Annotated in this window: 46 protein-coding genes (1 of these 46 running past the window's edge); 22 read left to right on the top strand and 24 right to left on the bottom strand. The window is 43.2% G+C overall.

Translation table 11 applies throughout. From position 1 onward, the window contains the following. A protein-coding gene (locus tag EO98_RS06230) for a CHASE4 domain-containing protein (RefSeq protein WP_048139359.1) crosses the window boundary here: on the top strand, positions 1-433 show its end. 1,781 nt of this gene lie to the left of the window's left edge; the window shows 433 of its 2,214 coding nt (coding positions 1,782-2,214); its start codon lies beyond the left edge, outside the window; the stop codon is at positions 431-433. Between the two features lie 211 nt (positions 434-644). On the opposite strand, the gene EO98_RS06225 is transcribed toward EO98_RS06230, so the two are convergent. After that, positions 645-1,322 carry a YkgJ family cysteine cluster protein gene (locus EO98_RS06225; RefSeq protein ID WP_235283541.1) on the bottom strand — a complete coding sequence of 226 codons (678 nt, stop codon included), beginning with the start codon at positions 1,320-1,322 and terminating at the stop codon, positions 645-647. 841 nt (positions 1,323-2,163) lie between these two features. Between EO98_RS06225 and EO98_RS06215 the strand changes: the two genes are divergently transcribed. Beyond that, the gene (locus EO98_RS06215; RefSeq protein WP_235283542.1) at positions 2,164-4,272 is read left to right on the top strand and encodes a CHASE4 domain-containing protein; all 2,109 of its coding nucleotides are present in this window, start codon (positions 2,164-2,166) and stop codon (positions 4,270-4,272) included. 253 nt (positions 4,273-4,525) lie between these two features. Here EO98_RS06215 and EO98_RS06210 read toward each other — a convergent pair whose 3' ends face one another. After that, a complete protein-coding gene (locus EO98_RS06210; RefSeq protein WP_048139366.1) occupies positions 4,526-5,899 on the bottom strand; it encodes a HEAT repeat domain-containing protein in 1,374 nt (457 codons plus the stop codon). Between the two features lie 418 nt (positions 5,900-6,317). Further along, on the bottom strand, positions 6,318-7,016 hold the full coding sequence (locus EO98_RS06205) for a hypothetical protein (RefSeq protein WP_048139368.1): 699 nt from the start codon (positions 7,014-7,016) through the stop codon (positions 6,318-6,320). 207 nt (positions 7,017-7,223) lie between these two features. Here EO98_RS06205 and EO98_RS06200 point away from each other — a divergent pair, with 207 nt between their 5' ends. Then, positions 7,224-7,967 carry a carbonic anhydrase gene (locus tag EO98_RS06200; RefSeq protein WP_048139370.1) on the top strand — a complete coding sequence of 248 codons (744 nt, stop codon included), beginning with the start codon at positions 7,224-7,226 and terminating at the stop codon, positions 7,965-7,967. A 971-nt stretch (positions 7,968-8,938) separates the two neighbouring features. On the opposite strand, the gene EO98_RS06195 is transcribed toward EO98_RS06200, so the two are convergent. Next, positions 8,939-10,111: a type III PLP-dependent enzyme gene (locus EO98_RS06195; RefSeq protein WP_048133467.1), complete on the bottom strand. Its 1,173-nt coding sequence runs from the start codon at positions 10,109-10,111 to the stop codon at positions 8,939-8,941. Between the two features lie 651 nt (positions 10,112-10,762). Further along, positions 10,763-12,058, bottom strand: a complete 1,296-nt coding sequence (locus tag EO98_RS06190) for an APC family permease (RefSeq protein ID WP_048139372.1) — start codon at positions 12,056-12,058, stop codon at positions 10,763-10,765. Between the two features lie 383 nt (positions 12,059-12,441). Here EO98_RS06190 and EO98_RS06185 point away from each other — a divergent pair, with 383 nt between their 5' ends. Then, on the top strand, positions 12,442-13,317 hold the full coding sequence (locus EO98_RS06185) for a hypothetical protein (RefSeq protein WP_048139374.1): 876 nt from the start codon (positions 12,442-12,444) through the stop codon (positions 13,315-13,317). Positions 13,318-13,435: 118 nt separating this feature from the next. Here EO98_RS06185 and EO98_RS06180 read toward each other — a convergent pair whose 3' ends face one another. Further along, a complete protein-coding gene (locus tag EO98_RS06180) occupies positions 13,436-14,617 on the bottom strand; it encodes an FprA family A-type flavoprotein (RefSeq protein ID WP_048139376.1) in 1,182 nt (393 codons plus the stop codon). 456 nt (positions 14,618-15,073) lie between these two features. Between EO98_RS06180 and EO98_RS06175 the strand changes: the two genes are divergently transcribed. Next, positions 15,074-16,594, top strand: coding sequence for a glutamine synthetase family protein (locus EO98_RS06175; protein WP_048139378.1), 1,521 nt, complete (start codon positions 15,074-15,076; stop codon positions 16,592-16,594). 329 nt (positions 16,595-16,923) lie between these two features. Here EO98_RS06175 and EO98_RS06170 read toward each other — a convergent pair whose 3' ends face one another. Further along, a complete protein-coding gene (locus tag EO98_RS06170; protein ID WP_048139380.1) occupies positions 16,924-17,247 on the bottom strand; it encodes a YbjQ family protein in 324 nt (107 codons plus the stop codon). Between the two features lie 8 nt (positions 17,248-17,255). Beyond that, positions 17,256-17,477 carry a hypothetical protein gene (locus tag EO98_RS06165; RefSeq protein ID WP_048139382.1) on the bottom strand — a complete coding sequence of 74 codons (222 nt, stop codon included), beginning with the start codon at positions 17,475-17,477 and terminating at the stop codon, positions 17,256-17,258. Positions 17,478-17,954: 477 nt separating this feature from the next. Between EO98_RS06165 and EO98_RS06160 the strand changes: the two genes are divergently transcribed. Beyond that, positions 17,955-18,794, top strand: coding sequence for an ion transporter (locus EO98_RS06160; RefSeq protein WP_048139384.1), 840 nt, complete (start codon positions 17,955-17,957; stop codon positions 18,792-18,794). A 107-nt stretch (positions 18,795-18,901) separates the two neighbouring features. Here the strand turns inward: EO98_RS06160 and EO98_RS06155 are convergent, their stop codons facing one another. The 8 genes from EO98_RS06155 to EO98_RS06120 all read right to left on the bottom strand — a co-directional run bounded on the left by EO98_RS06155 (position 18,902) and on the right by EO98_RS06120 (position 26,312). After that, positions 18,902-19,123, bottom strand: coding sequence for a hypothetical protein (locus EO98_RS06155; protein WP_156161039.1), 222 nt, complete (start codon positions 19,121-19,123; stop codon positions 18,902-18,904). 140 nt (positions 19,124-19,263) lie between these two features. Continuing rightward, complete coding sequence (locus tag EO98_RS06150; protein WP_048139388.1) at positions 19,264-19,650, bottom strand: hypothetical protein; 387 nt, start codon at positions 19,648-19,650, stop codon at positions 19,264-19,266. Between the two features lie 14 nt (positions 19,651-19,664). Beyond that, positions 19,665-20,537 carry an RHS repeat-associated core domain-containing protein gene (locus tag EO98_RS17420; RefSeq protein ID WP_255350263.1) on the bottom strand — a complete coding sequence of 291 codons (873 nt, stop codon included), beginning with the start codon at positions 20,535-20,537 and terminating at the stop codon, positions 19,665-19,667. Between the two features lie 111 nt (positions 20,538-20,648). Continuing rightward, complete coding sequence (locus tag EO98_RS06140) at positions 20,649-21,023, bottom strand: barstar family protein (protein WP_052734478.1); 375 nt, start codon at positions 21,021-21,023, stop codon at positions 20,649-20,651. Positions 21,024-21,112: 89 nt separating this feature from the next. Then, the gene (locus tag EO98_RS17415; RefSeq protein ID WP_052735081.1) at positions 21,113-22,009 is read right to left on the bottom strand and encodes an RHS repeat-associated core domain-containing protein; all 897 of its coding nucleotides are present in this window, start codon (positions 22,007-22,009) and stop codon (positions 21,113-21,115) included. A 221-nt stretch (positions 22,010-22,230) separates the two neighbouring features. After that, complete coding sequence (locus tag EO98_RS06130) at positions 22,231-22,656, bottom strand: hypothetical protein (RefSeq protein ID WP_048139390.1); 426 nt, start codon at positions 22,654-22,656, stop codon at positions 22,231-22,233. Positions 22,657-22,666: 10 nt separating this feature from the next. Further along, entirely contained in the window at positions 22,667-23,350 is a 684-nt protein-coding gene (locus tag EO98_RS06125) for a hypothetical protein (protein WP_048143767.1), read from the bottom strand. 319 nt (positions 23,351-23,669) lie between these two features. Next, positions 23,670-26,312 (bottom strand): NosD domain-containing protein, encoded by a 2,643-nt coding sequence (locus EO98_RS06120; RefSeq protein WP_082098494.1) that lies wholly within the window; start codon positions 26,310-26,312, stop codon positions 23,670-23,672. Positions 26,313-26,810: 498 nt separating this feature from the next. On the opposite strand from EO98_RS06120, the gene EO98_RS06115 reads away from it, so the two are divergent. The 4 genes from EO98_RS06115 to EO98_RS06100 all read left to right on the top strand — a co-directional run bounded on the left by EO98_RS06115 (position 26,811) and on the right by EO98_RS06100 (position 28,738). Beyond that, entirely contained in the window at positions 26,811-27,707 is an 897-nt protein-coding gene (locus tag EO98_RS06115) for a D-aminoacyl-tRNA deacylase (protein WP_048139397.1), read from the top strand. Between the two features lie 80 nt (positions 27,708-27,787). Further along, positions 27,788-28,150 carry a DUF3147 family protein gene (locus EO98_RS06110; RefSeq protein WP_048139399.1) on the top strand — a complete coding sequence of 121 codons (363 nt, stop codon included), beginning with the start codon at positions 27,788-27,790 and terminating at the stop codon, positions 28,148-28,150. Beyond that, positions 28,140-28,313, top strand: a complete 174-nt coding sequence (locus EO98_RS06105; RefSeq protein WP_156161038.1) for a hypothetical protein — start codon at positions 28,140-28,142, stop codon at positions 28,311-28,313. The genes EO98_RS06110 and EO98_RS06105 overlap by 11 nt, the downstream gene beginning before the upstream one ends. Continuing rightward, positions 28,310-28,738: a DUF3147 family protein gene (locus tag EO98_RS06100; RefSeq protein WP_048139402.1), complete on the top strand. Its 429-nt coding sequence runs from the start codon at positions 28,310-28,312 to the stop codon at positions 28,736-28,738. The genes EO98_RS06105 and EO98_RS06100 overlap by 4 nt, the downstream gene beginning before the upstream one ends. An 85-nt stretch (positions 28,739-28,823) precedes the next feature. On the opposite strand, the gene EO98_RS18850 is transcribed toward EO98_RS06100, so the two are convergent. Next, positions 28,824-28,985 carry a hypothetical protein gene (locus tag EO98_RS18850; RefSeq protein WP_200895242.1) on the bottom strand — a complete coding sequence of 54 codons (162 nt, stop codon included), beginning with the start codon at positions 28,983-28,985 and terminating at the stop codon, positions 28,824-28,826. Positions 28,986-29,183: 198 nt separating this feature from the next. Here EO98_RS18850 and EO98_RS06095 point away from each other — a divergent pair, with 198 nt between their 5' ends. From EO98_RS06095 to EO98_RS19115, 4 genes are all read left to right on the top strand, one after another. Beyond that, positions 29,184-30,335: a DUF2157 domain-containing protein gene (locus EO98_RS06095; protein ID WP_048139404.1), complete on the top strand. Its 1,152-nt coding sequence runs from the start codon at positions 29,184-29,186 to the stop codon at positions 30,333-30,335. A gap of 79 nt (positions 30,336-30,414) precedes the next feature. Next, positions 30,415-30,990, top strand: coding sequence for a GDYXXLXY domain-containing protein (locus tag EO98_RS06090; RefSeq protein WP_048139405.1), 576 nt, complete (start codon positions 30,415-30,417; stop codon positions 30,988-30,990). 403 nt (positions 30,991-31,393) lie between these two features. Then, positions 31,394-31,882 (top strand): MarR family winged helix-turn-helix transcriptional regulator, encoded by a 489-nt coding sequence (locus tag EO98_RS06085; protein WP_048139407.1) that lies wholly within the window; start codon positions 31,394-31,396, stop codon positions 31,880-31,882. A 435-nt stretch (positions 31,883-32,317) separates the two neighbouring features. Beyond that, positions 32,318-34,993, top strand: a complete 2,676-nt coding sequence (locus EO98_RS19115) for a hydrophobe/amphiphile efflux-3 (HAE3) family transporter (protein WP_048139409.1) — start codon at positions 32,318-32,320, stop codon at positions 34,991-34,993. A gap of 390 nt (positions 34,994-35,383) precedes the next feature. On the opposite strand, the gene EO98_RS06070 is transcribed toward EO98_RS19115, so the two are convergent. Next, positions 35,384-36,520, bottom strand: a complete 1,137-nt coding sequence (locus EO98_RS06070; RefSeq protein WP_048139413.1) for an aldo/keto reductase — start codon at positions 36,518-36,520, stop codon at positions 35,384-35,386. A gap of 262 nt (positions 36,521-36,782) precedes the next feature. Between EO98_RS06070 and EO98_RS06065 the strand changes: the two genes are divergently transcribed. The 3 genes from EO98_RS06065 (at position 36,783) to EO98_RS06055 (ending at position 38,964) form a co-directional block, all read left to right on the top strand. After that, entirely contained in the window at positions 36,783-37,142 is a 360-nt protein-coding gene (locus EO98_RS06065) for a carboxymuconolactone decarboxylase family protein (protein WP_048139415.1), read from the top strand. A 220-nt stretch (positions 37,143-37,362) separates the two neighbouring features. Next, entirely contained in the window at positions 37,363-37,911 is a 549-nt protein-coding gene (locus EO98_RS06060; protein ID WP_082098492.1) for a DUF6141 family protein, read from the top strand. Positions 37,912-38,430: 519 nt separating this feature from the next. Continuing rightward, entirely contained in the window at positions 38,431-38,964 is a 534-nt protein-coding gene (locus EO98_RS06055) for a DUF6141 family protein (protein WP_235283543.1), read from the top strand. A gap of 183 nt (positions 38,965-39,147) precedes the next feature. Here the strand turns inward: EO98_RS06055 and EO98_RS06050 are convergent, their stop codons facing one another. After that, positions 39,148-40,068, bottom strand: a complete 921-nt coding sequence (locus EO98_RS06050) for a hypothetical protein (protein ID WP_048139417.1) — start codon at positions 40,066-40,068, stop codon at positions 39,148-39,150. A gap of 305 nt (positions 40,069-40,373) precedes the next feature. On the opposite strand from EO98_RS06050, the gene corA reads away from it, so the two are divergent. The 3 genes from corA to EO98_RS06030 all read left to right on the top strand — a co-directional run bounded on the left by corA (position 40,374) and on the right by EO98_RS06030 (position 43,991). Next, positions 40,374-41,444, top strand: a complete 1,071-nt coding sequence (corA, locus tag EO98_RS06045) for a magnesium/cobalt transporter CorA (protein WP_048139420.1) — start codon at positions 40,374-40,376, stop codon at positions 41,442-41,444. 889 nt (positions 41,445-42,333) lie between these two features. Further along, a complete protein-coding gene (locus tag EO98_RS06035) occupies positions 42,334-43,077 on the top strand; it encodes a DUF432 domain-containing protein (protein ID WP_048139424.1) in 744 nt (247 codons plus the stop codon). Further along, positions 43,065-43,991, top strand: coding sequence for a mechanosensitive ion channel family protein (locus EO98_RS06030; protein WP_048139426.1), 927 nt, complete (start codon positions 43,065-43,067; stop codon positions 43,989-43,991). The genes EO98_RS06035 and EO98_RS06030 overlap by 13 nt, the downstream gene beginning before the upstream one ends. A 299-nt stretch (positions 43,992-44,290) precedes the next feature. Here the strand turns inward: EO98_RS06030 and EO98_RS06025 are convergent, their stop codons facing one another. After that, complete coding sequence (locus EO98_RS06025; protein ID WP_048139428.1) at positions 44,291-44,872, bottom strand: cysteine hydrolase family protein; 582 nt, start codon at positions 44,870-44,872, stop codon at positions 44,291-44,293. A gap of 464 nt (positions 44,873-45,336) precedes the next feature. Here EO98_RS06025 and EO98_RS17410 point away from each other — a divergent pair, with 464 nt between their 5' ends. Next, positions 45,337-50,754, top strand: coding sequence for a NosD domain-containing protein (locus tag EO98_RS17410; RefSeq protein WP_235283969.1), 5,418 nt, complete (start codon positions 45,337-45,339; stop codon positions 50,752-50,754). Positions 50,755-51,704: 950 nt separating this feature from the next. On the opposite strand, the gene EO98_RS06015 is transcribed toward EO98_RS17410, so the two are convergent. The 4 genes from EO98_RS06015 to EO98_RS06000 all read right to left on the bottom strand — a co-directional run bounded on the left by EO98_RS06015 (position 51,705) and on the right by EO98_RS06000 (position 56,326). Continuing rightward, positions 51,705-51,989, bottom strand: a complete 285-nt coding sequence (locus EO98_RS06015) for a ubiquitin-like small modifier protein 1 (protein WP_048139432.1) — start codon at positions 51,987-51,989, stop codon at positions 51,705-51,707. A gap of 90 nt (positions 51,990-52,079) precedes the next feature. Next, complete coding sequence (locus EO98_RS06010; RefSeq protein WP_235284779.1) at positions 52,080-53,933, bottom strand: aldehyde ferredoxin oxidoreductase family protein; 1,854 nt, start codon at positions 53,931-53,933, stop codon at positions 52,080-52,082. Between the two features lie 241 nt (positions 53,934-54,174). Next, positions 54,175-54,948: a UPF0280 family protein gene (locus EO98_RS06005; RefSeq protein WP_048139436.1), complete on the bottom strand. Its 774-nt coding sequence runs from the start codon at positions 54,946-54,948 to the stop codon at positions 54,175-54,177. Between the two features lie 220 nt (positions 54,949-55,168). After that, positions 55,169-56,326, bottom strand: a complete 1,158-nt coding sequence (locus tag EO98_RS06000; RefSeq protein WP_048139438.1) for an LL-diaminopimelate aminotransferase — start codon at positions 56,324-56,326, stop codon at positions 55,169-55,171. A 1,083-nt stretch (positions 56,327-57,409) separates the two neighbouring features. Here EO98_RS06000 and EO98_RS05990 point away from each other — a divergent pair. Further along, the coding region (locus EO98_RS05990; protein WP_048139441.1) for a transposase at positions 57,410-57,671 on the top strand (262 nt) is incomplete at its 3' end.

The following is a 57,671-nucleotide window of genomic DNA, read 5'->3' as shown; positions in this document are numbered from 1 at the left end:
AAACCTTGCCACAATCCGTGCTGACGAAGCTCGCTTTGTTCAGATCCTGTACAACCTGCTGGATAATGCTATAAAGTTCTCGCACGAAAATGGACTTGTGAAGATAGAGGCAAAAAAGAAAGGGGACCTGGTAGAAGTAACGGTTAAGGACAATGGAATAGGGATCAAAGTTGAGGATCAGAACAAGCTTTTCAAACCTTTCAGTCAGGTAGATACTTTTTCCTCAAAAAAGTTCCAGGGAACAGGGCTCGGACTTGCACTGGTTAAACAGCTTGTTAACCTGCATGGGGGATATGTCTGGTTCAGCAGCAAGACCGAGGAAGGAAGTACCTTTGCCTTCACACTTCCGATAAACAGAGACAAAATAAATGGGGACAACGGCGAAATAAAACCCCTTACCCGCGCAGAAACGGCTGAAAACCAGGACTTTTAAGAGGAGCCCGAAAAATAATAAAATTGAATAAAATTGAATAAAATTGAATAAAATTGAGTAAAATTGAGTAAAATTGAATAAAATTGAATAAAATTGAATAAAATTGAGTAAAACTGAGTAAAATTGAATAAAATATAATAGAAGCCAAATTGACTGAAAATCGTTTCAATATACCATTTCGCCCTTAACCATAAGTATTTCAGTCTCTTATTTAAAAGGTAGGCTCATCAATTTCCTGACCGAAATCAATACCTGAAACTGCTGTTTTTATCTTATACATTTCTACCTTACGTGCTTCTACCTTATATGCTTCTACACTATCTCTCTGAAGGCTTAAAAGTTCTTCCAGAGTAAAAACTGCGTACTGATCTTTTCCTTTTCTGCATTTTCTTAACTGGTCATAATCAAAATAAAGGTCATCGTAGCTTACCACATGGTTGAACCATTCAACCGGGATAGGAAAACGGGACAAAAGGGGGATTGCAGATTTGAAATAGTTCCTGCAAACTTTTTTTCTTGATAACTGGCACCAGTTATCTATTGTGAAATTTACCTTTCCATCGTCAACCGTAAAAACAACAGGATATATTTTACAGATTACAGGTTTGAAATCACGACATTCGCATGCTTCTGTCTCTTTGTTCAAAAAAGGACATAATTCCCCAAGCTTTAATACATGAACAAGAGTCCCATCATTCATTTTCAAAATATCCAGATACCTTAGTTTGAATTCGGAAACACTGATACCCATTTTTTTTGCCATATATTCTTTTTCTCCAGGCAGCAGAGTTCCTATTTTGTTGTGCTCGCAAGCTCCTCCGCATTCCCTGCAGATATTAAAAGTATTCTGGTTACCCCCACTAAATATCTTATGAAAGTTCTCATACATATGCATGGGTATCTTTTTAAATCTCAATCTAAAAACCTCGACCATGTAAAACTGAGTATATTGGGCATATTTTTATTAAGTCATATTTACACCTATGCCTCAGGAAGCTTTTTTCGTCAGGCTTAAAAAATGAAATAACGAGTTTAACTTGCATCTAAAAATATTAACAGATTTATAATTTATGAATGTGAAATTGGGTATAAAAAATTTACCCGGCTAACCTAAATTTTTTATGGTTTAAGCTGCAAGTCGCAAAAATGGTATATACAGGATACCTGTGGCTGTGGGCAGGAGGGCACTCAATAAATTATTGTGGATAGCTTCAAAGCAGTTTATTACTTTTGTTTTATCTGACTTTATACGCATAGGTATGCAGTTTACAGTTTCGATAAATGCTCGGGAAAAATATGAGTTTAAGGATTCTGCCCTGCATCCTAATTTTTACTCAAAATATAATGGTTTAATATTGACTTTTGTCGATTTTCAGATAATCATGCTTTCAGGGCGGTGAGTTTTACTTAATTCATAATTTAGTTTAAATGTGTGTATTTATCCATAAGCTCCAGGGTCTAAACACACTTCTTCTTCTTCTTGAAACATAAAAATGATACCAATAACTGTACTGGTCTTGAGTATCTACCTGAATTATACCGAAATTTCGGCCTACTTAGCAACATTTATATATAATTTTAGTTGATATTTATATCAGATATCTGCACTTTAACTTTTGTCATGGACAAAGCTTTATGCTACCCAGTTGCAGGTATGTGGTTTCACTTCCTGCAGCCTGTTGGTGATGTGTATGAATGTTAGTAAAAAATTGTTTATAGTTACATTCACAATGTTTGCTTTGTTAACTGTACTTTTAATAGCTGCATCTCATACCATCCTTTTATCGAGTTTCTCTAATCTTGAAGCCCGGGATACCATCAAGAATACGGAGAAAATCGAACAGACAATTGCCTGGGAAGCTTTGTATATCGACAGAATCGCAAGGGATTGGGCTTACTGGGACGATACATATGAATTCATTAATACCTCAAACCCCGAATACATACAGTCGAACCTGCCCGAAGTCACTCTTTTTGACCTGGACCTCAATATTATATTGTTTGTAAACAAATCTGGAGATCTGGTCTATCCAATGTCTGTAGACCTGGTAAACAGGACAAGTGTTTCGGTTCCAAAAGAGCTTCTGGAGGGGATTGACAGTGGGCTTCTCACGACCCAGGGAAATACGGATTATATACAGGGAGTCATACTGCTTGAAGAGGGACCGATGCTTATTGTTGGCCGCCCCATTCTGGCAAGCCTTGAAGAAGGGCCTTCTGCGGGAACTCTAATTTTTGGAAAATATATTGACAACTCTTACATCGCCTCTCTTGAAGAGCGTACCCAGTCTTCCTTATCTCTCTATACTTTAAATGAGGAAATGCCCCCGGACTTTCAGGATGCATTTGATGAGGCTGTCAGAGGAAATGGAAATGCTGTTAATATTCTTGGAGATGAGAGGGTAGCCGGGTATTTCATACTGAGAGATATTACCGGGGAGCCTGCAGCCATTATGAGAGCTGATTATCCCCGTGAACTCTACGCACAGGGTAAAAAGACCCTGAATTATATTTATGGTTTACTGCTGCTCAGCGGGATAGTTATGGGAACTGCGACCAGGTTCAGCCTGGATCGTCTCCTTGTATCAAGGCTAATTGCTATTGACAGTTTTCTTGACAAAGTAAAAAGAGAAAAAGACACATCAAAGCGGCTGGAAATGGAAGGAGAAGATGAGATTCACAGGCTTTCAAAAGGTATCAACGAAATGCTTTCCAGCATCAGACTTGCTGAGCAGGAGCTTAAGTCCAGGGAGTATGAAAAAAAGTTTATTCTCGATTCCCTTGAAGAAATAGTGGTGCTCAGGGACCCCAACTTTAATATTCGCTGGGCAAACGAGGCTGCTCTCAAAAATAAGGATCTGCTAATGGTTGAGACTAAAGAATTGACCTCTGATAGCCCGCAGGCTGCGGATAAGGACATTATCCAGAAATCCCGGTATCCCCAGGCTCCCGGCTGGACGGATCAGGAGTTTACCTCTTCTGAGGGAAAGACCTGGCTTCTCAGGTCAAAACTCGTGTGTAACGAAACCGGAGATACCATTGCAATTCTTGAAACCGGGGTGGAAATTACGGAACGGAAGAAATATGAACTTGAACTCTTCCGTGCAAAACAGGATGCAGAAGTCGCAAACCATACCAAGAGCGAGTTCCTTGCAAACATGAGCCACGAACTGAGGACCCCGCTTAATTCAATAATAGGCTTCTCCGACCTTTTATATGAAAAGGTTTACGGGAACCTTAATGCAAGACAGATTAAGGCTGTCGGAAATGTCTCCAGTAGCGGAAAAAACCTTCTGAGCCTGATTAATGAGATCCTTGACCTTTCAAAAGTAGAAGCAGGGAGCTTTGAACTGCATTACAGCACTTTCTGGCTGGCTGAAGCACTTGCTGAAGTTCGGGATATGCTATTTCCATTTGCCACCAGCAAAGGAATAAATATAGAATTTGAGCTTGAAAATAACCTGCCCAGAATTTCTGCAGATAGGGAGAGAATCATGCAGGTTCTCAGCAACCTGATGACGAATGCAGTCAAATTTTCAAATGAAAACGGGTGTATAAGAGTTAAAGCAACACAAAGCAACGACTTTATACAGATAGCCGTATCTGATGAAGGAATAGGTATTGCGGCAGCTGACCACGACAAACTTTTCAAGCCTTTTAGCCAGATAGACTCTTCCTCATCTAAAAAATATCAGGGAACCGGACTTGGTCTTGCCCTTATAAAAGAAATTGTGCAGCTCCACGGCGGCAGTGTCTGGTTTGAAAGTGAAGCCGGAAAAGGGAGTACCTTCGGTTTTTCGATTCCCCTGAACGGGGAAAAGCTGATTTGTAAGCTCTAAATCCCTCTGACACTTATATATATTATTTCATAGTTTTGACTTATTTTCCGGCTAAATTGCTTATAGGTTTGCGGCTATCTCAAATTATGTAATTAATTAAAAGAGGGATAGGCGAGATCTATGAGAATTTTCAAATTTTTATGTTTATTTTCCGTCGAATACCCCGTTGCTTGCTGCGGGGTGCGCCAGCGCAACTTTGATTAAAAATCTTTAACCTGAAAAATATTTCCATATTGTAATCTGTTCAGGTGCCTTATTCCGAAACCTCGAAGCTTGAATTTCCGATGCTTTTTACTTTTTCCAGTGCAATGCCTGATTTCTCAACTTTTTCGAGAGCCTTTGATGCAGCTTTTCTTACGGCAGTGTCAGGATTCTCAAGTGCTCTTGCAAGACCTGAAATTGCTTCAGGCGTGCCTATTTTTTCGAGTGCAGAGATTACCGCTTTATGTATCAAAGCCTCAGGGTCTTCAAGGACTTTAATCAGTTCAGGAACAGCTTCTTTTGCCTTCAGGTCTCCAAGTGATGCTGCCGCCGCCTCCTGCACAGTACTTTTTGTATCATGGAGAGCTTTCAAAAGCCCTGGAATAGCTTCTGTTTTTCCTGTTTTTCCAAGTCCCAGAGCTGCAGCCTCCCGGACCGAGTTGTCAGTGTCATCAAGGGCCTTAACCAGACCTTTAACGGTTTCAATCGTCCCGATTTTCCCAAGGGCACTTACTATTATTTTCCTTACAGGACCATCATAGATATCAAGGGCTTTAACAAGGCCCAGAGCGGCTTCAGGGGAAGCGATATCCACAAGGGCATCCGCAGCCCGGCTTCTCAGATACCAATCTGAATCATCAATCTCCCTCAAAAGGGCGGAAACGGCTTCAGGTGTGCCTACTTTCCAGAGAGCTTCTATTGAAGCCTTTCTTACGTTTCTGTCAGAAGAATCCAGTGCCTTTACAAGAACGGGTACTGATTCTGATGCACCTATTATTTTGCGGAGGGCTTCTGATGCCGCCTCCTGTACTGGCTGTCTTGAATCCTTCAGTGTTTCCATTAGATTTGTAAGGACATCCGGATTGCCTCTTTTTCCAAGGGTTTCTACAGCTTGCTGCCTTACCCTGTTATCCGGGTCTTCAAGCGCTTTTATAAGCCCGCAGGCTGCTTCATAAGTATTTATTTTCCCAAGGGCCATTATTGAGATTTTTTTCAGGGGGCTATCTGAACAACCAAAAGTTTTCGTAAGCCCTGAAACAGCTTCTGGAGACCCAATTCTCATCAGAGCTTTTACCGATTCTTTCTGTACGAACTTGTCCGAATCACTGAACCCTTTAACAATTCCGGAAACTGCCTCTGGCGTGCCTATTTTTCCGAGAGCAATTATTGCAGTCTTTTTTACAGAACTTTCAGGATCGTCAAGCATTTTTGTCAGCTCCGGTACCGCATCAGGGTCATTAATTGTTCCCAGAGCTTCTGCAGCAGCAGTTTTTACCTTCGGGCTGGAGTCTTCAAGTGCTTTAAGTAGAATGGGAACTGCATCAGGGTCTCCGGTTTCCCCCAGCTCTTTCGCAGCGGCTGCCCTGTTCCCCGCGAAAACAGAGCGTTCTACCTTCTTTTTCAAATTCTTAGTATTCTCATCCATTTCTTTCCATCCCCAATAAATGTAAAGACCCATCTATAAATCTTGAAAAATTTCAGGCTATTTTTAATATATATATTGTAAGCCGTTAAAAAAATAATTATTTATGCAATGTTATTATTATAAAGTTAGTGCTTTAGTAAGTTGAAGTTCTATTATGTGAACATTTAATTTAAGCATGAAAATCTGCAAATTCCCCTATTAATATTTTATATGGCTTATTCCCTTACACACTCTATTTTTTAATATATTACACTCAAAGATATAAGAACTTTTAGATTGTTGATTCTGAATAATTTAAAAACATACAGGCTTTCAAATCAGGCTTTCAAGAAAGGAAAGATAATAAGGAAAGATAATATTGAAAGATAATAAGGAACGATTATTTAGGAGATTCTTTCAGTAAAGAATACTGAAAACATCAATAGAGAGAAATGGTGAATGAAGGAAAATAATAGTAAGCTCCGAGTAGAATAAATAAGCTAACTGCAGGTACTGTGATATTGTCGTCCATATTTTCTATTCTTTCCACGAATGAGCATACTATTCCTGCAAGAACTCCTGCCGCCCCCATTTTTGCGCCGATAATTACGCACAGCACGATCATACCTGCAGTCCCTTCCCAGGCTTTTGTTCTTTTATTATATTTCAGGTTCCTTATTATTCCAGTAATCCCGTCTCCGTATGCCATGAAAAGCACCGGAATCACTCCAAGCCAGAAAGTCCTGTCAATATACCAGATAAAAAACACTATCAATCCCCAGCTCAATGTGAAATCCACATCATAAATGTTTTCCGGGTCCTGGAACCAGTACATCCGCCTGTTAAGTTTATGCGGCACATATGTCGCAAGAGCAAGCCCTAAAGCCATCACTGCCGGCAGGATAGGTTCGTGAGCAACAAAGGGGAGCAGCATTGCCGTCGACCCGCCTGCTAGAAAATGGATTGCTTTTCTGGAAAAGTATATTGAAGAATTGATTGACCTTCCCTTTTTTAGAGAATATTCGTACACTTTTTTTGAGAGAACAAGGAGAACAAACAAATTCCAGACTGCAAGCACCGAAAATACAGGCAGGTCGGAAACTATTAATTTCCAGGGAACTTGAAGCACAGCCTCCATAACATCCTCTATATCTTTTAAATATAAGGTTTTTTGGATTTGATAAAGACCCTGATAAATTGAGCTTACTGATAACTCATTTTGAAAATATTTGCACATCCGGTTTCCATAGTAAAATATTTTTACTTTTATTTTTTAACTTTTTTTAAATAAAAATAGAAATGCCTAAATAATTTACAATCTTCACGCTGTTATTGGAGGACTTCTATGAAACTTAACAGGATCTTTATGGCTCTTCTTCTATCCCTGGCACTCACCCTCGCTGTAAGCGGGTGTGTCTCGCAGGGCGGAGAAATAGAAGAAGGCGAAAGTGTGGAAGCAGAGGTTGAGAGCGAGGTTTCGAACATCCAGGCAAATCCTGTGACTCCCTGGAATCCCGAACCAACCGAACCAATTATTGATCCGACTGCCTACATCTACCCCCAGGCAGCAGTAATAGGTGATGTAACAATAGGTGCCAGTGTAATGGTTTCCCCGATGGCTTCAGTCCGGAGCGATGAAGGCATGCCGATTTTTGTTGGAGACGAGACCAATATCCAGGACGGAGTTGTGCTCCATGCCCTTGAGACGATTGATGAGGAAGGCGAGCCTGTGGAAAAGAATCTGGTTGAGGTTGACGGTAAAAAATACGCAGTTTACGTTGGGGAAAGGGTTTCTCTTGCCCACCAGTCCCAGATCCACGGCCCTGCCTATGTTGGAAACGACACATTCATTGGCATGCAGGCCTTCGTTTTCAAGGCTAAGGTAGGAAACAACTGTGTGCTTGAACCGACATCAGTAGCAATTGGTGTAACTATCCCTGATGGCAGATACATCTCTGCAGGTACTGTAGTAACCTCTCAGGCTGAAGCAGACCGGCTGCCCGAAATTACGGATGACTATGCCTACAGGCACACTAATGAAGCCGTAGTATATGTAAATGTCAACCTGGCTGAGGGATACAACGCATAACAACACTACTGTTAAAGTAGAAACCGTTAAAGTAGAATAATAAACAGAGCATATGGAAAAGGAAATATGCAGGAGATTAAAGTTCAAAAAATTCAATGGTCTTTTAACTAAAAAAACCTTTACCGAATCTTTATTTTCTTTGCCCGGAACTACCTGCCTTTTCCTTCTTTCGGGCAAACTCACTATTTTGCGGTCTTTTTCTCGCAAGAGTTCTGGACTTATTGTTTCAACAAGAAAAGGCAATTTTAAAACCTGGCAAAAGACCACGCATATGTGTTATCGCGCATACCTGATGAGCACAATATATAATAAATTTAGAAATTTAGACATTTAGGAACGGTCATAAGGTTTATTTAAAATAAATACATTATAAAAAAGAGCAAGTCTTACTGAAAATTAATTCGGAAGTAAAGGTCTTTTGAGAATTTTGTTTAAAATTAATTATTTGTTTAGAAGTAGACGGTAGGGTTCGAGTCCCTATTCTCGAGATCCCTACCTGCGATCCAACCCTAGATTGAGAAGAAACCCTATTACTCTCAATCTATTATCTTTTATAACGATGCGGTAATATATATCATCACCGACCCGAAAAACCTTTTTTAGTTCAAATTTTCAAATTGACCATATATTTTCTTTGCGATTAAACTTTCAACGGTGTTGAATATTTTAACCTAAATATAATAAAAAAGTATTTATATAGATATCATTTACAGCACTTACGTCATCTGATAACCAGATTGTAGTTTGTTTGATAAAACATCAATCCAACAATCTGTTATTCCACATAATATCAGTTTCCCACTTCCTTTATGCTATTAAAAGAAACTTAATGCCGGAAACGTCCCCAGGTGGCCTGAGTACCTATTTTTAGACTCCTGAACCACATCTTAACCCACAGGTAAATATAAGCGCCTCCGCTAACTTACCTGGCGGTCAGTCGAAAAACAAAAAATAGTAAGGGCATCTGCCCTTTAAATAATGTAGGCTTTGAGAGGTGGAAAGCCGTTGAAATTCACGGAACAGTAACTCTGGGTGTAAGCTCCGGTAGTGAAGATATATACACGGTTACCTTCTCTCATAGTGTGAGGGAATGAATACTTATGGTGCTCATAGAGGATATCCATGCTGTCGCAGGTGGGGCCTGCAAGGATGACCTCTTCTGCACATCCTTTTTTATCACAGAAAATGGGGTATTTGATGCATTCGTCAAGGGTCTCAATAAGGCCGCCGAACTTTCCGATATCAAGATAAACCCACTTGTACTGGTTGAACCTGGCTTTCAGGGAGATCATAACGACTTCACTTACGATTATGCCAGCATCGGCAACCAGAGAACGCCCTGGCTCGATAATTATTTCAGGAAGCTCTTCTCCGAAGTCGTCATGCAAAAAGCGGCGGATTTCACTGGCATAAGTCTCAAGGTCGTGGGCCTGAGCCTGATATTTTGCGGGGAAGCCTCCACCGAGGTTAATCATTTTCAGCTGAATTCCTTTTTCGGCCACTGCTTCAAAAAGGTATTTGCACTTGGAGATTGCATTGTCCCACTGCCCGATATCCCTTTGCTGGGAACCAACATGGAAAGAAAGCCCATAAGGTTCAAGCCCGAGCTTTTCGGCTTTCAGAATCAGTTTGTATATCAGGTCCGGATGGGAGCCGAATTTTCTAGAAAGTGGCCAGTCTGCACCATCACTTTCTGTAAGGATCCTGAAAAAAACCCTTGAGCCGGGAGCTTTTCGGGCTAACTTTTTCAAATCACTTTCTGAATCAGTAACAAAGAGCCTTACTCCTTTCTCATAGGCATAACCTATGTCCTTTTCTTTTTTGATCGTGTTTCCATAACTTATCCTCTCGGGCTCTACCCCGAGCCTTAGCAACTGATCAAGTTCGTAAACAGTTGCAACATCAAAGTTGGAACCTTTGTTCTTCAGAGCGAGCACTACCTTATCCATAGGATTGGCCTTTACAGCATAGTGAATTTTTGCAAAAGGCATGTGCTCTACAAGATCGTCATAACTTCGCTCTATTCTCTGAAGATCGATGATCAGAAATGGTGTTTCTTTATCCCGGGAGAACTTTTTAATTTTGTTAAAGTCTTCTCTTGGAATGAAATCCTCCAGCGGGAACTCATAAGGCTCTTTTCTCATATCTACTCCCTTTTTTAACCTGAAATTATTTGTAAGCAGAACTGAAACTTTATTATGGTCTGAGTGACAAATCCGTTTAAAAACTATTTAGTTATATTTAGGCAGTTCTGTTTATAAATTTTTAGTATACTTCGGATTTATTTCAGTTTTGAAACTTATAATTTATAATATAGATAATCCCTGAAATAAAACGAATCAAATTGGATTTTATGTATATAAAACTAATTCTTGTTGAATATAAAGACCCAATAATAACTAAAATCAAAAAATATTCAATATAAATCGTCAGATCTTGGAAAAAAGCCTAATTAATCTTTTTTAATCAATTAAATCTATATATATGTTTTTTTTGCTTATTAAAAGCATTAAAAGCCCATTTCTATTTATAGAACATTCCAGAAACACCTGTATGTTCCGGAAATATAAAGGTGCCGTTTAAACCTGAAGAACGGATTTTAATCTATAATATAGCAAAAAAACATTTTTTTGGGGACTAAATTGAAATTAAGGCTTTTTTAATCCATTATTAAGATAAATATCTTTTACTTTGGTTTTTTATAATTAGCTCAAATGCCTTTGTTTGAATCAACTGTATAAATAATATTTATGTTTTTGTGAGATTTACTATAAGATAACTGGAATTAAAGAAAATCAGCCAGCCGGAATCTCAGCCAATTCTTTTCTGGTTTTAAGCAGCACTATAAGTACGCTTATTCCTGCAAGGAAAAACCCGTAAACCATGACTTCTTTACTGATCTGGGAAAAAAGAAAAACAGCAGATAGAGCACCAAGAGCCGGAAACAGGGGCAAACGGCCGATGCTGAACGGCACTCTAAAAGGGCGTTTTCTTTCCGGATCGGTGTATCGAAGCCTTATGAGGGAAATATTGACTATAAAAAAGACAATAAAAATCATGAAATTCGCAATATTTGCTACCGTTGTTATGTCTCCGAGGAGGATGAACAGACTCGAAAAGCATGCAATTCCGAAAATTGCAGTCCAGGGAGTCTTGAAGAAGTGGTGTACACGTGCGAAGATTTTAGGAAGTGAACCTGCGTCTGCCATGCCGTAGACAATCCTTGATCCTCCAAGCATAACCACAAGTACGGTGTTCGTTGTGGAAAAAAGCGCGATCCAGGAAAGAAGGATAAAAGCCTTATTCCCAAGAGAGACCGCCGCAACATCAGCAAGCGGAATATCTGAAATTCCGAGAACCCGAAAATCAAGCACACTTACAGTAGCTACTGCCACACAAATATAGAGGAAAACAGTGACGAAGATGGCAATAAGCAAAGCTTTGGGAGTTGTTTTCTCTGCATCTATTGTTTCCTGGGATAATCTCACAATATCCTCAAAACCCAGAAATGCAAAAATAATCAGGGCAGAAGCCTCAAAGACTCCTGAGAGGTTCGGAGTCTCAAAATAATTTACCGTACCAAGATAAGGAATTCCCACGTAAATAATAATTAGAAGTCCCGAAAGTTCTATAAAAGTCATGAGAATAGCCAGCCGTGCGGACTCCTTGATGCCGTAAACCATGATAAAGCTCAGGACAATAAACAGGCTTACTGCCGCTATTATAATTCCACCCCCGAAAAGGTTACTGAAGTACCTTCCGAAGCCAAGAGCAACCGCAGAGCCTGTAATTGCTACATAATAGATAACGAGCAGCCCTACAAATAGGCCCGTACGTTCCCCAAAAGCTCTCCGTGCAAATTCATACTCCGCCCCTGCTCGGGGATACATTGAAGAAAGCTCCATATAACTAAGGGCGGAAAGTGCAGCAGTAAATCCTGCAAACAGAAAGGAAAACCACACCATATTGCCTGCAAGTCCTGCAGCTTTTCCCATCAGCACATAGATCCCGGCTCCAAGAATATTGCCAATTCCTACCAGAGTAATTTCCGGTAAACTCAGGTCCCTTTTTAGTTCAGATTCCCTTTCCATAAGAAAACCCCTTTTTCGTAAGAAAACTCCTTATCTGAAACTTTAAATCAGGACCTGAAGGTAATCTTAATAATTGAACCTCGGGCCTGCTGAAAAGACCAGGTCCGGAAAAGCCTATAACCAGACCTACTAAACAGATCTATTATGCACTATGTTCTATGCGCTATGTTCTCGAAAATTATTTTTGATATAAAGCCTTATTTTCCATAAATCATAATTTTCCCAATTATATTTAACTTCATAAATTATATCACAGATGACATTCGATTTCAGAATTTCGGGTAATAAACACAAAAGTTAAACATTTTCTCAAAAGTTATATATTTTCTCAAAAGTTAAATCTTTTCTCAAAAGTTATAAATGTTCAGCTCGCAGAGGTAAGAATGAAGGTTGAAAGGCTAAGTTCACTTACTCGCTCAATAGACCTTGATTATCCCACAAACAGGGCGATTGTGATAATTACCCTGCTTTTCCTCTTTGGAATCTCAGGTTTTCAATTTTTCCTGGGGAGAGATATTTCTGCAGCTTTGTACTCAGGCTTAAGGGCAGGAGCTGCGGTATTTCTTGCCTGGGCGTTTGCAAGGGAACTGGACCCGGACAACGAACTCTCTGCTTTATTTGCAGCTTTTTTAGGCTGCACAGGCTTTCTATTTTTCCCTTCTCCTTTTTTGCTTGGTCTCTTCCTGGAACTCCTGCTTATTCGTATGGTTAACAGAAGTACCGGGATGCCTTCAAAAACTTCCGATTCTCTTGCGGTACTTTTGCTTTCAGGCTGGATTTTGCTGCAAGGAAACTGGATTTTTGGTTTATTTACTTCACTTGCATTTTTACTGGACTCTTTCCTTCCTGCACCCAATCGTCACAACCGTATCTTTGGAGGAGCGGCCTTTATAGTTTCAGTAATTGCTTTCTTAAAGGCTGCAGGACAAGAAAACACTTCTCTGAATATAGAAAGCACTTTTCCGGCTATTCAATCAGGCTTATTCATGCTAACAGTTTCTCTCCTTTTTATTCCCATTGTCCTTAGCTCCAGAAAAATAAAATCCGGAGGGGACATGACAGGAATTCCTTTAGATCCTCTTCGGATGCAGGCAGCTCAGCTGACAGCTCTGCTGAGTGCAGGTTTGTTGACAGCTCTAAGAGGATGGGCAGGAGCCGAAAGCCTCATGCCTTTATGGGGAGCAATTTTAGGCGTTTCCCTTTATGGATATTTGCACATGCTACTGAAAAAATTACATAAGGATTCTCAACCGGATTAACCTATCAGCCAGATTAACCTATCAGCCAGATTAACCGTATATGTTTGACGTGGAGCAGCCTGATAATAGGCCTGAGAGGATTCTTCAGGCAGAACTCTTCCTCCTGAAATTCACGGAGTCATGCTTTCATTTTGTGAGCCAGTTCTCTGCCTATTTCCTCTACTTTTTTTAAGTCTTCTTCGCTAGCTTTGCCTTTCACCTGAAGGGTTCCTACAATCTCCATTTTCAAAGGAGCCAGAATTTCTCCTGCCTGCTTCAGCGCCCCTCCACCCCAGCCAAAGGACCCGAGTACAACCCCATACTTTGCCGGTGGGTTGAGAGCTTTTACCAGAGACGTGCCGTAAAGGGCAATCGGGTGCATACCTCCAAGAACTGTCGGCGCTCCAAGGATAAGAGCACGGGAATCAACCAGTTCTCTTGCAACATCTCCTATATCCGAGACTGCAAGATCATACATCCTGACATCCACTCCTTCTTTTAGCAGGGTTTCTGCAATTGTCCGGATCATCTCTCTAGTTGAGCCCCACATGCTCACATAAACAATAAGGGCTTTATTCTCGGTTTTTCCTGCAGTCCATTTCGCATATGGATCCATAATTCTCTTCGGGTTTTTGTAAATAGGTCCGTGGCTGGGGGCAATAATCTCGATATCCAGATCCTTTATTTTTTCAAGAGCCTTTGCCCCCATTTTCCCGAAAGGCATCATAATTTCGCCGTAGTAGCGTTTTGCAAAAGGAATGAGGTCCTCTATATCTTCATCATAAACTCCTTGGGCTGTATGGGCTCCAAAAAAGTCGCATGGGAAAAGGATTTTGTCTTCAGGCAGGTATGTGAACATAGTTTCAGGCCAGTGGAGCCAGGGTGCTTCTATGAAACGAAGGGTCTTTCCTCCCAGATCAAGACTGTCTCCTTCAGCAACGATTTTGATCCGGGCTTCAGGCAGCTCATGGTAGAGCCTGGCCATCTTTACTCCTTTCTCAGTTGTTACAAAAAGGGCATCAGGAGCTTTTTCAAGGATAAATCGAATTGCATTGGCATGATCCGGTTCGGCATGGTTCATTATCAGGTAATCAAGTTTTTCCAGGTCCGAGACCATATTGATTTTTACCTCTAATTCCTCTTCAAAACCCGGATTCACGGTATCTATGAGGGCTGTTTTCTTCTCGCCTTTTACGAGATAAGAATTGTAGCTGGTACCCTCTGGAAGAGGAATTAATGAATCGAACATCCTGCGGTTCCAGTCTTTTGACCCGACACCGAAAACATTCCTCGCAATCTCTGGAATATTATAAGTTTCCATACTTTTCCTCCATTCTTCCTTATGGAATAATCAAAAATCTGCCATAGAAAAATCTGCCATAGAAAAATTGCCATAGAAAACATATTGAAATCTCTGGCTGTCCCCACCAATCTTATAATTTGTTATGGTTATATTTATTAAATATCTATGTCGCATTTGTCCAATATATTTATTGGGCAAAAACCCTATTTTCTCCTGTCCGTCTGTCCGAAAAACAGAATTATGCAGAACAAGCCCATGATGATCATTCGCTGTTTATATTTCATCCGAAAAAATAAAAAATAGAAAACTTTATATAGACCGCAGTAAGTTATCTCTTTCCTAGTCAGGCAGAAATTTACTAAATTACGATTAATACGGTAATCATTAAGCCTGAACAATATTATTATTGAAATGAGGCTTTGAATACTCGAATATTCCAATCAAACATATTTCAATCAATAAGAAGGGATAACAATGAAAACATCATCTGTAGAACTGAATCCGAACAGCCTGGTACAGTATCTTAAGAAGCCAGCAAACGAATTCACCAAAGACGACATCATAAAGTTCATCAAAGAAAACGGCATTAAGATGCTGACCTTCCGCTATGTTGGTGGAGATGGCAGGCTCAAAGCCCTCAGCTTCGTTATCAGAAATGAAGAACACCTTGATACCGTGCTTTCTACCGGAGAAAGAGTGGATGGATCCAGTCTTTTCAAATACATAGAAGCCGATTCAAGCGACCTTTACGTCGTCCCGAAATACCGAACTGCTTTTGTAAATCCGTTTGAGGAAATCCCGACTCTTGATTTACTCTGTTCTTACTTCGACAAGGATGGAAATCCCCTTGCAAGCTCTGCTGAAAACATCATGAAGAAGGCTCATGCTGTTCTGAAGGATGAAACCGGGTACGAGTTAAATGCAATGGCTGAACTCGAGTATTACATCATCAGCGACAAAGAACAGATTGATACTGACTTCCCGGCTGTTGACCAGAGAGGCTACCACGAAGCAGGCCCCTTCACCAAGTTCGACCAGCTCAGGAAAGATGCCATGCTCGCAATCGCCGAAGCTGGCGGATCAATCAAATACGGACACTCTGAAGTCGGAAACTTTACCGATGAAAAGTACTACTACGAGCAGAACGAAATCGAGTTCGAGACCACAAGCCTCGAGGATGCTGCTGACCGCCTGATCATCGGAAAATGGGTGCTCAGGATGCTTGCAGCCCAGTATGGTGTTTCAGTCAGCTATGCCCCGAAGATCACCGTTGGAAAGGCAGGCAGTGGACTACACATCCACATGAAACTCATGAAAGATGGCAAGACCGCAACCGTCGAGAACGGAGGACAGCTTACCGATGCCGCAAAGAAAGCAATCGTTGGCTGCCTGGATATTGCCGGATCAATCACTGCTTTCGGAAACAGGATCCCGACATCCTACCTGCGTCTTGTACCTCACCAGGAAGCTCCAACCAATATCTGCTGGGGAGACAGGAACCGCTCTGCCCTTATCCGTGTGCCTCTCGGCTGGTCCGGGGAAGCAAGCAAGATGATCACCATCGCAAACCCGAACTACAGCGAAGAACTCAAGGACCACTCCAGCAAGCAGACCTACGAGTTCCGTGCAGCTGACGGTTCTGCTGACGTCTATCTCCTCCTCGCAGGGCTCTGTGTCGGTACCCGTCACGGTCTCCAGATGGACAATGCCCTTGAACTTTCCAAGAAGCTGTACATCAGTGTAAACATCTTCAAGGATGAGCACAAGGACAGGCTTGCCGAACTTGAGCACCTCCCTGCTTCCTGCTACGAGTCCGCCCAGGCCCTGAAGAAACAGAAGGATATCTTCATGCAGTACGATGTCTTTACCGAGGGCATGCTCGATGGAATCATTGGTGGCCTTGAAGCCTTCAATGACTACCAGCTGAGCGAGAAACTCTACGGTAAGACAGAAGAAATCAAGAGACTTGTGGACACTTACATCCACGTCGCCTGAGATCGCAACGACTTTAAACAACCTTTTTTTCTTTTTTCCTACCGGAAAAAAGAGCAGAGGCTCTGCCCCTTGAGGGCAGGGTCCCTGTAAAAAACGATTTTCCTCCTTTTGTAACTTTTTCGGTGCCCTGAAGGTACTATATATACCCCACAGGATTAAAGAGATCTAATTGAATAGTTTACTAAGAAAAGGAAAGCAGCCACCGAATTGAAAATATTCATAAACTAAAGCCTGATTAACAGGAATAGCCTTCTCCGGTTGTTTATTAACTGCGCAGTGAAGACTTATTCCCTGAGGAACAATGATTATTCCTTTGATTATTCCTTTGATTATTCCTTATCCCTTATCTTTACAGCCGTTCCGTATGCAAGCATCTCGGCCGCTCCTGCCATTACCATGGAGGTCATGAACCTGACATTTACCACGGCATCGGCTCCCATCTTTTCGGCATCCTCAACCATGCGGTTGATCGCCTTCTCCCTTGCCTCTTCAAGCATCTCGGAGTATTCTGTCAGTTCGCCCCCTACGACACTGCGCAGACCTGACATGATATCCTTGCCAATATGCTTGGCCTGAATGGTACTGCCACGGGCCATTCCAATGGTACGTATGATTTCTTTTCCTGCTATTGTATCTGTGGTTGCGATTATCATGTTCTCACCTAGTATCTCCTTTCAATCTCCTTATCCTTGACACTCATTTTTTCCTTTATCAGGATCAATAAAACCAGCCCTATACCTGCTACAATTGCCGTGATAGATATTTTAAGTACGAGGCTGGACTCTGTGGTAAAAATATCATAAAGGGCATATCCCACCAGCAAGATTAAGCCTGTGACTGTCAGTCCTATGCCAAGATTTCTAACTGCTGTGTTGCTGTTCATAAGAACACCTCTTCAAACAAAATTGGAAATCACCACAGAAACCCAGGTTGCTTGAGAAATTCTATAAGTACAGGATATACTATATCATTTTCTTTATATTTATAGACATGTTTTATCTTATGTAAATTTCCTATAATGCAACTTTCCCTTTACAGAATCATGGCAGAAGAGAAAAAACTTCGCAAAAACGAAAACATGAGAAACAAATGAAAAGGGAAAGAAGATAGGGAAAAGGAAAGAGGAAAAGGGAAAAGAGAACACATCAATCATAATTTTGGAAGTTCCAATATTATGAGAACAGGTCAAAAACCTGATGTATTCAACTGTTATTTAACTATAATATTAACCCACTGTAAGTAAATATTTATTATGGTGTGAAACATAGGGGGATGTAACTGCTTTTTAAGATGTTGCATCATAACTGAATTTTCAAAAAGTTAGATTGCATATCAAACTCTTGCTGCGTGGATGTTAACAATGGCTGCTTCAGTGAAAAATAACCCGCAAAATAGGCCGGCTGATAGTAATTGGCGAAATACGTTATATACAATAATATTTGAAGCTGACACTCCCGCCGGAAAGATTTTTGATGAAGTCCTGATTCTTACAATCCTGCTGAGTATTATTGTCGTTATGCTTGATAGCGTAAGTAATCTCGCAGCTTTATATGGCGGTTTGTTCTATTCCCTGGAATGGATTTTCACGATACTATTTACAGTGGAGTATCTTTTGCGCCTGATCTGTGTTGGGAGGCCCCTCAAATACGCCACAAGTTTTTTTGGAATCATAGACTTGATGGCAATTCTCCCGACATATCTTAGCCTGCTTCTGCCAGGCGGCCGGTATCTGGTGGTGATCCGGGGTCTACGGTTACTCAGGGTTTTCAGGGTGCTCAAACTTGTCCAGTATCTTGGTGAAGCTGAGTTCTTGATAAGAGCTTTACGTGCAAGCCGGCGAAAAATAATCCTGTTCCAATTTACGGTTTTGACTCTGGTGGTGATATTGGGCTCCCTGATGTACGTTATTGAAGGGGCAGAGAGCGGGTTTACCAGCATACCCCGGAGCATCTACTGGGCAATCATAACACTTACAACCGTAGGATACGGGGACATAGTCCCTGAGACGAATCTCGGACAGGCACTGGCGTCATTTATCATGATAATAGGTTATAGCATCATAGCGGTTCCGACAGGTATTGTCACATCCGAGATGACCTATGCAAGCAGAAACCTTAAAGGAAAGGTGTGTCAAAATTGCAGTTTTGAGGGGCATGACAGCGATGCTAAATTCTGTAAGCGTTGCGGAGCAGAATTATAGAACCGCCTGTGGGATTGAAGAGCATTATCTACTTTATTCTCTGCATCCGCCGTCTTATCCAGCAGCTTGAACAAATCTCCAACATTATCCGCGTGAGTAACTGTTTCCTACAGAGCCTGAACTCCAAGCCTTCCACCTGTCACACCCGGCGCCAGAGCACATACAACATCAGTAGCAAGACATATGTAGGTCCACTTATCAGCATTCCCGGTGCGGATATCATTAATGTCCATTGCAAGGAACGCTACATCAATGGCAGTCTCAACATAATGTCCGCTTGGATCGGTATACTTCACCGGATTATTCAACGCATAAGAGTACCTGTTCAACGCCTGCGGACTATAAGGATAAGGAAGTAAACTGTCCGGTTGTGCAAAAAGCTAATTAAGTAAAAAAGTGAATTTGCCTGTTATCAGGCAAAAGCATAAAGGGATAAGTTCAAATCTCTGTCATTTGTGAGAAAGAATAATCAAATATTATCTTTGTCTTTAAGTTTCCACTCCTCAAGGTTGTTTCGGAGAGCAGAGATATAAAGCTCTGTCTTCTCTACTGTTAATTCCTTTCCTTCTTCATCGATTTCTTCGAGTTCATCCATTACGCTTGCAATAGAATCACTATAGTCCTCACAGTAATAATACCATTCAGAGAACCATATTGTGTTTACCCAATCTAATATATCTTTCTTTGAAATCTTTCCAGCCTTATATTCTTCCAATAAATGTATTAAATGCTCACTGCAGACTACTACTCGATTGTTCCAATATTCTTTAGGTGGATTAAATGGAACAGATTCAAAGAGTTCTTTTTTTGAGATGATTAAATCCCTAAAACTTGTTATTTTTTTTAGATCGATCATCTTACTCCCTTCTATTATCCCATTTTATTTTTAGAGTGTACAAGATTACCAGAAGGATCTATCGTTTCTTTGTATACCTTGAGAGTTTCTCCAGAAGGTGAAATCTCCTTATAGTAGGTAGCGTAAGAACCAGGAACATTTCCTGGTTTGGTCATAGTAGCTACATAGTATCCGTTTTCAGTTTTCTGTAATGTAAACTCTGTGTATTTATTAGATCCTCCATTGTAAAAATCTTTTATTTTATCTCTGATCTCGAGAGGTAATCCATCAACAGCTTTTTTTGCTTCAGCTTTAGTGTTTGCTTTTAGAACATAATCTGTTGCTTGAAGTGTATCATCAATATGATTAACAGTTTTTTCAGCATCAATCGCATTATCCACTTTCTTCTCTACACCCGCCGTCTTATCCATCAGATTAAAGAAGTCTGCAAGCTCATCACCATGAGTAACTGTTTCCTCCAGAGCCTGAACTCCAAGCCTTCCGCCTGTCACACCCGGCACGACAGCACATGCAACATCAGTAGCAAGACCTATGTATGTCCACTTATCGGCATTCCCGGTGCGGATATCATTAATATCCATTGCAAGGAACGCTATATCAATGGCAGTTTCAACATAATGCCCGCTTGGATCGGTATACTTCACCGGGTTATTCAGAGCATAAGAATACCTGTTCAACGCCTGCGGATTATACGGATCAGGAAGCAGTGTATCCGGCTGAACGAAAACCCTGTACCCAGGCGAATAATACCTTGCGCCGTAGTACATCAGCCCTGTATCGGCATCGTTCTCCTGCCCTGTAAACCCGTATTTCTCCAGACCGCCTGACCTGACCTGGCCGTATGGGAAGTAATCGGTGCGTTCGACTTCAAGGCCGTTTTTGTCTATGGACAGTGTGCTGTCTAAAAGTTGAAGTTCTAATTTTCAGTAAGGGTGATTTTCATTATTACAAAAATTGGGAAAAAGAAATAAATTTAAATTTTTGAGTTAAAGGTACAATTATTCATCAGAAAAATTTCCCCTTACTTTTTCAATTAAAACTTTTTTGTTTTCTTCAGAGCTATGAAAATATATGTGAAAAGGCTTTTTTTCGGTCGGAAAATCATCGCAGTCCCTACCTTCTGTCCATTCAGTAAGCGCTTCATATAAATACTTTAAAAACCGGTCAAAATTTATATTGTCATCAGGCAAAATTTCAGTCATATTTTTTATGACCAGCACATATGATTCTGCATCAATCCAGTCAAGGTCATTTAAACATTCATCAAAAGCTGCCCAGTTGTATCCAAAATAATCCGGAAACTTGAAAGCCTGTTTAAACTCAGAGAATAAACTATCAAGATCCTTACATTTGCTACCGTCTATTTTTGCCAAGTATGAATCTTTACCTTTTGATAAAGTTTCAATAAACTTATCCAAACGACTTGTATCACAAAAAATGAAATGAATATATTCACTTTGTTTCATTTCTCCACATCCTCAATTTGTGAAAATGTTTTGTAATGGTCATTAGTATACCATACAGAACCATCATCCCCAACCACGATCCTTTCTGACCCTCTATTATTTCCACGAACGTAAGGATCAATATCATATTCTTTATAGTTTACATTTCCAGGTAATAATTGATCACCATTTCTACCATCGTTTCTAAAGGATCGACCCCCTTTATACCCATTTGGGGTTTTTCCATTATTTTCTTTAATTTTTTTTGCTATATCAAGTGCTTTTTCTGGAACATTTTGATTTACATTAGTAGCTTCTTTTATTGTTTTTGCAATGTCAGTTGAGTCGTCAATATTATCTAGATTTTTCTCTGTATCCGCCACCTTATCCATCAGATTAAAGAAGTCTGCAAGCTCATCACCATGAGTAACTGTTTCCTCCACCGCCTCTACAGCAACTCTACCCCCTGTAACTACAGGCAGGGCAGCACATACCAGATCAGCACCAAGACCTATGTAAGTCCATTTATCAGCGTTTCCGGTGCGGATATCGTTAATGTCCATTGCAAGGAACGCTAAATCAAGAGCGGTCTCAACATAATGCCCACTCGGATCGGTATACTTCACCGGGTTATTCAGAGCATAAGAATACCTGTTCAACGCCTGCGGATTATACGGATCAGGAAGCAGTGTATCCGGCTGAACGAAAACCCTGTACTCAGGCGAATAATACCTTGCACCGTAATACATCAACCCTGTATCGGCATCGTTCTCCTGCCCTGTAAACCCGTATTTCTCCAGACCGCCTGACCGAACCTGGCCGTATGGGAAGTAATCGGTTCGTTCGACTTCAAGCCCGGTTTCATCAACCATCAGGGAAGTGCTGCCTATATGGTCGGAGAGGTACCACTCCATGCTTTCGGATGTTTCTTTGGCTACGCGTTCGTCATCGCGGAAGAAGTAGCTGGTGGATGTGCCGTTGTTGATCTAATTACTTTGAAAAACGAATATGAGGTCGACTCAAAAATGCAAAAAGAAGGTTTAAACATCCAGTAGTTCTGGATGTTTTCAATGATTTGCTATTTAATATGCTATGAATTACAGAATTTATCTTATTATTCATGTCAGAGTATAAGTCAGTCAATTCCTTCATTAAATGGGTACTTGAAGTAATCAACTTTCAGAGCAATCTCTGCAGCTTCTTTTATTCTATCATCGTTCGCAAGTTTTATTATTTCTTCTAATTCTTCTTCCCAATCTGGTCCTCCTATGAACCCCAAATAATTTGCAAAATCCAGCAATATGTTTTTGTGAGGCTGAATTTTTATTAATCTCTGATAAACCAAAAACATCAAATCAATCGGCATGTCATAGTTCTTTTTATCCTCTTCAATAATACTAACTAGTAATGCAGGTTCATTGGTCTCTTTCAATTTAAGTTTAAATTCTTCACTGAGATTTGATAAACGCTGTCTTATTTTTATCAAACCATTTTCATCAAAATCTGATTTTTTGTAATTCCTTATTTTATTGATTTCATCTCTCATTTGAAGAATATCCATTTTCAACACCTCATTCAACTTTACGGTAGTATGTTCCTACTCTATAAACACCATCTTGGGTTTGCATTAAACGATATCCTACTTGATTGTTGTTGACAGTCACAACTCTTTCAATATATCCCATATTTGGTAGTTCAAGTCCAGAATTTACAGCAGAATTTACGTCTAAAACAATTGCACTTTCAATTTCATTCATAGTCCCAACTTCTTCCAGACTACCACTTGCTGGATGTTCACGAGTATATCCATGTCCACTATTAATCTGTATTTTCTTCCCTTCATACCCAAGTGTTCTTCTGAATTGACCACTGTCTATTGAGTCACCTATAAGTGTTATGCCATCGGCAAGCCCTTCCAAGGACTTTTCTCCATCGATTACATTATCTACTTTGTTCCCTGTGGCAGTAACTCCCGCCGTCTTATCCAGCAGCTTGAACAAATCCCCTACATTATCCGCATGAGTAACCGTTTCCTCCAGAGCCTGAACTCCAAGCCTTCCACCTGTCACACCCGGCGCCAGAGCACATACAACATCAGTAGCAAGACCTATGTATGTCCACTTATCAGCATTCCCGGTACGGATATCGTTAATGTCCATTGCAAGGAACGCTACATCAATGGCAGTTTCAACATAATGCCCGCTCGGATCAGTATACTTTACCGGATTATTCAGCGCATAAGAATACCTGTTCAATGCCTGCGGATTATACCGGAGTTTATATTTTGCAGTATAAAACCACATCAGACGACATATAAATTGTAGGGTGTATCAAAAAATTAGAGTCTTTTTAATTTTTAATTTCATTTAAAGAAGGGCCGCCAGAAAAGCTGGAGGAGGCTTTCTATTCTTTTCAAGACAAAACGGTTCCCTTGATCGAAGTGGACTTTTTCCATATAAACGAGAAAAGGCAAAAATCTTCACGAATAAGAAAAATGAAATCGAAGAAAAAGGGGAAGAGGAAATAAGAAAAAAGGGAAAGAGAGAAAAGTAACCCCTCAATCATAATTTCGTTTCACTCTTTTCTGGTGGAGTAGAGAGCCGCCAGCATGCCTGTAACTGCGAATACAAGTTCAAATCCTGGGGTCTCTTTTCCTTCGTTATTTCCTCCGTTGTTTCCTTCTTCCCCGGAATCTTTTGTTACTTCAGAAGCTGTGGAGTTTTTGGATGTACCCGTATCTCCTGAGGAAGGAACCTGCATAACTGACCCGTCAGATTCGTCTTCTTCTTCATCAGACTCCTCCCCGGTTTCATCTGTCCCCGCGGAGATTATCCTGGCTTCCCCTGTCCCGCTTCCGCCGCTTCCGCCGTTTCCGCTACTGATGCTCACCGAAGTGTATGAATCATAATCATCAGGCAAACCTTCTATGTTTCCGTAGACATCCGTTGCGACAGTATAGAAGTAGTAGTCACCTGCTGAAGCGGTAGAGAATGTGAAGCTGCCAGTGCTGCTATCTCCGTATTTGCTCCAGTCCCCTCCATCTTTCTTGTAGTAAAGCTCAACCATGTCCACACCGACACTTGCCGGGTTGGTAAACGTGGTACTGACGGTAAATGAAGCCGTGCCCGAACCGCTGGCTGTGGACGGGGCGCCTGCCTCGGAAAGAAGGACGAGCGGGTAGTAATCGGTTTGCGTGCCATGGTTGGTATTGTAATGACTGCTGGCAATATCGTATTCACTGTCGGCAATGCCGTCTCCGTCAGTGTCATAACTGCTTGAAAGAGTGCGGATTACCGGGGTGCTGAATGAGGTCTCGTTCCCGTACTGTCCTGCCCTTGCAACATGGACAAGCTCTTTTGCGTGTATGGAAGAATTGTTGCCCAGGTACAAACCGCTGTAGAGGGAAGTATCAAAGTAAGAATATTCAATCCTCTTAAAATTGAACCTGATGGTGCCGTTTTCATACAGCACAACCTGGAAATCGAGGGGGGATTCGCCGTACTCACGGTTATGATACGAATCCCCATATGTAATCACATGATAATCGATAACAGTCAGATTGCACGGGATAATGTTGTCCTCGGAATCAGTGTCTCCAGTTGAGTAACTTGTGTACCCGTACCACTGAACGTCCGGGAAAGTGCTTCCCATGAGGGCAGTTTCAACTGGATTTGATTTCATGGAAACCTGAACATTCTTTTCCCTGTCCTTTTCTGTTACAGCTTTTTCGCTAAAGGTTTCAGGTTCAGCAAAATTAACTGCGGAGGTATTTTCAACCCCATGTTTTTCTGATGTGGCTGCAAGGTCGGTAAATGCAAAATTTTCTTCTTCATATCCTTCTGCGGTAAGGTCGTCACAGAGGACAAATATGAACGTTTCGTCAGGATATGTGTCAACCCAGTGTTTGAGACCATACCAGGAAGAAGCATTAAGCTCTCCGGACCCCGCCGGAATTAGCTGGATCACCCCGTTGCTCCCGATCTGCATGTCGGTGTAGTTAACCCCGTCGAGGGTGAGGTTAAAGCCTATATGGACCTTTTCCGAATAATCTTCATCTGACGTGTCATACCAGGTTGCATTGTCCCTGGTGGTGTTGATCCATTGATAAGAGGATTCAGTCAAAGAGTATTTGCGGTAAACGTCTCTATAGTAGTTCCCGATATAAGAGCCGGAAACTTGATTGGACATATAGTCGTTGTTCGAATCATAGCTGTAAATGGCGCGCCAAGTTTTGCCAATTACGTTTCCGTAGAAAGTGTTATCATAACAGTCGTAAAGGTAAATTCCGCTAGAATACTCTAGATTACCTTCATTTACCGTGTTACCGGTAAATGTGTTGCTGCTTGAAGAAGAAAGACAGATACCGTAGAGATTTTCCGTAAGATTATTGTTTTCCAGTTTCGAGTCCGTAGTATTATAAAGGAGTATTCCGAACCCTTCCTTTTCAATAGTCAGGTCTTTTACAGTGATATTTTTGCAGTCAATCAGATAAACAGTCCCTGCATTTGAAGATGAGTTTATTTCAAGATCCGAAACTTCAACAAGGTAATAAATTGGCTTTCCGTCTACGTTATTATTGGCATAGACAATATTGGTGTCCAGAGAATTACCATATGCGTAGAAATTGTAATTGTTGTCCTCCATCCGGTTTTCAGAAAGAATACTGTTGCTTGTAAAATTAAGAAATATGCCGTTTTCGTTGTTTGATGCTGTGTTATTTTCAAGCGTGTTGCTGCTCGAAGAATCAAGGTATATGCCGTTATAGTTGTCCGATGCTGTGTTATTTAGAATACTGCACCCTTCAACGGAATCAAGATAAATCCCACTATATGGATAGTTGACCGTCCCGGTTACTTTAAACCCACTGATCGTAACGGAATTTGCCATTATTTTGAAAACATGATCCTCTGAATTAGAAGCCTGAACCGTGGTAAGTCCGGGTCCGCGTTCGGAACGGATAGTCATGTTATCCTTATCCGCAGAGACAACGACGTTTTCAATGTATTTCCCTTGAGCCACAATTATCGTATCGTAACTGGATGCGTTATTTACGGCTTCCTGAATTGTCTGGTAATCCCCAGATCCGTCAGGGTTAACATGGATCTCACTGGCGGCTGCAGTGCCGATACTTATCAAAAGGAGGACTGCGACTGCAGCCAGGCAAAACATTATATGAATGTTTATCTGGTTTCTTTCGGAAAGATTCATCTGGATCATACCAAAATATTTAATGTTAACTATTATGATACACACAGTTTATATTTGCAATTTCTTTACTAATTTCAATGCAGTTTGTTGGCGCTTGGACGTGAAATTCACTCCTGCACCGTTTGAATCTAAATAATTAAGTTATGTTATTTTTTTAATTATATAGTTAATATATTATAACTGTTTTTGTATCACTTTGAGCAGGGTTATAATAAATTAATGATTTATCTCAGCAGGTGGCGGCTTCTTATTTTTTTCAGGACAAAAAGGTTCTTTGGATCGCAGTTAGCATTCTCCAAAAAGGAAAACGGGACTTTTTCCCGGAGGTCAAAAACAAAACAGCAATTTTTTTGATTAGAGCCGGAATTTTGGGGTTGGTTTTATCTATCTTTACGAATTCTAAAGGCAATTGTTTCTGAACAAAATTGTTTCTGAACAAAATTGTTTCTGAACAAAAGTCCAGAATAAATCAGGATAAATTCAGAAGAAAACCGGACTGATCTGACAATGACAGATATAAGTAAGCCAGAGAATGTAAATAATTCAAAAATCACCATCATTTGTTCTGCCCCTGACCTTTCCAGCCAGAACATCAAAACTCATCTTTTGCGCCTGAGGGAATGGAAACCCCTTGAACTCCCGCCCGAATCCGGATTTTCAGCAGCCAGAGAATCAGCGGATGGAAAATTCAGGCTTGTAGATATTGAAGAAATCCATGTTTTTCAGGATGGACTTGATAAAAAACTCGAAGCTGCAGGGCTGCCAGCTTCCCTGATAATTTTCGCATCCAAACACAGGAGCAAAGAGGAAATCAATTCCCTTACCGTGCACTGTACTGGAAATTCCTCGGGTGAGGCCAGGCTCGGGGGCCTCCCGAAATCCCTTGCAGTCGCTTCCCCGGCTGCTATGAAATCGATCCTGAGCGAAATGAAACGGCTTGTCGGAGAAAAAGGGCTGAAGTACGACGTAACTCTGGAAGTTACCCATCACGGTCCAACCGAACTCTCTGTACCCTCCATCTATGCCGAGATCGGCAGCACCGAAGTACAGTGGACAGACCCTGAAGCCGGAGAGGTTGCTGCAAAAGCTATTCTTGCAGTTTCCCTTGAAAAAGTGCCTGTAGCCGTCGGCTTCGGAGGAGGGCACTATGCCATGCGCCAGACAGGGCTTTTGCTTGAAACCGATATATCTTTCGGGCACAATTTCCCCAAATACCAGCTGGAATTCGTGGACGAGGCTCTTGTCCGGCAGGCGGTTGAGAAATCAAATGCCGAATTTGCTTACTTTGACCGGAAATCCATGAAAAGTGAAGACAAAAAACGGATATCCGAAATTCTGGAAAAACTCGGGTTAAAAGTCTTAAAAGAGTCTGAAATCCGGGAGAAGTACGGCAGGGAAGAATAAAGTTCATTGCATGGCATCCCAATATCCATGGGTATTCCAGTACCCATAAAGGTCATTCTGGTATCCGGGGCAGAAACATCATGTTTAACATTGATCCGTTTTCTTTATTCCTCCGCTTCCTGTTCGGAGGAAGCGCGGTTTTAGCTTCCACCCTGATCGCCCGGACTTTCGGGGGCAGGCTCGGAGGAATCTTTGCTGCCTTTCCGGCAGTGTACCTGGCAGCAGTCATGGGCTTGAGCATGGAATATAAGGGCAGCGAACTGCTGTCTGTGACCGAGCAGCTTTCGAAAGGAGCATTGGTGGGAATGGCAGCAGACATCTGCTGCGCACTTGCCGCCAGCTACTTTATTCTCAGGTATGGATGGAAAACAGGCCTTGGACTTGCCCTTCTTTTCTGGGCGGTGCTTGCTCCGCTGATTTACCTCGCATGGTTTGGGTTTTGAGAAGGGAAATACAAATCAAGAGAAAAATATCAGGGAAAAACAATCAAGGAAAAAACAATCAAGGAAAAAACAATCAAGGGAAATATCTTCAAAGGAAAAATATCAATCGAGGACTAAACCAATGGAAATCAAAACAAGCCCTGAATCACGAGGCAGCCCATGAAAGTTGATATCCGTGACCTGGGCCTGAGGTTCATCTTCGGGGGCCTGGCTGTCGCTGCCTGTTATGTTGTGCTCCAGCTCGTTCCTTCAAAATCTTTTGCAGGAATTTTTGCCGCTTTTCCTGCGGTAATGGCTGCAGCGGTCATCATGGCCGGACACTTCGGAAGCTCCGAACAGGCTGCCGATATCGCCCTTGGAGCCAGTGCAGGGATGCTGGGCTGCACCATGTGCGTGCTCACGGCCGCCTTTTGCATGGAACATCTGAATCTGTGGGGTTTGTCTCTGGCAATCGCCCTTGTAGTCTGGTTTGTTAGTTCTTATGCAGCAATTATGCTGATGCAGGGCTTTCTGGAAAAAAGAAAAAGAATGACAGGGAATCGGCCAGCAGGAAAACAGCCTCTTGAAAGTTCCGGAAAACAGCCCTGAACTAGAAACATTTCTTCGCGACTTATTTCCCGTACCCGTTCCTTCCTGATTTGTCCTTTTATAACACCCTGTTGCTCTTCAGGAGTTATTTTTTTACTTTCATCGGCTCTCCGCAACATGTTATGTTGCCTGTACAGCAAGTGTCGGTCGTGCAGCAGGATTCTCCGCATTCGTTTACTACCTTAAGTTCGAACCCGCACTCTTCACAAACAAGAATCTGACCTTCCTTCAATTCGCCGCAGTTCATTTCATGTCACCTCAATTTGCTTGATGTAAAAAATATGTAATTCAGGTTCAAACTGCTTTTGAAACAATGGTTCTGAAGATTATTCTGTGAAACTGAAATCAAAAATCAATGCGAAGGGACGGGGGTGAGATAAAGACGTAAATTCTGTCACAAATATGTTTAAAAAAATGTATATAGGACATGTCAATATGTTTTAATATGTTCGGTGAAGACCTTATCCTGAAATGGCTGGATGAAGGCACCATTGATCACGTCCAGGCAGAAAAGATGAGGGAAGACCTTGCGGAGTATAACAGGGAACGCAGGTCAAAAAAACAAATCATTGCCTTTTCGACCATAGGGGCGATTTTAATCGGGATCGGTGCCATTCTGTTTGTGGCTTCCAACTGGGAAAAAATCGGGGATACTGTCAAGGTTTTGCTGCTTGTTGGAAGTACGGTGGGCATACATTATGCGGGTTATCTTTTAAAATACGAGAAACAGAAATACCCCCGTCTGGGTTCTGCCCTGATTTTACTCTCAGCCCTGCTCTTTGGAGCCAGCTTCTTTTTAATTGCCCAGATTTATAATATCAACGCCAACAACAGTACCCTTGTCTTTATCTGGGTCCTTGGAGTTTTTCCTCTGATCTACGGCTACCGGTCCGCTCCAATTGCCGGGCTTTGTTCCCTGCTCTTTTATCTCTGGATTAGTCTTCTGTACCTGGAAAGGACTGACCTTAATAAATTGATTAACATCTGGGACCTCTACCTCATATCAGGCATTTCCATCTATTTTATAGGGGTTTTGCACGGGCTGGCAGAAAAAATTAAACATGCTGAAACTGCGTTTAAGTTTATGGGGCTGCAGGCGCTGCTCTTTGCGTTGTTTGTACACACCTTCGAGCTTGGAGAGTACCAGGTTGAAAAAATCGTTCCTGTAATTTACGCCATCTCAGGAATCCTATTCCTGGCAGTCCTGCTCCCAAAACCACTCAGGGAAAAGCTAACAGGTTTTCGGATAGATGTGAGCATATCCATAGTTGCATTGTTAATGGCAGGGATCACACTCACAACAATATACAGCCCCGCATCGGAAAAAATTTACATGATTCTTTTCAATATTATCTTCCTCGGACTTTTGACCTTGCTCCTGTATGCCGGGTACAGCACCGAAAATATGGGGATCGTAAATACCACAATGTTCTGGTTTGTCCTCCTGATTTTTGCGAGATATTTTGACTTCTTCTGGGAACTGCTTCCAAGATCACTATTTTTCATGCTTGGAGGGCTTGTCCTGCTTTTCATAAGTGTTGTTCTGGAAAGAAAAAGAAGGGAATTGAAGGTCCAGTTTTCAGGAGGGGAACAATGACAGGAACAATGAAAAGCAGCTGTTTGAGATTAAAGGGCTATGAAACTATGGTTCTTTCAGGAGCAGGGGGGATCCGGGGATGAATCAAAAGAAGATCTTTTATCTCACGATAGTCTTCTGGCTCCTGATCTTTTCAGGTTTTATCCTGTACAAAGAATATACCCTGAGAACCGGGACAGAAGTCGTACTTAAAACCGAACCTGTAGACCCGAGGGACCTTTTCAGGGGAGACTACGTGACCCTTAATTACGAGATCAGTACCCTGGATCTGGAGGTGGTTCCAGCCGAAGATCCTCATTTTAACTATAATGACCGGATATACCTGGCACTTGCATTGGAAGAGGGGTACGGGGTGCCCAAAAAAGTGTACAGGAATCCGCCAGAGGATGGGCTTTACATCAAAGGCACAGTAAAAGAACTGATCTACGACTGGGAAGAAGATGAAGACGGTATTGTAACAGAAGAACCCCAAATTAAAGAACTCAGAGTTGAGTACGGTATTGAGAGTTATTTTGTCCCCGAAGGCAGGGGGCTAGAGATCGAAAGTCAACAGTGGACCGGGGAAGAAGGAGTCAATGTAAAGGTTGTTGTTGACAAATATGGAAATGCCGTAATTAAGAGCTTATTGATTGACGGAAAAGAGGTTGAAATTTAACTCCGGGAGCGCGGAGACATAGCGGGAAGTCCCCTTCCTCGCCTTCATCAGAAAATAGGTGGGGGTAGTTCACGGATGTGTGTAAGAAATTAAAATTCCTTAACAACCTGTATTTCAGGCAGAGACTTTTTTATAAATCTGCCTGAATATATTCCAACCATAATCATCTTTTGAATGTTTAATGAGGTTTTTATAAATATTCGATAAACTTAAATATCAGCTAATTAATTTGTTGTAAATATCAATTATTTATAATTGCATCAGTTGTGGCTGTCAAACAGTATGTTTTCATTATATGAAACTAAAGTAGATCATCAGACGCTTACAGACCGACGCTGTAATCTGGCTATGGTATCCATGCATCTGTACTCTGCAGTTACATGTATGGCGTCCTGGAGGAAGCATGTTAGATGATCAAAAAATAAGAGAAATAAGGCTGTTGATGCTTGAAAGGACAGTACTTTTCAACAAATTGTTCGAAAGAAACGTCTATCAAGAAATATCCCAGGCCAGATTGGACGAACTCGAAAAACTCAGCAAACAACAGCCTCTTGCCATCATAATAATTGGCACGGCAGGAGAAATAATTCCTTCATACCTCGGCCTGTGCATGAATCTGGACAGGAGCAGCCTCTCAAGGATGATAGATTCCCTGGAGAATAAAGATATTGTCAGGAGAAGAATAGACCCAAATGACCGCAGAAGAGTTCCGGTATCCCTTACTGAGAAAGGGAAAAGGTACTATGAGATCCTGAACAAGAAAATGGAAGAAGTTGACACTTTTCTAATGGGACATCTTGAGGAACAGGACATCAAAGATTATGAAGAATGCCTTAAAACAGAGGTGCGGATCATGAAGAAAATCGATTCCGTAAAGGAGGCAGGAAATTGATCCTGGAAAGAATAAATCCCGAAAGAACGGATTCACGCATTAGGTCCTATATGACGGATTCTCCTGATAAAACATTTACAGAACCCGGTCCCCTGCACCCGGGGATCTGAGCAAGCAGTTTTTCAGGGGGTCCTATGAAAAGTATCCTTACCTGATTATTAAATATAATGCTAATCTAAGCCGGATTTCCTCAGTAGATATCAAGATACCAGGAAAATTTTTTGAATAATTTTCATGGAGAAATCAGTTTTGACTAGCTGTGGCTGTGGATTTTTCCTGAAAAACTGCTGATGGTGCTTATGATCTTCCAGTAAAATCTGAATTCTACAAAATTTGAGAATTCCAGTGAGACCTGAGAGTCCAGGTAAAATCTGTCAAAAATAAAGATTGTTCAGAAACAAAAAGAGTAAACGCAGCCTGTAAGGGGGTACTGCCATAAAAAACATATTCGAAAAATTAGGGGTTTTCATCCAGAGTAATCGCCCAACTATAATTGCCGTCATGTTTCTTCTGATCCTGCTGTCCCTTGAAGGGGCACAGATGATTGAGATGGCGTCAGGGACGGAAACTTTTGTCTCCAAAGGCACGCAACTGTATAAAGATTATGATCACCTTTTCAAGAAAAACTTCCAGACCGAGAACATTATAGTGATGGTTGAGGGAACTGAAGTCAAATCTTCAGCCGTTATGAAAGCCGCAGATAGGCTGGAACATAATATGCTGACCGTCCCGGGAGTTCTGTCTGTCACAAGCCCTGCTACCCTGATAAAGCAAATCAATTACAAAGTCTCCGGGAGGGCAAAAGTCCCGGATTCAGATCGGGAAGTCCAGGATATACTTAATATCCAGCCGGGAATGTTCGAATCTCTCATGCCTGACGATACTCATATGGTCCTAGTGATCAAAGTCGCAGGCAGTTCAACTGACCAGCAGAGGGAAGACATCCTTAATGCCCTGGACATTTCCCTGAAAGAAGCCGTTTTTCCCCCTGGCTACGGCCTCATTGTTACTGGTTCTCCCGCCCTGAGGCTTGATATTAACAAAGAAATCAGCCAGAGCATGGGCATCCTGCTCGGGATAGCTTCCCTCTTGATGATTGTCGTGCTCCTCCTGGTCTTCAGGCATGTAAGGTGGGGGCTGCTTCCTTTACCGGTTGTGCTGCTGGGAGTCCTTTTTACTTTCGGGCTTATGGGATATGCCGGAGTGCCCATGACAATGGTCTCTATGGCAGCTTTTCCTGTCCTGATAGGATTGGGGATTGACTATGCTATCCAGTTCCATAACAGGATGGAAGAAGAAATCCGTGCTGGAAAAAGTTCAGGAAAAGCCCTTGTCCTCACCATAAAACACACAGGTCCTGCCGTCTTGATAGCCCTGGCAATGACTGCTCTTGGCTTTATCCCCCTTTTTACCTCCACCATACCCATGATCCAGGATTTTGGGAAATTGCTCCTGATAGGGATTGTCATGTGTTACATCTCTGCGCTCTTTTTCGGGCTGGTAATCCTTTACAGCTTCGACTGGATTTCCAGGACGAATCCATTTGGGTTGTTTAAGAAGAAAAAAGAAGAACTCGATTCCGAAATTGATCCTTCCAATTCTTCCGCGGCAAAGGTGCAGAAGGCCCAAGCTCTTGAAAGATTCCTTATGAAAGTCGCCGACTTTGCCATAGAACATTCACGGGTCATCCTGGTGATTTCCCTGCTTACATGTTTTATGGGGATTTATGTAGACCAGGCAATCCCTATCCAGACCGACATTATTACCGATCAAAGTGTGACGATGATTGACATAATCAGTGCCCTTACAAGTGGGAGGGTATTTATGATAATGTTTGGAATTTTTTTAGGACTGATAGCCCTTTACAGCTTCTACTGGATTTCCAGGAAGAACCCCTTAGGGTTGTTTAATAAGAAAGACGAAAAAATCGAACCCGAAACCGATCCTTCCAATTCTCCAGTAGCAGAAGTCCAGAAAGCCAAAGCCCTTGAAAGAGCCCTTATAAAGATCGCCGACTTTACCATAGAACATTCACGGATCATCCTGGTGATTTCCCTGCTTACATGTTTTGCTGGGATTTATGCAGACCAGTCAGTCCCTATCCAGACCGACACAAATACTTTCATTCCCCAGGACATGCCTTCCCTTGTAAATTATAAACAAATGCAGGACCTGATTTCCGGAACCGGAGACCATCTAAACATTATTCTTAAAGTAAAGGATAACAGTGATCCGGAAGTTCTGAAGTGGATGGATGAGTTTAGCCAGTATGAAGTTAAAAACCGGGGCCATGTGTACGAGGCTACGAGTATTGTAGACCTTTTAAAGGAAAAAAACGGCGGTACCATACCCGAAACCTCTGAAGAAATACGGAAAATATACGGGGAAATCCCGGAAAGTCAGAAAAAAGGATACATACAGGGCAGCCAGTTGCTGACAATTGACCTTGATATAGGGCAGGCCATGGAGAACCTCGAGATAACAGGCATTAAAGAACTGCGGGATATTGTAGGGGAAGACCTACAGTGGCTGCAGCCGCCCCCCGAAGTTACTGTCATTATTACCGGTCAAAGTGTGGCGATGATTGATATTATCAGTGCCCTTACAAGCGGGAGGGTCTTTATGACCATGCTTGGAATCGTGCTGGTGTTACTTGGGCTGCTTGTGGTTTACAGGGACTACGTAAAAGCGCTCTCCCCGATCGTCCCCATGTTTATTGTAGTGGGCTGGTCAGGCCTCGTCATGTCCGGGCTGGGCCTTTCATACACGCCAATGACCGCGGTGCTTGGAGCCCTGATCCTGGGTGTGGGGTCCGAATATTCTATCCTGATGATGGAACGTTACTTTGAGGAAAAGGAAAACGGCCTGGACCCTGTGGAAGCAATCAACCAGGCGATGGCAACCACCGGCTCAGCTCTGATAGCTTCGGGAGCTACAACGGTCTTTGGGTTTTCAGCCCTTATTTTCTCCCCCTTCCCCATCCTGAGCAATTTCGGGCTTGTTACGGTCATTGATGTTTTCCTGGCAATCTTTGTCACCTTCGTGGTCTTCCCACCCCTGATTGTGATGATGGACACTCGCCGGGAGAAGAAAAAAGCAGGAATAGCCTGAGAAAAGGATGAAAACCATGGGAGCGGCTCAGGGATCAGATGCCTTTTTTCAACTCTTTTTTCTTTTTGGTCCGGTCCTTAGCCACTCCATGCACTTACGTTGCAAGCGGAATCCACTTCCTAAATGGAATATTCCCACTTTTTGCAAAAAGATAATATCTGAAAATTTAATTAAAAACTCGAATTGTTTGAATTTTAGGATCCTGTTAGTTGATGACTATTATCTGACGCTCTCAAATACAGCGGTCGTCCCCTGCTACATGGTTAATATTTTGGCATTAGAGCTCTCAGCACGGCTATTGATCACGTTTATATCTACTGTACGCAGACGGGATCAAGCCTTGTACGGCGCGTGAAAAGAAAGAACGTCAAAAAATTGGGGGTCTGCTCTTCACCCCTCCATAAACTCCTTTACTTCCTTCAACATCTCTCTTATCTTAATATTCTGCGGGCAAACCTCCTCACATTCCCCACACTCAACGCAGTTCCTTGCCTTTTCCTCAGGTGACAGAAGGACCCCATACTGGAACCTGGCATTTTCCATATCATCAAGCATATAAACGTCATTCAAATAACTGAGATTCCGCGGGATATTTACTCCCGATGGGCAGGGCATGCAGTATTTGCAGCCGGTGCAGTTGACCTTTGTCCGGGTTCTGTAGATCTCCTTAACTTCTGCGATCAGGCTTTTTTCCTCGGCTGAAAGGGAATTGGGATACCCTTCTTCTGCAATTTTCAGGTTTTCTTTCAGGTGCTTCGGTTCCGACATCCCGCTCAGGACAACACTGATTTCGGGATAGTTCCAGAGGTAGCGAAAAGCCCATTCTGCCGGGCTTCTTATAGTCCCGGCTCCGGCCCATACCTTCCGGGCTGCTTCCGGGGCTTTTGATGCCAGATTCCCGCCCCTCAGAGGTTCCATGATAACGATGGCAAGCCCCTTTTCAGCCGCATATTTCAGGCCCTCGATTCCTGCCTGGTAGTCCTCATCAAGGAAATTGAACTGGATCTGGCAGAGCGCCCAGGGGTAGGCGTCCACGACTTCCTTGAAAACGTCCAGCTCGTCGTGGAAGGAAAAACCGGTGTATTTGATTTTTCCGGCTGCAAGGGCTGAGTCCAGGAATTCGATAATGCCGAGTTCCTTTAGTTTTTCCCAGTAACTCTTCTTTACGGCGTGCAGGAGGTAGAAGTCGATGCAGTCCGTCCGGAGCTTTTCAAGCTGCTCGTTTAAGAAACGGTCCATGTCCTCCCTGGTCTTCACGCGCTTGCAGGAAAGCTTGGTTGCCAGGTGGACTTTTTCCCGGTAGCCATCGGCAAGGGCTTTTCCCAGGAAAACCTCGTTCATCCCTCCGTGATAGGAGTATGCCGAATCAACGTAATTTACCCCGTGGTCAATGGCGTAACGGAGGAGTTCAGTTGCCTTTTCCTCGTCTATTTTCTCGGGCGTTCCTTCGAGAACGGGAAGCCTCATGCAGCCGTAGCCAAGAATCGAGACCTTTTCGCCTGTGTTTCCTAATTTGCGGTATAACATCTTTTTGCCCCGGTGATCGTGTCTGCCCGACAATATGTGGATAATGGCTCTAAACCTTTGCCGCCCGAATTGCGATTCGGGATCACAGGAAATCGGAGATTTTCTGGGAGTTGCTATGTAATCGCAACAGCCCGCAGTCCGTTTCGCTTCGCTCAAGCGGACTATTTTATGGGTTTTAGTAGTTAGTTTTTCTCAAGCTGATAAGAAACACTGTTAAGAGATACTGTTATATCAGATCCTTGCCTATCACATATCGATAATTATGGGGAAGAATATCCACGAAATCAAAGAAGTAAAGGGCTTTTTGCCCAGGTCTGTTGTTTATGCTGAAAAGATAAATGAGGATTTTGGTGAAGGGCTTGCAGGCTTTTACAAAGCTATCTGGGCTGAAAGGGAAGGCGGGCTTTCCATGAAACAGAAGCACCTGATGGTCTTTGCTATCGCCTGCTCCAACAACAACACGGAAAGCGCAGTCAAGATTCTGGAGAGGCTTCATAAATTCGGAGCCACAAGAGCTGAGATCTCGGACGCCATGATGATGGCTGCCTGGACCGGCGGGATTCAGAATTTCACGGATTTCAGTGCAGCTGTACTGAAGGAAATGGAGAAACTGGGCTATTAAAAAGCCATATTTCTCTACTTTTTTATTTCTCTACTTTTTTAGAATCATTTTTAAATCAGTTTGTCGTTTTAGTTATTATAATTCCTATGTAGGTTTATTCTCATGGGAGTATACAATATTTCACTCTCAGAATACTTCCTATAAATATTCCCTCAAATTTCATAAACCTCTCCTCTAAATTCCGTAAAATATTGATTACATATTCGGAGACCGGCAAAAAATGTACTGCACAACTGAAGGAATGAGCAGGATACGTAATCCAGTTCTCTTTAGAGAAGTCCAGAAGATGGATCAGGTGTGGATCAGGCTTGTTGTTGGTATTCCGGTATTTTTTTCCTGGTATGGTGCCTACCAGCAGCTCTTTCTCGGGAAACCTTTCGGGAACAATCCTGCTCCTGACTGGATGATGCTTGTCTTATTGCTGGTTTTCGGGGTTCTTTTCCCTCTTTTATTCTATTCCCTCAAAATGATCACCGAAGTCAGGAAAGATGGCCTGTACGTCCGCTTTTACCCGTTTCATTTTTCTTTCAGATCCTTTCCTTTCGAGACTATCCAGAGTTACGAAGTCATAACCTACAACCCAATCAGGGATTACGGAGGTTGGGGGATACGCTACGGGTTAAAAGGGACTGCATACAATGCAAAGGGTAACAGGGGAGTGCTTTTTGAATTTGCGGAAGGGAGCAAAGTAAAAAAGCTGATGATTGGTTCTCAGGTCCCGGAAAGACTTTCCGAAGCTATTAACAGGGCAATAAAAAAGCAAACTTAAAGGATAATTCTGCCAGTTTTTTCAGGCTTTTAACTCTGTGAGCGCGGAGGCACAGTGGGAAGTTCCCTTCCTCGGAGGGCATCAGCCTGACAGGTGGAGGATGAAAGTACCTCAAGAACAGTTTTAATTTACTTATATATAAATTTTTCCTGGATGTTTCTGCATTTAGCATTTTATCCCAGATTTTCTTTAAGCATTTTATCACTATAGTTAATTTTTGATCATCAACTGTATTTTTAAATTGAATATGATATATAATTCATATTTTTTTTCGGAAAGTTTATTTACTCTGTTTTAGTAGAGAAAAATAAAACGATTTTCAATTAATTAACTTTTAAAGTCAAAAATATTTTCTGTTGAAGGCATTTACTTATTAAATCAGTTTATTTAAAAGACACGTCTTCGGATTAAGGTACGAAATGTATTTTCTGTGAGGTTACTAAAGTATGTGTAAGGTGCCTGTTTCGTATAATAAGGTACTTGCCTGATAAGTACTGTAAGGGATGCATTGATCAGTGCATGTGTCTGGTTAGTTCATACTATAAGGGAGGGATTGTCACGGAACATCCGGAAACAGGTTTAATTTTTAGAGAGGTGCAGGATCTGCACAATAACGTTTTTTTGGTTTCGGTCCTCTATCCTGCTCTTCTGCTCTGGTACGTCGGGGTCTACAGCCTGGTCTTCGGAAAACCTGCAGGGGTTCAGAATATCCCTGACCTCTACATATTAGCTCTCTGGTTTGTATTCGGGGTATTTTTTCCTCTTTTGTTCCACTGTACAAAACATATAACTGAAGTTAGAAGGGACGGAATCTATATCCGTTTGATACCGCTGAATACCTCATTTAAGAAAATCCCTATTTATGTGGTTGAAGATTGCAAGATTCAGGCATATGACCTTTTTACCGGAAAGAATTGCAAAGATACGACTCTTTCCGGGAGAGCAAATTTCTTTGTAACCCTGAAACTCATAACCGGGAAAAGAGTAGTTATCAGCTCTAAGAATCCAAAAGAACTCCATCAGGCGATTATGTCTGCCGTGGCCAGCTTTTGATCAAAGACTAAAGGATTGTGGGATTATAATGGAACTCTTTTACAGGAAGAGAATTATCATTTTTTGAGATGTGACGTAAAGAAGCCCATACATTGACTATAGAATGGTTACATTCGAAACTATAGCCGGGTATTTAAAGTGTAATTAATTGCTGAGTTGACTACAAAAAATGAAAGGAAGAAATTACTTCCTTTCTTTTGCATACGCAACAATTGCGTCCTTGACCCCGTATTTGAAGGCAACCACAATCGCAATTCCCCAAGCTAGCGGCCCGAAGAAGAGGTAGAGGATACTGGTATCAATCAGCATTGTATCCAGGGCAACCAGAACAAGAATGAGAAGCAGGAAGCCCCTGAGGAGGGGAAGAATGATGTCTGTCCCTTCTATATCCATGCTTTTTACAGTAACACTCAGGTAGTCCATTACCAGATCTATAGAAAGAATTCCTATCATCAGGATCAGGATGGCTATGATTACACGTGGCAAATACTGAGTTATATCTATCAACAGTTGAGTAATCATGGTCTGCTGCAGGATATCCGATGCAGCCGTGAGGAAGATCAGGTACCCGAATATTCTAACTATTCCAGCTATAATGCCTGAAGCTGTCAGTCCTCCGGATCTAATTGAAGCTCCGAGAGCTGTCTGTTCAAACTTATCATCCACTCCGGTTGAACTAAGTACCTTCTGGAGTAGGTCGCTGATGAAATCAACAATCAGCAAACCTATGAGCAGGACAATGAGAGCAGAGATCACAAGCGGAATATAGAATATTATGATATCGACAAAGCTGTTCACTACCTCAATATTTAGAAGATCCAGGATGATTATGGCGAAAATGATGTAGACGAACCAGCGGATGACTGCATCAAAAAAGCCGACCGTACTCATCTGTGCTCTTCTTAGCATTCCCCCTATCACCGTTTTGTCGACCAGATCATCGAGTCCGATTTTATCCAGTATCTTTGCTCCGATCTTCCCGAGAGCTTTCCCCAATACTATCCCTACAATAAGAAGAAGAATTATGGCCACTAATGTCGGAATAAATGCTATAAACTGATCAAACATATCGTATAGACTATTCGTAATCTCCGTTTGAACCATATTAATCACCCCTATATCCAGTTTCAAAACTGACGATCTTTCCAAATTCCCCTATTTTTTGGAAAACCTAATATTATATTTATTATAATATTCTATTTAATGGATAATACATAAAATTATCTGCAATTTATCTGCACACTTAAAAACTCATTTCCAGGCTGAGAGTCGGGTTATGCTGAAAATTATAGAACCGGTTTCAATAGCTTAATAATTATATTCCAAGAAAAAAAACCATACATAGGCTTAAATCAGTGAAGTCTTAATTAAATAATATACTTATTTTTATTATAAAGTGAGGCAAAGCCGTGAAACCGGAAACTTTGGGAGGAAGACAATCAAATGTCGGGCTTGCCCCCGGAACTCTTGTCCACGTGGGGGAAAAAAAGGTAGAGAAGGTCGTAATTCAGGCATGGATCTATAACAACGAGAAACTTATCGAAAAAGAACTGCAGACCGTGGAGGAATGTCAGGCTTTAAAAGATCAGCCTGGAATGAATTTATGGATAAATGTCGATGGTCTAGACCGGATTGAGGTTATAGAAAAGCTCGGGAAATATTTTAAGATCCACCCTCTGACTCTCGAAGACATACTAAACACGGGGCAACGGCCCAAGATGGAAGACTATGAGTCCTACATCTACACTGTATTAAAAATGATGCTCCTTGATACAGAAACGGAAGAAATTGTTATTGACCAGGTGAGCATCATCATCGGTCCCAGATACATCCTGTCTTTTCAGGAAAGGGAGGGGGACGTTTTTGATCCTCTCCGGGAAAGGCTCAAAAATCCGGCTTCACGCCTGCGAAAGAACGGGGTGGACTACCTTGCCTACGGCCTTATTGACGCTGTAATCGACAATTATTTTCTGATCCTCGAACACTTTGGGGAAAAGATAGAGGATCTTGAAGATGAACTCGTCAGGAACCCGGCGCCAGATACCCTGAAAATTATCCAGAAATATAAAAGAGATATGATCCTTCTGCGTAAATCGGTATGGCCCCTCAGGGAACTGATTAGCGGCCTACAGAAAGTGGAGTCCGAGCTTATCACGGAGACTACGCAGATTTATCTGAGGGACATTTATGACCATACCATTCAGGTCATAGACTCCATAGAGACATTCCGGGATATCCTCTCTTCAATGGTAGATGTCTACCTTTCCAGCTTGAGCAACAGGATGAATGATATCATGAAAGTCCTGACAATCATCGCCACGATTTTCATCCCCCTTACCTTTGTCGCAGGAGTCTATGGCATGAATTTTGACTATATGCCCGAACTCCGGTGGCGCTGGGGTTACCCTGCAGTCATGCTGAGCATGGCGTTACTGGGAATAAGCATGTTTCTTTATTTTAAAAAGAGAAGATGGGTCTAAACCCCGAATTGCGATTCGGGATCACAGGAAATCTGAGATTTCCTGGGAGTTGCACTGCAAATGCAACAGTACGCGGTCCGTTTCAGCAGAGTTGCGACTTTGCAGTACGCAGCCCTTTTCGCTGCGCTCAAGAGGGCTAATCGATGGGTTTTAGCAGTGAGCTTCGCTCGCTCAAGCAGACTAACTTATGGGTGTTCTAACTTATGGATGTTCTAACTTATGGATGTTCAATACTGAACTTTGCTCAAGAGGTCTAAATAACAGATCTTCTGATCCGTACAACTTTATTCGCCATACCGGGTCTTTCCTGTCACGCTCGACGCAGGAGAGCGGTCTTTCAAAGAAAGAAAGAAAGAAAGAAAGAAAAGCCGAAAAAATAAGAGCTACTGAGGAAGCTTGTAAGTAAGAAATGAGAACCAAACAAGTCAAAGTGACCGAAAAAAAGGCAGACGAAAGCAAAACAAAGCAAATTCTACTTGAAAAACACTTTTTGTCAAATCTCTTTTTTATTTCCCTCTTTTTTGGGAAGGACCGTCAGACAAGCTGGCGGAGATATCCTATAATGCAGGGATTCAAAACCGAACTCCGGGGTCAAGGAAAGTATTTCTCAGCCCAGGGGATATTTTTTCCACAGATAAGTTTCTCTTAATAGCAGTATCGTTTCACCTTTTGTTTTTAATCCTGGCTGGCAGGCCGGTCCTGGCTCCGGGTGGCACAGGGAGAGAGAACTGAAAGCTTCCCTCCAGGGTTCCGGAATGGATCAATTAATCAGGGACCATCTTTTTCTACAATTCTATAAAATTTATTCGAAGTAATTTTTTTATAATAGTTTGAATGTAATATTAAGAAATTTAGAAATTGACTAAAATATGTTAATTGCTGGAATACTATGTACGGCTACTACGATCCCCCATTTTCAGTAGAACAGGAAGGAATTTCTATATCCGTAAAAAAAACAGGAGATGGATGGGTATATAAGAGGACGCTTGGAAAAGATGAAGTGGAAAAGCTCATCCTTGGAGATGGAAAGCGCATTATCATAAATCCAGTTGAACCTCTGAATACTCCGAAAGAAATCACCCCAAATCTGCTGATCGAATTTGAGAAAACACTGCTTCTTGCAGGTGGGGAGAAAAAACGGATTTTTTTGACTTTTCCGGTTGAAATAGGCGTTTTTATCTCGGAAAACGGAAATAAGAGTCCCCAGGTCCTGGATGTGCTCAGCCTTGTGAGGCAGAAATTTACCCTTTACGGAGAGGTTTCGAATGGAGTTGTCTGCAAGCACTGGAAAAGCAGGTTATACTCGTTTTCTCCTTTACTTAATCCCCTGCAGGAAGGAGTTATGGAGCTTACTCTTAGAAATACCTCCTCTGATTGGGCTTCAATCTCAAAAGCTGTTTTCAGTGCATACGGGATGAAACTGTACTATGACGGGGACGTCTTCATGAAAGCCCGTATGGACATCCTCAACAGGAACACGGCTGAAACTGGTTTCGAAATGCAGCCTATTAACGGAGAGATGAAAGGTTATCTTGTGAAAGACCAAAAAATCAGGAAAGAGGCTTTTGGTGTTTACAGCCTCCGGAAGCTTGGCTTTGTACCTCTTAAGTTTTATATGGAGTGGGGCTTTTGATCCTTCCGGACATTAATTTTTTTGATTTTGAGCTGTATCCAACCTCAAAAGGAATTGTTACCCTGGGGGACCTGATAAAGTTTGTTCTCATTCTTTCTTTTTCGGTCCTCCTCTCCAAAGTACTCACAATTTACCTGCGGAGGTCTCTTAAAGACCGGGTCAGTAAGGACGTGGGCGAACCTGTCCTCAAACTCCTTTATTATGGCTCTTTTATTGTCGTTTTCATTTCGATACTTCCCTTAATAGGGTTTGACCCCTCAGGGTTCCTGCTTGCAGGAGGAGTCGCAGGTATCGTCATCGGTTTTGCGAGCCAGAACATTGTTGGAAATCTGGTCGCAGGATGTTTCCTTATGTTTGAAAGGCCCATAAAAATAGGGGACCAGGTAGAAATCAATGGGACAGCTGGCTATGTCACCGATATCCGCATAATCTCAACCCTTATCCGCACCTATGACGGGCTCCTTGTCCGCTTACCCAATCAGCAGGTCTTTACCACAAACATCACAAATATTGTGGGGCACCCGGTAAGAAGGTTTGAATACACAATCAGAATCCGCTATAGCGACGATGCCAGCGCTGCAATATGGCTGATCAAGGACCTTATAGACAAGGAGCCCTTTGCTCTCCTGAGCCCCGCTCCTTCGGTTTTTGTAAATGAGCTTGGAGAAAGCTCGGTAAACATTACTGCCAGGATCTGGGCTCCTGTGAACGAATGGTTCGGGCTGAAAACGAGGCTCCTGTGGAATATCAAAAAAACTCTTGAAGAAAACGGCATAGAAATTCCCTTCCCGCAGCGGGTACTTCATATTAATACGAATTCGGAAAAACCGCCGCAGGTGATTGAAGAGCTGAAAGAAAATAAGTTTGAAGAAAACGAATGCGTGTTGAACTTTGAAGAAAGGGTATTAAACTGAAAAACTGAACAGGTGATTAAGCTTAGTGGCAAAAGGAAAAGAAAAGCAGGCTTTTTAAGGTACAGATTTCCTGATCCCCTTTTCTTCCCTTTTCTTCCCTATTTTCCCCTTTTATTCATTTTTCTTCCCTTTTATTCATTTTTCTTCCCTTTTCTCCCCTGTGCCTCCTTTCCTTTGGCATGAAAATACTGTGATTTGAAAAGTACTTTCATTTCTTTGTGCCTGTTATTTGAAGAATTTCATAAACCCTCAGCAGGAAACCCCTGAGTCTTTAGCTCAGGGGTAATTGACCTTCGTTTTTAATTTCTGACCTTAAGTGCATCCCTGATTGACTTAACTGTAAGGGCTCCGGGTGTTCCTTTCATATTGTGAGGCTGCCAGGTGCCGGATTTAATTTCTTCCGAGTTATCATCATGTTCGTCTTCAAGGAGCAGGATAACCCCTATGTCCTCAGGGACAGTATCTACCATCTTTGCTCCGCAAGCTTTGAGCTCCCCAAGGGCTTCATTTCCTTTTTCCTCATCAAAGGGGACCGTACAGCCCTTTACGACGTTTGTCCGAAAGCCCTTCTCAAGAAAGACAAGAGTATTGTGGTAGATGCAGACCTCATCAACCAGGCCTGTCATGAATACCTCATCAATACCCAGCTCCGAAAGCTCCAGTTCGAGTCTCGGGTTTGTGAAAGCGTTGTAGTGGTCTTTCGGAAGCCTGAGTACAGCAGTATTTCCCCTGCGGAGGGCTTTTTTCACAAGTTCCACTATCGGATCAACGATTGTCCTGCCCAGGGGAGCCACGAGGCTGCCTTCGTATTCCCTGCCTTCATGTTCGTATTTCTCAAACACGAAGTCGTTTGTCATGTCTATGATAATCAGTGCTTTCAAGCTTTCACCCTTTTCTCAGAGTTATCCTTCAATCCATCTCGTCTTTGATCTTCTATTTGCGTTATTTGCGATAAGTTTACCCCTTAAGCCTTTTCTTTGAAGCAACTTTTTCTGGACTAACATGAAAATATAAAAACACTTAATACCTATAATAAATATAAAATATTTAATAGTTTAGTGCTTTTATTAAATAAATATTTTTAATGTAATTTGTTAAAATGTACTGATCATTTTGCGTTTAAGCCAATTATGAAGTTTAATATGTGTTATAATTTTAAAATAATTAAAAAACAAAATAAAACGTATAAAGGGATAAAATGCTAAAAAAAATCATTATATTATTTTTGCTTGCTGCAATATGCCTCTTTCCATGGCAAGCATCAGCAATTTCAGAAAACCTGACTTCGATAGAAAATGGATGTGTAACAGATGAATCTAATTTACCGTCTACATTTGAAATTAATTTGACTGGATCTTTTGAAAATAATGAATCCCAAACTTTTGAAAATTATGAATTAATTCCATCTAAAAATGATTCTTCAGGACTTTTTTCCCTCGCTCCTTTGAATCCCGATTTTGAGGAGTACATTGAAAATGAGGAGCTAAACAAGAATAGAATACTCCTGACCTCAGGTGAGGTTTCTGAAGAAGAAAATTTAGCTACAGGCTATACTCCCGCCCCAGTAGACCTCTCACACCTGAAAGCTGTTGAAAGTCCGGAGGGTTTGAGTAATTATCCTGTTTCTTACGACCTCAGGTCCCTTGGGCGTGTGAGTCCTGTCCGGGACCAGAAGGATGCAGGAAGCTGCTGGACATTTGGAGCTTATGCATCCCTTGAATCTTACATTCTCGGAGCAGAAGGAAAAAACATGGACTTTTCCGAGAACAACATAAAAAACCTGCTTTCGGAGGAGTATCCTGAAGGTTTTGACCGCACTTTTGATGACGGCGGAAACGCCCTTATGACTACGGCTTACTTTGCCCGCTGGAGCGGCCCGGTAAGTGAGACCGATGACCCCTACGACCCTCACTCCAGTGTCTCTCCGACAGACCTTCCTTCCTTAAAACGTATACAGGAAGTGATTTCCCTCCCGGCAAGAAGCGGTCCCGAAGATAATGACCTGATCAAATGGGCCCTGACGAATTACGGAGCCGTTGACACTGTAATTTACTTTTCTTCCGATGCTTATGACGCTGCCAACTGCAGTCATTATTACGGAGGCTCGAACTCTGCAAACCATATGATAGGCATAGTAGGCTGGGACGATTCTTTTGACCGAAACAAATTCACTCCTGCAGCTCCGGGAGACGGTGCGTTCATTGTCAAAAATTCCTGGGGTACCAACTGGGGAGATGAAGGGTTCTTCTATGTTTCGTATTACGATACCGTGATAGGAGGCGAGAATGTTGTCCATACTGCCGAAGACCTCAGTTCCTATTCCCATATGTACCAGTACGACCCCCTGGGATGGGTTGAAAGTATCGGGTCCTCAGGAAGCAACACAGCCTGGGCAGCCAACGTCTTTACAGCCGAAGAAGCCGAGACCCTTGAAGCTGTGAGTTTCTATACCCCTGCCACCGGCACAGGGTACGAAATCTACGTCTACACCGATCCGGTTTCCGGCCCCATAAACCCTGCAGGAGCAGAAAGTTCTGCTAACGGGACAATTGCCTTTGCAGGCTACCATACTGTTTCCCTGGACTCCGGAGTCCCGCTTGAATCAGGACAGAACTTTTCAGTAGTTGTAAAATTTACTACCCCCGGGTATTCCTTCCCTGTGGCAGTTGAATACCCACAGGAAGGATACAGCAGCAAAGCCAGGGCAAATTCCGGGGAGAGTTTCTTCAGCCCGGACGGGGAAAACTGGGTGGACACTGCCCTTGCTGTGGAAAACATGAACGTTTGCATTAAAGCCTTCACAAACCGGAGCGAAGCGGCAGAAGCTGCCTTCACGGCCAATGTTACCTCGGGCCCGGTTCCCCTCATGGTAGAATTTATTGATGCAAGTACGCTCTCCCCCACGGCCTGGCACTGGGACTTCGGGGATGGGAACACTTCTACCGACCGTTTCCCGACCCATAGCTATACCGGAGCCGGAAAGTACAATGTCACACTCCGCGTAGAAAACGAATACGGAAACAGTACTCTTGAAAAAACAGAATGGATCAGTGCGACTGACGCTTCCCTTATCTATGTGGACGATGACGGGCCTGCAGATTTCACTTCCATCCAGGCTGCAGTTGATGCTGCTTCCCCCGGAGCCACAATCATTGTCAGAAACGGCACATATACGGAAAACGTGGATGTTGACAGGGCTGTTACAATCATTTCCGAGTCCGGACCTGAGTATACGGAAGTAAAGGCTGCAAACCCGAAAGATTCCGTGTTTTATGTAACGGCAAATGCAGTTAATATTTCAGGTTTTTCCATCTGCGGAGGGTCTGAATATTATTCTTCTTCCTCCTACGCTACCACCGGCATCTGGCTCTATGAGGCCAGGGACTGCAACATAAGCGGAAACTTACTTTCGGACAATTGCTGTGGAATTTATGTTATCGGTTCAGGGAACTGTACCCTGAACGGGAACAGGGCCGAATCCAATGAAATCGGAATCTATCTGTCTGGGTCGGAAGGAAATAACCTGAGAAACAATAGTATGGAAAACAACTCTTACAATTTTGCAATTCCGGATGCTTCGACTGCAAATGACATTGATAAAAGCAACACAGTTAATGGCAAACCTATCTACTATCTTGTAAACGAAAGCGACCTTATCCTGGATTCAGGTTCGGATGCAGGTACAGTTTATTGTATTGACTGCCAGAACGTGACGGTTAGGGACCTGAACCTCTCCGGAAATTACTATGGGCTTTACCTCTACAATACGGTGGATTCTCACTTTGAGAACATTAGCTCGCCAAAAAACAATTACGGGTTCTACATCAGTGGTTCTACCGGATTAAATTTCACTGACAACAGCGCAAGTTCAAATTACTACGGGCTTTACATTGAAGATTCGGAATGGAAATCCCTCTCAGGCAATAGAATGGAAGGGAACACTTACAACTTTGGAATTGAAGGAGACTGTGCTTCACAAAATGTGCCTGAGGTGGAGTCAAGCAACCTGCTGGATGGAAAGTCCCTGTACATCCTTTCCGGAGTCTCCGACCATGTCCTGGAAACGGGGTCTGATGCGGGTTCTGTTTGTTTGCTTAACTGCCTGAACATAACAGTCCGGGACCTGGTGTTCCGGGACGGACGGTTTGGGGTCTACCTTTCCAGAACGGAAAGAGCAGCAATTGAAAACAATACGTTCTCCGGCAACCGGTACGGAGTGTACCTCGAGGACTCCGGGAACAATACGGTAAAAGAAAATGAATTTTCGGGCAATTCGCGGGGAATTTACCTGACGTCCTCTTCAGGAAACACCCTGGCAAACAACGCCCTGGCCGGAAATTCGGCATGCGGCATCTATCTTTCCGAGTCCGGACGTAACAACATAAGCGGAAACAATGCCTCAGGGAGTTATGCAGGAATTCAGGCAGACTACTCCAATGGCAACACTTTCCTGGAAAACAGTGCTTATAACAATACTCTAGGGCTTTGTCTGTTGGGTTCGGACTACAACACCCTGACAGCAAACACTGCAAATTCGAACAGTGAAAGCGGATTTGACCTGACCATAAGCCAGCACAATACCCTTTCAGGGAACAGAGCTCTGGACAACTTCCGCGGCATCACTCTTCAGGGCTGGACCGGGGAAGCTTTCACTTCGGATAACGTTCTGTCCTCTAACATGGTTTCAAATAACTCGGAACTCGGGATCTGGCTTACTGTAGCCGAAAATAACACCATATACGGAAATTCGTTCCACAACATAAAGAACGTTAAGGACACGGGACATAATGTATGGAATACTACTTCAGGAAACTACTGGAGCGATTATGCGGGCTCTGATGCTGACGGAAATGGGATTGGAGACACTCCTTACGTTATCAACTCCATGACCGGAAGTCAGGATTACCTGCCCATCTGCAGGGAACCGGGTATCCCGCTGACCCTCACTGTGGGTTCCGGAGCCGGGGCTTTTTCCTCAATCCAGGCAGCTGTAGATGCTGCGTGGGAAGGGGATACGCTTCTTGTAAGCCCGGGCACTTATACGGAAAACATAAAGGTGAACAAATCGGTCAGTATCATTTCCTCCTCAGGAAATCCTGAAGATACCATTGTCCGTGCGGCTACTCCTGATGAACACGTTTTCAGCGTGACTGCCGACTCCGTAAACATCAGCGGGTTTACTGTGTCAGGAGCTTTGGAGGAAACCAGGGCAGGGATCTACATGAAAGATACATCAGGCTGCAGTTTAAGCGGGAATGTCATTTCTGGTAGTTATTTTGGGATTCGGGATACACGCAACAGCGGCAGCAACTGTTCAAACAACACTGTTGAGAATAATGTGTGTGGAATCTTTTCTGCTGCTGGGGAAAACAACAAACTGAACAACAACAGAATCTCAGAAAACGAGTTTGGGCTCATTCTTGTTTCCAATTCCAGCGTCCTGAGAAATAATCTTATTTCAGGTAACAAGTACAACTTCGGAGCTTTGCCTTTTATAGCAGGTGTAATCGGGGATATCGATACCAGCAACCTTGTGGATGGCAAGCCCATTTACTACCTTGTAGGGGAATCCGACAGGGTGCTCGATGCTTCTTCCAATGCAGGGACAGTGTATCTTGTTGACTGCGAGAACATAACAGTCAGAGACCAGGTGCTTGAGCATAACATATACGGTATTTATCTTTACAATACGACGAATTCAAGTCTGGTCGGAAACCGTGTGAGTAATAATGATGAAGGGCTCACCCTTTATGATTCTTGCAATAACAGCATCTACAACAATTTCTTCTCAAGCGACTTTCTGAACGTCGAGTTGATGGGGAAATGTTCCGGAAACACCTGGAACGTCAGCAGGACCGAAGGGCCTAATGTTCTCGGGGACCCGTATATCGGAGGCAACTGCTGGGCAAACCCGAAGGGTACAGGCTTTTCCGAAACCACTCCTGACGCAGACGGGGACGGGTTCTGTGACCTCCCTTACGAGATTCCGGGATCCGGAAGCCAGGTTGACAGCCTTCCCCTCTACAACCCTCCCGAAGTTGCCGATGGCGGAGAAGAAGTAGAAGAAGAACACAGGGGGAGTAGCGGGAGCCGGTCAGCCATTTTCAGTGGCGTCTCGGGAGTGCCTTCTGTCAACGTTCAGGGAGTGGATGTTTCCAGGCAGCAGGTACTCGCAGGCCAGCAGGCGGAGTTTACATTCAGTGGCCCCGGATGCAGTGTTACGGGCATCAGTTTTGTTTCAGGGACAAATGCCGGGACAGTGACCGGGAAAGTGGAGACCCTGAACGGCCTGCCAAAAACGATTCTGGATGGTCCGGAAGGCGCGGTTTACCAGTACATGAACATAGTGATCGGAAGCCAGTTCTTTGGGGAATCCGGGACTTTTGAGAGTGCCGTGATTGACTTTAAGGTCCCCCGCAGCTGGATGGAAGAAAATATGATCGATGAAGCAACCCTCGTTCTGAACCGCTTCCATGAAAATGCCTGGGTCCAGCTTTCAACCGAAAAAACCGGGGAAGACGCCGAATTCTTCTACTTCAGAGCAGAAACCCCTGGCTTTTCCTACTACTCGATTACAGGGGAAAAGAAAGGTGCCGTTACTATAACGCCGGCAGAAACTCCAGGCTCCGGAGATGAGGCACAGAAAATAACGGGTAACGAAGTTCCGGAAACGACCTCCGAAGAAAAGAAAAGTCCGGGCTTTGGGCTCGTCTTTGCAGTTTCGGGAATTCTTTCCGTACTGTTCCTGTTGAAAAAGAAGTAAGGAGGATAAAAAAGGAAGACAAAAAACCTGAACTGTTGATATAATGAAGGGAAATCATTTTCCCTTCCACTTTCTTTTTTGATTTTTTTTTCGATAAATGTCGTCCCGCTCGAGTTGGGCCGCCCGAGTTGGGCCACCCGAGTTGAGCTTCGGGATCACAGGAAATCGGAGATTTTCTGGGAGTTGCTATGTAATCGCAACAGCCCGCGGTCCTTTTCGCTTCACTTCGTTTCGCTCAAGAGGACTAATTTATGGATTTTAGCAGTGAACTTCACTCAGGAAGGCTAAATTACGATTTCTTTGACCCATACAACCTTATTCGCTATATTGAGTCGTTTTTGTCCCGGCAGAGTTGCGGCTCTGCAGTGCGCTGTCCTTTTCGCTTCGCTCAAGAGGACCAATTCATGAATGTCTCTAACCTACACAACGTCACCAGCCGCATTATGTCGTTTTTGTCACGCTCGACGCAGGAGAGCGGCTTTCAGACAAAAAATAAGAGGTAAAAAGAGCATGAAAGTGAAAAACTACTGAGAACGCTGTAAGAAACTCTCAGGTAGAAATGACCGGGAAAGCCTATAAGAGACTAACAAAAAATCAACAAAAAATCAACAAGGAAAAGAAACCGAAAACTCTGTAAGTATACCAAACGGAGCAGAATTAAATTCTATCTGAAAAATACTCTTTTTCGACTCTCTTTTTACCTCCTTTTTCTTTCCTCTTTCTTCCTTTTTTTGCAGGGCCGCCAGACAAGCTGGCGGAGGCGTCCGATATTTACCTGTGGGTTGAAAACGGTCTCCGAGGTTCAAGAGAATTATTTGCCGGGGTAGGTGACATTGTTGATTTCAGTTTCTTTTAATACCAGCATGAATTCACCTGCTATTTTTCTTGCATGGCTGGAGAGCTGGCTTCAGCCCTCAGTGAGGGGATAACAATTTCTCAATATTCCGTTTTCACCCTCCGGCAACCGGAGGGATAAGGACCATAACATCCCCGGCTTTCAGTTCGGTTTCAAGCCCTGAAAGAAACTCCATGTCTCTCCCGTTTACCAGGATCCTGATTTTCGGGATCCCACCAGCAGTAGTGCCTGTCGTAGCTTCTTTTAATTCTATCCCGTACCGGTGTTCCAGAGTCCTCATGACCGCTTCCACGGTGTCCCCTGAGTGGATCTCAAGCTCGATTTCGGGCTCTCCGGTGATTTCACGGATAGTCGCAAGGAACTTTATGTGTACTTTCAAGCCTATCTCTCCGGAAAAAGAAATGAATAGATATGAAATGAAATAATGGAAAAAGTGAGAAGGGTGTTCTCAGGCACCTCGTTTGATCCTTCAGATGATCCCGAGTTCCTTCAACTTCCCTTCCGTGGGCTTCCCGTCAACCCAGCCCCTGAGCCTGTAGTATTCGTCGATCATTTCCGGGACATGGGAAATCTGACCTTTGGCGGGACCGGCCGGGATTGGCTCTTCGGTAAGGCGCTTTGGGAGGACGTCTTCATTCCGATCGAGCCCGTACATGTTGTTCATCAGCCTCTCGAGGTTTGTGATCCTCTCCCCGAGTTTCAGGAGCTTGTCTGCGTCAAGGTCAAAGCCAGTAACCGCTGCCAGCATCCCCGAATACTCGGGCAGACCCAGGGCAAACGAGGTAAAGAGGCAGACTACGGAGGAGTTGATGGCTGAGGTCAGGTCCTGGAGGAGAATTGTCCACCTGGGCTTGTCCTCGACTGAGTAGGGGTCGAGCTTTTCTGGCAGGCCCAAAACTTCAGGGGAGATCGTGTAGCCGTAGACGTGGTCACCGCCGCGGTTTGCGGTTGCGTAGTTCAGGCCTATCCCCTGGATTGGGCGGGGGTCGTAGGCGGGCAGTTCCATGCCCTTGACAGCGATTGAGCATTCCGGGGCTCCGTATTTTTCCGCGAGGGCTCTCGAACCCAGGGCAAGGTCAGCTCCGATCCCTGCTCGGTAGGCGGTCCTCCAGATGGCTTCGATCATTGAACCGGGGTCTCCGAAGCGCAGGTTCATGCCGTGAAGTTTTTCCGGCGGGATTTTCCCTTTCTCCACGAGTTCCATGGCACAGGCGATAGTGCCTCCCATGGAGATAGTGTCAAGCCCCAGTTCGTCGCAGAGGTGGTTGGCCTTTATCAGGGCGTCGAGTTCCGTAATCCCGCAGTCGGAACCAAAGGCAAAGATGGTCTCGTACTCCGGGCCTTCGGTATCCCGGACACTGTAGGGCCCATCGGGCACATCGGACTTCCGTCCACAGACAATCGGACAGCCCCAGCAGCCTCCGCGGCCTGTCAGATATTTTTTGACAAGGGTCTCCCCGCTCTGCTCGTCGGCATCCGGGAAGTAGGCTTCCTGGAAGTTCCGGGTCGGGTAGGCCCCGCTTTCGTTGAGGATATTCACAAGAACCGCGGTTCCGTAGGTGTGAAGTCCTCCCTTCGGGCCTGTAATCGGGTTTTCCCTGATGCGCTTCATGGACTCTATGGCTCTATCTTCCATAAGTTCCCGGTTTGCAGGTTCAACCCTCTGGCTCCCGGAAACCACGACCGCTTTTAACTTCTTGCTCCCCATCACAGCCCCTAGCCCCGTCCTCCCTGCAGTTCGGTACTTGTCGTTCATGATGCCGGAAAAGGGGACCAGGTTTTCTCCCGCAGGCCCGATGCATGCAACCGAGGTCTTTTTCAGGTTTTCGCTCCTTTCCGTCAGTTCGTCCGTAACCGCGTGGACCGTCATCCCCCAGAGTTCCGGGGCCGGCACAAGCTCGGCTTTTCCATCCACGATGCTCAGGTAGACCGGCTCCTTTGAGATCCCCCGCACGATTACAGCGTCATACCCTGCAAATTTCAGGAAGGGTCCCCATTTTCCTCCGGAATTCCCGCTGCCCACGGTCCCGGTCTGGGGGGACTTGCTGCAGACGATATGGTAGCGCCCGCTTGTGGGAAACTTTTGCCCGGTAGCAGGTCCGGTTGCAAAAATAAGCAGGTTGTCAGGGTCAAAGGGCTGCATGTCCGATCTGAACTCATCGTACACGAGTTTCAGGCCAAGCCCCTTGCCTCCGAGGTACATCTTTGCCATTTCTTCGTCAAGCGGCGAGTCTTTAAGCTCGCCGCTGTCAAGGTCAACTTCCAGGATCTTTCCAGTATAGCCTCCGGGCATGTGATTCCTCCGATCTGGTATTTTTAACATTAAGGATATAGCAGCCTTTCCGGCTCACTTTATCCGGTTCACTTATTCAGCCTGCTTTGTCAAAAGCTTCCTGTTCGGCCACGCTTTCCAGCTGCCCATTAAAAAAATCTCATCTATATGGCCGAAGCTTCATTAAAATACATTAAAATACATTTGAATATATTTGAATACATTTGAATATATTTGAATACATTTGAACAGATACCTGATTATTTATGTCGAAGTTCCTTAATAAAAGTATTCACGCCTTGGTGATATACTCATGCCTTACATCGGCTCGCGTAATTTTCGGCACTTTTCCCCACATTCCGATGTACTCTCCCTGAATTACGAGTGCGCCTTTTATTCCTGGCACGTCTTTTACGGCTTTAAATGCAGCTTCAATAGATTCCTTTCCGATTCCTACTTCATTCCCCAATGCCGTTGCCGCTGCATCCGCCAGAGAAACGTCATCTGAGAAAATCGCAGCTGCATCCGCCATTCCGAAGCTGATGGAAGGGCCGACTGTCCCTGCCGAGGTGCAGACTCCTGTAATCGAGTCCCGGGGCTCGAAAATTAATCCCAGGTTTTTAATCGGAGATTGTCCTGCATAGATCCCGACCACCACCGGCCGGTCATTGATAAGTGCAATGTCCCCACCGTTATCGACAATAGCGTATTTTGCTCCGGCTTTTACCATTGCTTCCACGGCAAGGGCAGAAATTGTGCCAGCAACCGCACTCATTGGCCCTATTCCCATAGTGTTTCCTGCTTTTACCATCCTGCGGACGACTTCAGGGGCGTTTTTCGGGCAGGCGTAGGGTTCGAGAGTTATCTGAAAATAAGGGTCGGAATGGATGTAAGTTTCAAGGGCTACCCTGTGTACACCGATAGCTGTTTTTGCAGCTTCGATATGAGCCTGATCGTCGGCTGCGATCGTTACTATGGTTTCCTTGAGCCGGAAGTGTTCTTTGATCGGGTGGCTGGCAGGTTCTGTGACCGATTCTTTGGTTGGTTCTTTTATGGGATCTGGCATGCTGGTTCACTTGGGATTTATTGCTTAAAAAAGAAATGCTTTTCTGTCCGGGCTTCCGGAAATGTAACCCAAAATCGAAAAGCTGGCAGACTTAAGGAATTCGATTTAAAAAAGATTTTAGGCGGCTTTTTAAGGTATACCGCCTTTTTTGACCTTTTTTGATTTACTCTGAATCCGACTCTGAGTCTGACTCTGAGCCCGGTTTCAGGAATTTTTCGGATCAGAACTGCAGTTTTTTCATCCTTTCTACAGCTTCTTTTATCCTATCAACGGGCTTGGTGAGGGCAAACCTGATGTAGCCTTCACCGGCTTCTCCGAAGCCGACTCCGGGTGTTGCGACGATTCCGGCTTCTTCGAGGAGGATCTTTGCAAACCCGATTGAGGTAAAGCCTTTCGGGACAGGAGCCCAGACGTAGAAGGTGGCTTTTGGTGGGTTTACTTCAAGGCCCATGGCTTTGAGCCCTTCAATAAGGGCGTTGCGTCTTTCTTCGTAGACCAGGTTGGCATCGTCAACGCAGGCCTGGGAAGAGGAAAGCGCTGCAATGCCTGCGATCTGGATCGCATCAAAGACGCCTGAGTCCACGTTGGACTTAACTTTCCCGAGCCCCTTTATGAGAGCTTTGTTTCCTACTGCAAACCCGAGCCTCCAGCCGGTCATGTTGTAGGTCTTGGAGTGGGAATAGAGTTCCATACCGATATCCATTGCGCCTTTTGCTGCAAGGAAGGAGGGAGCCTCGTACCCATCGTAGGTCATCTGGCAGTAGGCATTGTCGTGCACTGCAATGATATCGTTTTTCTTGCAGAATTCAACGACCTTTTCAAAGAATGCCATGTCCGCGGTTGCTGCAGTCGGGTTGTTGGGGTAGTTAAAGAAGAAGAGCTTAGCCTTTTTCAGGACATCTGCAGGAATCGAGTCCAGGTCAGGCAGGAAGTTGTTCTCAGCCTTCAGCGGCAGTGGATACGGCTCCCCACCCGCAAAAAGAGTCCCGATCTTGTAGACAGGGTACCCTGGCTCGGTATAGAGCACGACATCACCCGGATTGACAAAGGCTAGCGGGATATGTGCAACCGCTTCCTTTGACCCTATCAGGGAAAGGACTTCAGTTGCAGGGTCAAGCTCAATTCCCTTATATTTCTTACACCATTCAGCCGCAGCTTTCCGAAACTCCGGCATCCCTGCATAAGAAGGGTACTGGTGTGTCTTCGGGTCGCAAACAGCTTCGCGCATGGCCTCAACAATATGCGGATGGGTCGGAAGGTCAGGGTCTCCCACGCCAAGGTCGATAACGTCCACTCCCTTTGCAATCATTTCGTCCTTAGCTTCATCAATCGCTGCAAAAAGGTATGGTGGTAATGCGTTTATGCGGTCAGAATACATTGGAAAAGTCACCTGAATATGATTATGAGTGTGTAAGTTCTCATAGTTACGGTATTTGGAATATTAAAAGGTATGGGATAACGAGGAGGTTGACAAATTATCTGATGAATATTAACCTGATGAATATTAACCTGATGAATATTAACCTGATGAATATTAACCTGATGAATATTAACCTGATGAATATTAACCTGATGAATATAGTCCCCTTGTGATGCTTATAATAGACGGGATCAGAAATATAATTAGTTCATATGTTGGTTTAAATCTTAGCTTGCCTGAAGCCCAAAGCTCAGGTTCCTTTATGGGCTAGATGACCTGGAATTTTTCCTTTATATTTTTCGATTCCTGCCATTTTCTATCAATTTGATAGATTTTGATGGATTTTGATAGATTATGATAAACAGAAACTCAGAAATAGAAAAACTCTCTCAATTCTCTGAAAATTGAATTAAACCCTTTTCTTACCCTTCTCTTCCTAAAATAGCCCTTGATCAAGAATTTCATCTTTTTCTGAAGTTAAGGGATTCGGATTTAATTAGAGAAACTGAAAATATTAACCAACTTATCACCTTTATTCACAATGTTCCATATTCTTGCAGGAACAATTATTGTTCTCACAATAATTTTTGACATAGGTGTTGCCAGCTTCCGTTTTTTCACTGAAATACTATTTTTTCTAGCATGAATATTTTTTTAGCATGAATGGTACTGGACATGAAAGATCACCTGAAAAATAAGGGATCACCTGAAAATCAGAAATATTTGGCTTCGATAAGATCTGGCTTTGATAAGATCTGGCTTTGATAAGATCTGGCTTTGATAAGAACGAATGGAAAAAAACGCACATGATATTCTTCGAATAACATGCCCAAAGAATGAAAGTCCTTTTTCCTTACCTTTTTTGATAATAGAACTCCATCATTACCTTGGACAGGAAGGTTGTTTTTACTTTGGTTCTACGAAACCGTCAAAAAACTAACCATTGAATTGCCATCGAAGGCTCAGATGTGACTTTGATCACGGATGCCAAATTGCCTTTGAGGCAATTCTACTGTCCTGGAAATGATGGAGTAATGTAAATTGGAAGGAGAAATAAACAAATCTTGTGGTTTAGACATTCACAAACGTTTTGTTATTGCTACTATCCTCAGTAGATCTGGTGAAAAACAGCAACAGCGTTTTGCCAGAGATGATGATGGGATTTTAAACCTTAAAAATTGGGTAACATCAGAAAAATGTGATATTGTTGCATGTGAATCAGCAAGTGATTTCTGGGTTCCGATTTATGAGGCATTGATAGATCATTTGCCTGTCATAGTTGGAAATGCCAGAGATATGAAGG

Origin of the sequence: Methanosarcina sp. 2.H.T.1A.6 (assembly GCF_000979455.1) — an archaeon.
Lineage (GTDB): Archaea > Halobacteriota > Methanosarcinia > Methanosarcinales > Methanosarcinaceae > Methanosarcina.
This window is presented reverse-complemented; position numbering and strand designations above follow the sequence as displayed.

What these genes read in the sequence shown, in the direction of transcription:
- EO98_RS18850 (WP_200895242.1), bottom strand. Translation starts at nt 28,985, where the DNA reads ATGAACTGCGGCGAATTGAAGGAAGGTCAGATTCTTGTTTGTGAAGAG.
- EO98_RS06055 (WP_235283543.1), top strand. Translation starts at nt 38,431, where the DNA reads ATGTGTCTGGTTAGTTCATACTATAAGGGAGGGATTGTCACGGAACAT.
- EO98_RS06190 (WP_048139372.1), bottom strand. Translation starts at nt 12,058, where the DNA reads ATGGAAAGGGAATCTGAACTAAAAAGGGACCTGAGTTTACCGGAAATT.
- EO98_RS06110 (WP_048139399.1), top strand. Translation starts at nt 27,788, where the DNA reads ATGTTTAACATTGATCCGTTTTCTTTATTCCTCCGCTTCCTGTTCGGA.
- EO98_RS06090 (WP_048139405.1), top strand. Translation starts at nt 30,415, where the DNA reads ATGAATCAAAAGAAGATCTTTTATCTCACGATAGTCTTCTGGCTCCTG.
- EO98_RS06210 (WP_048139366.1), bottom strand. Translation starts at nt 5,899, where the DNA reads ATGGATGAGAATACTAAGAATTTGAAAAAGAAGGTAGAACGCTCTGTT.
- EO98_RS06170 (WP_048139380.1), bottom strand. Translation starts at nt 17,247, where the DNA reads ATGATAATCGCAACCACAGATACAATAGCAGGAAAAGAAATCATACGT.
- EO98_RS06120 (WP_082098494.1), bottom strand. Translation starts at nt 26,312, where the DNA reads ATGATCCAGATGAATCTTTCCGAAAGAAACCAGATAAACATTCATATA.
- EO98_RS06185 (WP_048139374.1), top strand. Translation starts at nt 12,442, where the DNA reads ATGAAGGTTGAAAGGCTAAGTTCACTTACTCGCTCAATAGACCTTGAT.
- EO98_RS06215 (WP_235283542.1), top strand. Translation starts at nt 2,164, where the DNA reads ATGTTTGCTTTGTTAACTGTACTTTTAATAGCTGCATCTCATACCATC.
- EO98_RS06095 (WP_048139404.1), top strand. Translation starts at nt 29,184, where the DNA reads ATGTTCGGTGAAGACCTTATCCTGAAATGGCTGGATGAAGGCACCATT.
- EO98_RS06160 (WP_048139384.1), top strand. Translation starts at nt 17,955, where the DNA reads ATGGCTGCTTCAGTGAAAAATAACCCGCAAAATAGGCCGGCTGATAGT.
- EO98_RS06065 (WP_048139415.1), top strand. Translation starts at nt 36,783, where the DNA reads ATGGGGAAGAATATCCACGAAATCAAAGAAGTAAAGGGCTTTTTGCCC.
- EO98_RS06000 (WP_048139438.1), bottom strand. Translation starts at nt 56,326, where the DNA reads ATGTATTCTGACCGCATAAACGCATTACCACCATACCTTTTTGCAGCG.
- EO98_RS17415 (WP_052735081.1), bottom strand. Translation starts at nt 22,009, where the DNA reads ATGGAGTGGTACCTCTCCGACCATATAGGCAGCACTTCCCTGATGGTT.
- EO98_RS06005 (WP_048139436.1), bottom strand. Translation starts at nt 54,948, where the DNA reads ATGCCAGATCCCATAAAAGAACCAACCAAAGAATCGGTCACAGAACCT.
- EO98_RS06225 (WP_235283541.1), bottom strand. Translation starts at nt 1,322, where the DNA reads ATGTATGAGAACTTTCATAAGATATTTAGTGGGGGTAACCAGAATACT.
- EO98_RS06195 (WP_048133467.1), bottom strand. Translation starts at nt 10,111, where the DNA reads ATGAGAAAAGAGCCTTATGAGTTCCCGCTGGAGGATTTCATTCCAAGA.
- EO98_RS06175 (WP_048139378.1), top strand. Translation starts at nt 15,074, where the DNA reads ATGAAAACATCATCTGTAGAACTGAATCCGAACAGCCTGGTACAGTAT.
- EO98_RS06200 (WP_048139370.1), top strand. Translation starts at nt 7,224, where the DNA reads ATGAAACTTAACAGGATCTTTATGGCTCTTCTTCTATCCCTGGCACTC.
- EO98_RS06085 (WP_048139407.1), top strand. Translation starts at nt 31,394, where the DNA reads ATGTTAGATGATCAAAAAATAAGAGAAATAAGGCTGTTGATGCTTGAA.
- EO98_RS06060 (WP_082098492.1), top strand. Translation starts at nt 37,363, where the DNA reads ATGTACTGCACAACTGAAGGAATGAGCAGGATACGTAATCCAGTTCTC.
- EO98_RS06100 (WP_048139402.1), top strand. Translation starts at nt 28,310, where the DNA reads ATGAAAGTTGATATCCGTGACCTGGGCCTGAGGTTCATCTTCGGGGGC.
- EO98_RS06165 (WP_048139382.1), bottom strand. Translation starts at nt 17,477, where the DNA reads ATGAACAGCAACACAGCAGTTAGAAATCTTGGCATAGGACTGACAGTC.
- EO98_RS06115 (WP_048139397.1), top strand. Translation starts at nt 26,811, where the DNA reads ATGACAGATATAAGTAAGCCAGAGAATGTAAATAATTCAAAAATCACC.
- EO98_RS06205 (WP_048139368.1), bottom strand. Translation starts at nt 7,016, where the DNA reads ATGGAGGCTGTGCTTCAAGTTCCCTGGAAATTAATAGTTTCCGACCTG.
- EO98_RS06130 (WP_048139390.1), bottom strand. Translation starts at nt 22,656, where the DNA reads ATGGATATTCTTCAAATGAGAGATGAAATCAATAAAATAAGGAATTAC.
- EO98_RS06150 (WP_048139388.1), bottom strand. Translation starts at nt 19,650, where the DNA reads ATGATCGATCTAAAAAAAATAACAAGTTTTAGGGATTTAATCATCTCA.
- EO98_RS06010 (WP_235284779.1), bottom strand. Translation starts at nt 53,933, where the DNA reads ATGTTAAAAATACCAGATCGGAGGAATCACATGCCCGGAGGCTATACT.
- EO98_RS06035 (WP_048139424.1), top strand. Translation starts at nt 42,334, where the DNA reads ATGTACGGCTACTACGATCCCCCATTTTCAGTAGAACAGGAAGGAATT.
- EO98_RS06070 (WP_048139413.1), bottom strand. Translation starts at nt 36,520, where the DNA reads ATGTTATACCGCAAATTAGGAAACACAGGCGAAAAGGTCTCGATTCTT.
- EO98_RS06180 (WP_048139376.1), bottom strand. Translation starts at nt 14,617, where the DNA reads ATGGAAACTTATAATATTCCAGAGATTGCGAGGAATGTTTTCGGTGTC.
- EO98_RS06050 (WP_048139417.1), bottom strand. Translation starts at nt 40,068, where the DNA reads ATGGTTCAAACGGAGATTACGAATAGTCTATACGATATGTTTGATCAG.